Source organism: Candidatus Thiodiazotropha sp. CDECU1 (assembly GCF_963455295.1).
Taxonomy (GTDB): Bacteria; Pseudomonadota; Gammaproteobacteria; order Chromatiales; family Chromatiaceae; genus Thiodiazotropha.
This window is the reverse complement of the sequence record NZ_OY734020.1, coordinates 1,959,323-2,016,993: the sequence shown is the minus strand read 5'-3', so window position 1 is coordinate 2,016,993 and position 57,671 is coordinate 1,959,323. Positions and strand designations below refer to the sequence as shown.

The window sequence follows — 57,671 nt, the reverse complement described above, 5'->3', positions numbered from 1 at the left end:
TTAGTGGATAAAAACCCTACCACGGGAACTACTGTCTCTATCACCACCAGCCAGGATCGCACCGAAGTGGCGCGAACCACCTGTTAAATGAATAGGATAATCAATCCTAGAGAGACTAGATCAGCGAACAATAACTGCCTTGATAGCTGCCGGATCTTAGCTTCTGGCATGACTGGAGTTTAGGATTCTACTGCCTCGGCCATTCAGTCATGGTAGTAACATACCTCATCAACTGGTAGTAGTAACACGCATTAAAGTATGAGGTGTTAAAGAATATAGTTGATAATCAGATGATTTTACTCAAATTTTATCCATCGTTTCCCCTGCTGGGGAAATAAACGCATCACCAGGCACCAGACAACGATGCTTAAGCGACTTTTTACTGCCGTAATCTGGGCGGGGCTGTTCTATCTGCCCGTGCTCAATGGTGCGGCAGGATTAACTGCGGATGTGGATAAGCTGGCCGCACAAATCAAACACACCTCCACTATACCTGTCATAGTAAAATTTAAAAAAGAATACAATATCAATGACTTTCGCGACATAATTAATAAAAAACATCAATATGAGCCGGCACTTGGCAAGTCACAATCCAGACAAAAAAAGATATTTCGCAAGAGGCTGTTGAACGGCCTCAAAGAACAACTTGCCAAACCCAAAGCGACGCTTGTCAGAAAATTGCACAACCATGGTGTGAAGACACGCCTGAAATCCCTTTGGACCATCAATGCCGTGGCCCTCGAACTGCCTGCCGATCTCGTACCCGAGATCGCCGCAATGGCCGAGGTCGAGGGAATCACAATCGATATGCGATTGAGCATGAACGAGAACCGGGTCGAAGGACTTAGCACCGATCCCCTATGGAATCTCATCAACATCAGGACCGATCAGCTCTGGCAGCAAGGTGTTACTGGTGAAGGTGTCACTGTCGCCATCATGGATTCCGGTGTGGAGCTCAATCACCCCGACCTGATCGGTAAATGGCGCGGCGGTGCGAATAGCTGGTTCGACCCCTATCAGCAACATGAGCAACCCACCGATACAGTGGGCCATGGTACCCAGGCCCTCGGCATCATACTGGGCGGTGATGAGAGCGGCTATCAAATCGGCATGGCACCCGAAGCAAAATGGATTGCCGCAAAGATATTCGATAACGCCAACGAGTCCACACTCAGCGCGATCCATGAATCCTTCCAGTGGATACTCGATCCGGACGGCGACCCGCTCACTGATGACGCCCCCGACCTGGTCAACAATTCATGGGGCTTTTCCACTACCATCAATCAATGTTTCCAGGAGTTCAGCGAGGATATCCAGATACTCCGTGAGGCCGGCATCGGGGTCGTCTTCTCTGCCGGTAACTTCGGTCCTTCCGATGAATCGAGCATCAGCCCGGCCAACGACCCTGGCGCGGTTTCTGTCGGATCGGTGGATCAATCCAATGAAATCGATCTACTCAGCAGCCGCGGCCCCGGGGCCTGTGACGGCGGAGTATTCCCCAAACTGGTTGCCCCTGGCAGCCTGATCTTTACCACAGATCTGCTTCCCAATGCCTATAACATAGTCTCCGGCACCTCATTCTCCGCACCCCATGTGACAGGTGCAATGACACTGCTTAAAAGCGCATTTCCCGATGTATCCCTGTCCCAGATTGAAACAGCACTCTATGACTCTGCAGTCGATCTTGGTGAAACAGGCACAGATGACAATTACGGCTATGGAATGTTGGATGTAGCTGCAGCGTACGCGTTGCTTGAGAATGCCTACGCATCAAATGACAACAGCCGAATCGAATTCAGCGAATCGCTCTATAGCGTGGATGAGGATACCCAAAAACTGATAGTCACTGTGCGACGCTCTGGTGGCAGCAAAGGAGAAGTCAGGGTTGAATACACAACTATCGAGGATGAAGCCAAGCAAGGTCGTGACTACTCCATCAGCAAGGGCACACTGCAATTTCACGAAGGAGAGACACTACGCAGTTTCGAAGTTTCTATTCATGATGATGAAATAGATGAAGAGAACGAATCCTTCTACCTCGCCCTATCGGATGTAGATGGCAACGCCACCCTTGGGGATGAAGCAGAGGCCAAAGTAATTATTCTGGATAATGACGGGGCCGGTGCAATCTCATTCGGTACTGTTGCCTATGCCGTCAACGAATCAAAACAGCAAGCGATCATTGATGTGATACGCACGGAAGGCACTACCGGTGTGGTGGATGTTGAATACCAGCTGCTGGCAAAAAGCGCCGATGCCGGTGTCGACTATATTGCTGATAGCGAAACCATTCGCTTTCGAACGGGAGAAACTCAAAAGCAGATTCACATCGAACTGGTCGATGACAAGCTATATGAAGGCAACGAGACCTTTCAAATACTCCTTACATCAGTCAGTGACGGCGCATCCATTGCTGAACCCGCCTCCACCACAGTCACCATCCTTGATGATGATCCGGACACAGATAGCGTATCCATCTATCTGGATGCAGTCAGTTATGAGGTCAATGAGTCGAGCAGTAAAGTTACATTATCAGTGATTCGATCAGGGGACCTTGAAACCAGTGCATCGGTTAAATATACGACAGTGGACGGGTCTGCAACGAATAAAGCGGACTACCACGCAATAAGCGGCACCCTGACTTTTTCAGCGGGCGTGACACGTCGAACTCTCACTATCGAAATTATAAATGATGGCCTCTATGAACAGGAGAGCAGTTTCACGCTGCAACTCTCTGATGCAAGCGGAAATACCAGCATTACCAATCCATCTGCGGCAATCATCAGGATCATCGATGACGATTCCCTGCCTTTTGTCTCAATCCACACAGCTCCCAGCAGCAGTAGCAACAGTCTGACTTCGGGATTATCGAAATCCGGTGCGGCGCGGAAAAAGAATTCCAAGCTGAACCAACCGGGTAATGAACCAGGCACCGGTTCATCGCTCAAGATATTTGATCTATCTCTCAAGGGTTACAACAGCGGCACCCTTTTAGATCAACTCGGTTTGCACGACCTAAAGCAAGGTTCGAAGAATCAAGCAAGGGACGATGCCATGGAGGAGAATTCGGAAAACCACAAGGGTTCAGAGTGCGGCGCCGCTGACTCTGCAGATGCAGGCCCATGCAGCGTCACCAGTGATGAGACTGAGACTGCTACACCTACAGATTCACAGCAAACACCAATGAAGGCAGAAGATAGCGCTAACAGTGAAGCAATATCCGAAACCGTTCTGTCAGAATCACCTGCAGAACAACCCTGAATCTTCTACATAACAGCATTCGCAATTGGCCAGATTGCTCATAACTCCCATACTGACCTCACTTCAAAGGTATTACCATATTTAGGTTTTCTGGAAAATTCACCGCCGGACAGAATCGACCTCTCTTCCATCAGGTTTAAATATTCCGGCATGTCTGCATCATCAAGATCACTGAGCTGTTCACTGGCAACCGCTGCAGTCATACTAAGCCCACCGGTAATCCGCTCAAAAACGAATCGCACCTTGCCAGTCATTTGTTGATCAAAACAGATCGCCTTCAATATTTCCTTAACCAGGCGATACAGAATCGCTTTACGCTCTGTAGAGATATCTTCTTCCTCGACTAAGAACTCGACCACTACCTCTAGGCCTGTCATCTCAGTATGGCACTCTGAAACCAATGAGTTCAGTGCCGCCTTCAGACCAAAATCGTCAAGACTCGGCGGACGTAGATCGATTGCCACCGATCTTATTTTATGGGCAGCGTTCTGCAGCATTGGTACGATTTCCGTGGAGATTTGGTTGACCTCACCCTCTTCTTCCTGCTGATCGAGAGTCAACATATATTTTTCCAGCTGCATCTTGACGCCGGACAGGGTCTGCACCACATCTTCATGCAGATCGAATGCTATGCGCTTCTTCTCATCTTCCTGAGCGTTAATCATCTTGGCAGTGAGAAATTCCAGTAGCGCCTTTTTCTCTCTCGTGATCCGGTTCTGATCTTCAATTATCCTTTCAGACCGTTTGATATGCATCAGCAGAAAGGTATACAGAAAAAGCATCAGCAACAAAGTTGTCAACATCAGGATAATGATTGTTCTCATCGCATGACTGATGTAGTCGCTGATATCGTAATAGATCTCCATTACTCCCAGTACTGGTGAGTTATCATCTACCCGAATTGGGACAAACGTCTGCACCAGATTGACATCCTTATCGTTGTCGCTGAAAAGTGTAAAACTGTCACGATAATTTAAAACAGTTCGCGGAAAGCCTGCCATGGCTGATTTAAAACCATCGTTGTCTTCGTCATCATCATCGTAGGCTTTCGGATCGGAGGAGTACGCCACTTGCCCTTTTGTGTCGTACAGCTTTACCCTGTCCACATTGGTGTTCTTGATCATTTTATGTATGGCACGCGCGAGCAAAGGATCGAATGGCATCTCACCCCGTTTCTTTTTGTTGAGCTTGATAAGATTCAGGTACATCACAAAGTGATCATTAAGCGCATACTCAGTGGCAATGGTCAGCGATTCGTTGCTCTGTTTCGCAGACTCTTGAATAATGCGTGATGATTCGTAACGGAAAAGGAGAAGGATGATGGCGGCGATCAGGATAATGGCGATAAAACTCGTGACACCGTAGCGCTTGGCAAGTTGATAGTCCGCTCCATAGACCTTGGCGTTTTCATCAATATTGTTGGCCATTGCTGATGTCATCTTTCGCGTATAGAGCTGTTTTTAGTTCTCTAAACATAGATTATGGGGTTATCCACTCGGTAATATTCCGTATTCCTCCTTTTCCGTCAACTTTTGCGAGGTAATATCCTCTGGACACAAAACGCTGATCTGGCGCCATACCTATTCTCGGGTAGATGGATGTATAGGGCAGATCATCGATCATATGCTCAATCTTTTCGATGAAGTAGTCGCGAAAGAAATAGCCGCGAATATGTTTTGTGGCGTCTCCAGCCACCTTAAGTGCAAAATAGGCGTTGGCCTGAATCTCTCTTGTAGCAGAATTGTAGATTCTCTTGGATTTGAACCACCCAGTCGATCGCAACAGCAGCCTGTTCAGATGGCCGGGCATTTCTGAGCTATGCACGAATACAAGGGATTTCTCTATTTCTCGGGGTATATGCAGGCTGTCCGTTCCATAAAATTGAGTTGACAATACAACCTTGGGAGCAGTCTGCGACATAGCGGCGCTGCTGAGCAGCTCATCTGAAGCACGCTTATCCAACCATAAAACCACAGTTTGCTTCGCATCCAGGCCGGAAGAGAGACCAGCGGTGTCAAGATGTTTGTCCACCGCTACATCCATCACCTTGATACCGCTCTTCTGCAATTCGATCCGTAACGATTTGGCTGCCACTGTACTCTGTTGATCGGTATTGTCGAAAAACTGGACGACTTCGCCTGATGCGGGATTCTTCTTGATATAAGAAGCAACCGCCTCTGCCTCATGCACGGCTCCTCTGGTCATGTATATGGTATAGAAATTGTTATCATCGATCACAGGAAGTTGTGTTGTGGGAAACAGACAGGGTATGCCATAGCCTTCACAAAAATCATTGATAGATTCCCAACCTGTGGGCACAAGACCATTGATCAAAGCGAATACAGGCTGTTGCGTATAGTAGGCGTCCAATTGAGCCTGCCAGGTCTCTTTCTCACCTTTTAACTCCCAGGTATGGATCTGCCACTTTCTGTAAGGCTCAAACAACCATGCCTTATGCCAAGGGGCATTTTTCGCTCTTTTGCTCTCATATCTTGTTTCTATATTCTTCTGCTGGACATATTGCTCCATCACATCAAGCAGAGCCTTATTATCCGTCGCGTTATTCGACGACAAAATAATCGTTGCAAAGTGAATGGTATTTTCGGTAACACCTGGTGATGGCGTTTTCGACAAAGTATTGACATACGCCATGAGGCCGTCCAACGCCTGGCCATCGATCTCATACCTGGGCATGAATGGATCCAAAGGATCACCATTGGCATCTATACCATCCCTGATCGCCTTCATCAGGGTTTCTTTTGTATAAGCTTCGCGGTAGGTTGGTGGTTCTGGTGGTTTACTGGTTGGAATTCTCAAAGGCTTGAATAACACGCTGCCGGCAATCGCCGGTACCACCTGCTGACCTTCGGTCGAACCCAGTCCGCTCCTTCGATGGCAGGTTTCACAAATCAGTTGATCGCCTTCCACGGCGATATCGCCCTGGATGGTCGCTTTCACCAGTTTGCCGTTAGGCAGGATACCTTTGCTATACAGCTCCTTCCCGACGACATAGTCCCGGGAACCCACCTCAACATCATTAAAGGATGCAGTTGAGTAGAAAAAAGTACAAACGATGATCGATAATTTTACAATCCCTTTGAGATAATTACTCATTGGCTTCCTGCTGTTATTTTACGGTATTCTTTTACAATATCCTCAGCACTGGCCAGGCCATTGATACGAGTCCACTGTTCCCCGTTTCGATCGCGTATGAGGGTGATTGGTTCATGGTTCATTTTTGAACCACGGAAGATATCAAAGGCCTTCTCCACCATTACCACATCCTGGTAGCTTCCTGTAAAGAACTGCCATTGATCACCGGCCTTAAACCGTTTCGAATACTTCATCAGCTGTTCCGGCGTATCGTAATCAGGATCGATAGTAATCGAGACCATATCAACCCTGTCGCTCTCTTCCCCGAGAATCTCCTGAACCTGGTGAAAACTGGCCGAAAGGACAGGGCAGATGGTCGTGCAGGTGGTAAATATGAAATTCAACATGATCGGCTTATCGCTATTCAGCACATCAGACAATCGCTTCTGTTCTCCTCTGTGCGAAGTCAACTCCACATCAGGAACTGAGTAACTCGCAGAATTCAGCTTATAGTTCCTGCTCTCCATCATTTTCATATGCTTGGCATGGTCATGATGGGAATGGTCATCCATGTTTGCTACCAGCTTGAAGCGCTCACCAAGAGTCGGGCTTTTGGTCGGTTTCGTTACGCAGTCCATTTTGAATGGCGGGATGAAGCTCGGCTTGTCATTTTCAGACTTCGCGATGCTCGGTAGCTCCTCTGCGACTCCATTCAGCGAAGTGGATAGTACACATGAGAACACCAGAGTCTTTAGCATGAAACGTAAACTATTGTTTAACGTCTCACTTCTCCACGCTTTTTTCGACATCATTACCACCTTCTATCGAAAGGATCCACCGCCGCTGTTTATCGTTGTAGAAATAATCTCCGCAATAGGGAGTAATCATACAATCGACTGTATTGGAGGACGATCACCAGCATCAGCATCAGCACGAGCAGATCAAGACTTCCTCCACCACCACCGCCTCCGGAGTCACCACCGGAACTTGATTCGTCATCAACGATCGTCAAAGTCAGGGTACCATTGTTGGAATCGATGACAGCAGTGCCAGTTGCATTACCAAGTGTGAAGGTAATCGTTCTATTGCCATCGGTTACGGTATTGTCAAGGATCTGGACTGTGAAAACCTTTTCAGTTTCACCGTCATTGAATTGCAGGGTTCCAGTGGTGACGTTGTAATCGATTCCCGCCGTCGCATCTGAGGAGTCTACAGAAAGATCAACAGTAATGGTGCCTGATGTTGAAGTGGTTCGAGTGATGGTGATGGATGCATTGCCCGAGTCTTCACTGACAGAGAGACTGTTCACCGAAAAACCGAGTACTGCCGAAGCGGATTGCGCTTCATCATCAGTGATAGTGAGGAAAGATTGACTCTGTCCACCCAGCACTGCACCACCCTGTACATTGGTAAGCACCAGATTGACCAGCTCATTCCCTTCCAGATCTGTGTCATCAACGATTTGAACATCGAACGACTTGCTGCCCGATTCACCGTCAGCATAACTGATACTGCCGGTAGCAAAGGTATAGTCTGACGACGCCACCGCGCTGTTATCCAAAGTGGCATAGTCAACCGAAACAGCTCCGGTGGATCCGCCACTGCGGGTTACGGATATTGTGACGCTGGTTCCATCCTCGGAAACGGTGTAGTTCCCGGCAGAAAAATCCAAGGCGCCACCTGCTGGAGGATCATCATCGTCAGAGAGTGTGATCGTCGCTGAAGACGGACTCCCTAGAACGGCACCGAAGGGATCACTGAGGGTCAGATTAATGGTTTCGCTGCCTTCAAAATCCGCGTCGTCTGCAAGCGTCACATCGAAGCCCTGTGAAATCTCCCCTTCCGCGAATGAGAGCGTGCCACTAGCTACGGAATAGTCGCTGCCAGCCATGGCGGTACCGTCACTGGTGGCGTAATTGACCAAAACCGCGCCGCTGCTGCCGCCCTGACGTACGACATTGATCCTGACACTACCGTCAAACTCATTCGCTGAAAAACCATCCAGCTCGAAGACCAACGTGCCTGAGGCAGGTGCTTGCTCATCATCCTGAAGTGTGAGTACAGCACTTCCTACATTTCCGATCACGGCACCGCCACCCGGATTACTCAACTGTAAAGAAACAGTCTCGTCACCCTCATAGCTGTTGTCATCAAGAATCGAAACCTGGAATGAGCTGGATGTCACCCCGTCTGCAAAGGTGAGACTGCCGCTGGCTGCGGTGTAGTCACTGCCTGCGGTGGCGGTACCGTTCACAGTGGCATAATCCACCGTTACCGTTCCGCTGCTGCCACCGCTACGCGCGACTGTTATGGTGGCAACCGACCCGTTCTCTACCTGCTCAAAACTGGATAATCCGAATTGAAGACTGCCTGCGGCTGGTGCGGAATCATTGCTTTCGATGGTTACATTTGCTGACGAAGTTGTACCCAGAACCGCTCCCCCGGCAGGAGCACTAAGGGTGACATTGAACACCTCGTCATTTTCATATGCACTGTCATCGGTAATCGGTATACGACAGTTCTGCAGGGTCTCGCCTGCTGCAAAGTTGATCGTACTTTGTGTCGCCACGTAGTCACTGCCAGCCGTGGCACTGGAATCCGTGGTAGTACAGGTGACACTGACAGCCCCCATGCTACCGCTGATTCTTACCACAGGAATTGCGATCTCAGTGGCAGTTTCAGAAACACTGTACGCAGAACCGCTGAACTGAATGCTGCCCATGGCCGGTGTAGGCTCATCATCCACGATATGGACTTCCGCGAAGTCTCCAGCACCGAGTGAAACACTGACTGCATTGCTCAAACTGAGGATAATTGATTCGGTACCCTCTTGTAATGCATCGTCAAGAATGTCTATGGTAAAAGTGCCGCTGATCTGGGCGTCGGTAAAGGCCAGAGATCCGGATGTGGCTGAATAATCACTCCCTGCAGTAGCCGTACCGTCACTTACGCTGTAGTCGACAGATCCGGCACCGACACTGCCGCCGTTTCTCTGCACACTGACGGTCAGACTCCCGGCATCCTCACCCACTTGATAGTTTGAGCCACTGAATTCCACACTGCCGAAGGGCTGTGCATCGTTTTCCGTGAGCGTCAAGGTAGCGGTATTGAGCGCACCAACACTGCTGCCGGTGAGCAGAAGACCGACGGTCTCGTCACCTTCGAAAATGGCATCATCGAGCAACTCAACGGTAAACTGTTTGCTGGTTTCGCCCTCCGCGAAGTCAAGTGTACCGGAGGTTGTGGTAAAGTCCTGACCTGGCGTCGCTGTTCCGTCACCGGTGGTGGCGTAATCGATTGAGAGCGCGCCGCTGCTGCCACCGGAGCGTGTCACGGTGATTGCGGCGGAACCCGCATTTTCGCTGGCGTTGTAACTCACACTGCTGAATTGCAGATTCTGCCCAGGGAAGGCCCCGGCTTGTGCGGCGATGGTGAAATCGTCGGAAAAGAAGATGCGAATATCATCGCCAATCGTATCCGCGGTATCGATGAGCAGGGTTGTGAATCCACCGTCGTCGATGAATCCGAGAAATGTCCAGTCAAACACGCTGGATTGCTGTCCTGTGAAATCGACAGCATCCCCATCCGTAGTGAAGACTATTTCGGGACCACCGGAACTCCGAAACCAGCCTCCAACGCCATACAGCGTAATGCCGTTGGCGGTCAGAGTGATATTGTCAGGTGTCAAATGGGCATTATCCTGATCTACCGCAAACAGAATATAGCTGCCTTCGTGGGTATCCCCACCACCTGTACTGGTCCTGATGCCCGCAACCTCATTCGAAGTGGCCCCCCAGGTGATGCTTTGATTTGTAACAGTCAGCTGAGGCGTTGTTCGGGTATTGTTCCATGCATCCCCTTCAAAACTCTCGGTTGCCAGATCGACTGAGACCGTTTGAAGTGCATTGAGGTCCTGGATGTACTGCGCTTCCGCGGTTGCATCACAGCAATAGACAGTCACTGCCGCTCCACTTTGAAATGGAACAAGCAACATGAGCAGAGGTAAAAAACGAACCACGGATTTTATATCAAGCATAGCTCCATCTCTTAGTGAAATTACTGAACCTTCAAATGCTTGGCTTTGAAGCCACCGATAACCATGGTCACCTTCTGACCCGACTTGACGTGGGCATCAGGATTACCGAACACCATATAGTAGGTCTTGTTGGGTTTGATGTTTTGACCCCGATTGGTGGTTCTGAATCCACCTACCTTGGCCGCCATGGGTATTGGTAGTTTAGCATTGGAACGCTCAACCACCAGATGCGGTTTTATCCTGTGATCGAAAAAGGGCTTCGATTTCTCTACATCCAACACGCGAAACCGAAAATCGATCATATAGCCAGCAGCGGTTAACCTCAGGCTAATCAGCTCGATGCCCCACTTGTCTGCGAACTCTTTTGCCAATTCATCACTTACCAGTTCAGGCATTGTGACCTTGGGCGCAACGGGTGGCTTCCACTTGGCTACAACTTTTTGTCCTGTCTCAGCCCCCTTCACCGGCAGCGGTGACTCGGCACTCTCTGCGATAGAAGAAGTCAGGAAAAACAGGAGGGACATGCAGAGTAACAGGACGAACAGAACAATGATCGGATTACCCTGGGGTAACAACTCCTCATCATCCTGCTTTACTTTATAACCATCTTTACTGCTATCGATTTTCATATGCTGTTGATTATACATGCTAAATAAGAAAAAACCGCCACCCCTCCCTGACAGAGGCGTGGCGGCTGTTACTCAGCTAGTCTACTACACTGATCGTCACATTATTATAGGTAATGACAGTGATACTGGTATCGGGGTTAACCACATGGGCCTCGATACGGATCTTGTCACTAACACCGTTGACAGGGGGTGAATCGCCCCGCGGTCCGTCGATGCCTACGTCGTTGATCAGGATTCTCCAGCTATTCTCGTCAAAGACAGTGCCATTATCATTATTCCCGTCGATATCCGCTGGGGTATTGATCGGGATAGGATCGACAACGCCTTCTCTGATGATGAACGCGTAGATCTCAGTGCCTAGCGGAATCACCGTGGGATCTACAGTACCTTCAATCCGCCAGTCGTCATTGGCTGGATTACCGCCGACTTCGATACCGCCATCTTCGTTCAGGTTGAATCCCGCTTTCTCCACGGCGATTTGTCTGACCAGATCCACCTGAGCAATGTTACTCGTCGCACCGGTGTCATCTGTAATCTGATACTCCAGCGTGGCGATAATGCCCGTATCGATATTGTCAATCTCGAAATTGATGGTTCCGTCATCCGCCAATGATGGCGTCAGATTATCCGGATCATTTACTTCGGTCAGCGTCTGCGGCGGGATATAGGTATCGTTATCGAGCACGCCAGGAGCCGGGATCTCATACAACGCATTGACGAGCTCACCCTCAAAGGTAAAGATCGTATCGACCGGCGTATCCAGAATGAACGTGTCATTGACTGCCGTCGGTGCTGTCTGAGGATTGACGCTGATAGTCACTGTCACAGCAGTTGCACTGTCGTCCACACCGTCATTTGCCACATAAGTGAATGAGTCATCACCTGTGACACCCGGACAGATGGTATTGGTATCCGGCAATGTGCTGTTCCAACCCGGAATCGGTTCATAGTGGAATGAACCGTCAGCGTTGAGCACAAATGCGTTGGCCCCATTCGGTCCGGTAGTCCAGGCACAGCTTGGGCCGCTCACCAGCACTGCAGTCAGCGGATCGTCTTCCGGGTCTGTATCATTGACCAGGACGCCCGGCGCCGCTTCATCGAGCACTGCGTTTTGAGCCATCACAAAGCTGTCAGCAACTGCAACCGGTGGATCAGCCACGGGATTAACCGTGATGGTCACCGTGGCAGGCAGACTGTCGACACCGTTATTCACCACATACTGAAAGCTGTCGGTACCGTTAAAGTCGACAAACGGCTCATAGTCGAACGAACCGTCGCTATTGAGGACAAAGTTGGCGGCATTGGATGGTCCGCTACCGGCAACCAACACGGCCGTCTCGGTTCCTGCCAATGGTCCGCTGGCACTATCCGTATCGTTGGCCAGCACACCCGTCAGTGCATCGACGTTCAGGATTGTGTCTTCATCCGTTGCATACAAGGGATCGTCATTGGCTATTGCGGGATCACCCGGCAGATCCACATTGATGGTGACTGTCACCGGTGCAGAGTCAGGGTTCACACCATCAGACACTGTATAGGTGAAGGTCTTGTCGAAAGGTATGGTTGCCGGTAACGGGTCAGGCGGTGTGTAGGTACAATCGCCCAGCACCAGATCGGGACAGCTCACCACACCTGCATCCAGATCCGTGGCTGCATTCACATCCACTGCTGTAACCGACAGGGTGTCTTCAGCATCTGTGTCGTTGGGCAGCACCAGATCGGTGTAGAGGTTGAAGTTGATCGGCGCATCTGTCACGGCCGCGAGGGTATCGTCAGCTGGGACAGGTGCCATATTCTGCACCACAGTCACTGTGACGGTTCCTGCCGTGTCAGTTGTTGCTGCATTGGAATCTGTAGCCGTATAGGCAAAATCATTTACCACCGGCGAGGTCCAGGGATCGGTGGCGGTCGCTACAGCGGTACAGTTGTCGGTTGTGGAGGAGCATGTCCAATCGATGACAAGATTGGTGCCGACAAACTGATCAACCGTGTCGAGAACACCCAGTGCTGCGCCTTCAGGATCTGAATCGTTGATCAACACATCCACATCCACTGAGACAGCTCCGGCTGCGAGTTCCGGTATGGAAATCTCCACCTGATCCGCCACGGTAACTGGCGGCTGATTGGCACCCTGGGTAAAGCTGATGAAACGCAGCATACCACCGGTTGTATCACCCACGGCCTCATTGTCCGGATCGCTCGGATTGGTCATGTAGCCATTACCGTCATAGATTGCATACCTGTCTGCAGCGGCAGGATTGACAATCACATCCTTGGTCTTGAGGGGGGGCAGGCCGATCGAGTACTGCTGAATCGGTGCAGGTGTCGTGGTATTGGCCACACTGTCCTGCCAGTTGTACTGTATGCCGTCCTCGCCATGGATGGTGCCGTAGAGACCCTGCAGCACAGGTACGTGCTTCTCGGTTGTGGCACTTGCGAAACGAATCAGATTGGGCTGATTGGTGGCCATACCCAATATATCCGGCGTGGTGCCGGGCACATAGGGTTCACCGTTGATCAGGAACCAGCTTGGATGGCGCTCGATGGCTGTCTCGAGGGTACCCGCTACCACCGCTGCGTTAAATGCCGGGTCGATATCACTGTAGAAGAGGGTGGTATCGGAAGCGTACGGCACACCTTCATAGACTTCACCGGGGATGAAATCCTTGGTAACCGCTCCAAACAGCCCCATGTAGAGCTGCTTCTGGGGATGGGTGCCCGTATGATAGATGAAGGTGCCGGTTTCGTTAATGGGATTGGCACGGAAGTTGGTCCATCGGTAACTCCTGATACCACCATTCGCTGCGGCCTCTCGACCGTAGGAACGCATTTTCTGGTTCATACCATTTCGATTACCGATCCTCAGCGTACCGTTCGGACGGACAAAGGTCGGACCGTTATTATTATTTGACCAAGGCAGTTCTTGACCGGGTATCACTATAGAGGTCGCTTCGGGCAAACCATTGGAGAGGAATATCCTCAACTGATTGTCGGTGGACGGCATGCTCAGCTGTGGTCCCGGAACAGCGGGATCAGGCAACCCGTCCACGCACAACTGGCGTGCAGCCGCATCGCCCGCTTCATAACAATCACCAACATTGTTGGCACCGTTATCGGGATCGATAACATACCCCCACATAGGAACCGTCGTTTCCAAGGGTGTACCTGGCATCAGCACCTTATCGTATTGCTTTGCCGCGAGATAGTAGTCGATAGCGCCCGCTTGCCCGGCGGCCATGGCCAATGCACAGGCGGCGACGATCGGTTTGATTCTCAGCTTCATGATATTAGACCTTTTCATGTTCATGCACTCCCGCGCTTATTCGATGGGTGTACCGGGAGGTAACACAACCACGGCTCCCAGGCTGCCGCCAGGGAAGATATCGAATGTGGTCAGCTCTTTTTCCGCATGGGAGTGCCATACCAGGAAGTAGCCGCCGAAGGGGTTGAGTCCGCCCTCGCCCACCGGTAGATCGCCGGTATCGCCGAGGAATGGGCTGCCGCTCCACCAACCACCCAGGGTAAGATCACCCACACCAGGCATGGTGACCGGCAGGGGTTTCCCGTGATCTGGGCAATATTCGTGATCATAGGTAGACCCGGCCTCAACATCACCAAAATCATCGCCGTCATTATCAATGCAGACATGCGCGGTATCGTGGCCGTAGATATCCCAGTTCAAACCCTTACCTGTCCATGTCCAGATGGCATCCACGGTCTGTTTCGGCGCGGAGTTGATGGTGTTGTCGGAACGTCCCAGGTCGGAAACCAGGCCATCTGAAGTGAGCATCTTGCCATCGCGACCGATGAATCTCAGATTCTCACCGTGGTAGTGCATGGGATGGGAATCATGACCGGCGTTGACATTACGCACCAACACTTTGTCCCCCGGTTGGGCCAGCACCAGTGATTCATAAGGCTGGTTGGGAAACAGGGAGTTGAAATCGCCCTGAAAGAGGTCGGGAAAGACTCGCCCGTTGATGAACCAGATCTTGGCGTGACGATCCGCATTGGTAAAGTGGGCAAAATGGCCCTTCTCCATCTGAATGTGGATATCCGGATCGATCTCGGTCATCAGGTAGAGGTTTTCCTGATCGTAGTCGGTACCCGTTCCGGCGCCATAGGCGGTGCGACTGTTGTCGTTAGGTCTAACGATCATGACCCCGAGCAGACCCATCTCGGTGTGCAGTCCGGGACTGTCACCATTCAGGCTGTGGTAGACATAGGTGCCTGGAGAGCCTGCAGTGAAGGTATAAGTGACCGTTTGGTTCAGGTCCGCCGCATTGGTGACCAGGCCGGCACTTCCCCCTGAGGCAGTCACGTGATGGCCGGTAACCACAATCGATACCGGATCAGGCACACCATAGTTGGTCATGTTGATGGTAACGGCCTCACCTTCAGTGACAATCAGAGTTGGTGCCGGATATTGGGGTAAGGCATAACCGTCACCCTGAGCAGGATGTGTACTGCCCGCGCCCATGTCCATGTCACCGAAACCCCACATGTAGAGGCTGGTACCCTCCGGCAGGTTCATATTGAAGGGAAACGCATACAGATTGAACGCACCACTGGGGGTCGCTTGCGTAAGACCGCGGATATCGTGCACGGCCTGAGCCTGAGGCACAGCCAGCAAGCCGCTGAGTCCCAATAACAGGAGGCCCATGAGCCGTCCAGGTTGTTTGAGTAGTCTTTTCATTAATCTCATCTCCTAGTTCGGCTGCCTCAGTTGACGACGATCTCTGTGATCATGCCGCCATCCAACTGCGTTGCATTACTCATCTGGTGGACTTCTGTGGCATGCAGGAAGTAGGTGCCTGGCGCCACGTCGGTGGTATCGATTATCACATCGGTGGTCTCACCGCCGCCGAAGTTGAGCGAAGCTGTTTCACGATAGAGATTCTTACCATCGCTACCCCGCATCTGACGTGCACCGGCACCGACAAGCTTCATCTTCAGACCCATGGCGGTGATGGTCCAGAAGCGGTCCAGACCTACATTCGACAGGCGCAGTAACAGCCGCTGACCCTGGTCGACTTCAATCACCGAATCCATGGTTTGGGTGGGATCGCCGTTGTTGAGTACCTCTCCCGGATTACCGGTCACTTTACCTGCCGGGTGACCCGCAACGGGCACTGCGTTGTCTGTCGGTGCCGGCAGGTCTCCGGGTACTACCGTATCTGGATAACCCCGGCCGTTGATCTGTGGATAGTTACCGTGCAGGTGTGCAAAAGGCAGCGGTTGCACAAACAGACTGGCATCATGGAATTCGGCATCGAAACTGGAGAACTGCAGTGCCACTTCCACATCCCAGGCCGTGGTACCGTCGCCGTCGTTATAGACGTAGCCTCCCGGCCCCGTCGCATTACCTCCTCGCTGGGAAACAGGACAGGCCCCGGTGGATACGCCATTCTCATCAACACAGCCGCTCATATCTTGAGCGGGATGCACATAGAGGTTGGCCAACATGCCCATCTCCATATGCTCGGTCGCCTCCACATGACAGTGGTAGATATAGGTGCCGGGCTCGACGATGTTGTAGTAGTAGGTCAGGGTCGAACCCATGTTGATCGAGATCGAGACCTCCGGCACGCCGTCGAATGCCGCCGACGCATTGGGAAAACCATGGAAATGGACCGTATGGGGATCGAACAGATCCGGGCGCATCACTGTTCCCACATTGGTCAGGCTGAGAAAGAACTCATCACCCTGGTCCAACTCGATAGTGGGTCCAGGCCACTCTGCAGCGAGTATACCGTTACCGATCACTACGTCTGGCAGATTACCACCACCCGTCTTGTCACCGAAACCGAAGGTGTATAAGGGATTACCGTCGGACATGACCGCGAAGCTGTCGCCGGCGATCAGATGCATACACTTCGCATTCGGATGCGCCGGATCAGGTACATCGATGACAGCATCACCATTTGTATCCCCTGGACACTGAACATTGACCACGGCACTTGCGGAACCCACGACGCCCAACAAAGTGAGAGCGATAGCGCCTGCCAGCGTGTTTTTGCTAAAGATTTTCATTGGGCGTTACTCCTCGTAATCATGTAACTGCCTGATTGGATTACCGTAGATTCGATGACTTCTGTTTGCCCCACTCCCAGCACATAACTGGGGGCGGGGTAATGAAGGTCGCGTTCGCATGAGATTTTCATGTCACTCACTCCGTTACAGCTCATCAGCGCCGATATCAGACAGGCTTGACGTAGGCCGCGGTTGATTGTCGAAATCCACACTCAACCGACCCGTTCCTGGGGTGTTGCCACCGGCATCAACCGCATCGGAAGCCCCGGTCAGGTGGTAGTCGAACAGCGGACCTTCCGCATTACCGACAATCTGGTCAGGCTCGACCAGGGATAAGGGGCCGAAGGAGACCTGGATGAAGTTACCACCCTCGTCCAGGGCTGCCGCCGTCGCCAGACCTACGGGTTCGTTGAACAGCAGTGTGTTGTCACGGCCATCATTGAAGTAGCCATTCACGAACCCGGTATTACCGGTAGTGAATGTGTTACTCGTGTGGTACGGCGTACCTGCCAACAGCAGCGACTGCCTGGGATTGAGCAGATCGCCAGTCACGACAATACCGTCCAATACACCCAGGTCCCTTGAGACCGCATCAAAGTCAGGTGCGTAGGTAGCGATATCACAGGTCGTATCACTGGCCGGATCGGTCGGTGTCAGACAGGTGACCGGAACCAGTGTGTTTTCAACCACCGGCGTACCGGCAACATCGTAGTTGGTCCAGAAGAACGAACGGTTGTGATAGATAATGCTGTCACGCAGAACCGGATCGGAGAAGCGGGAGCGCTGATCTTCTCTAGCACCCAGGACGCCATCTTCCAGAAACACATCGCCATTGTCTTCGTCGATGTTCAACAACTGAGCCATCACGGTACCATGCAGTCGCGAGACGATACCTGCAGGCAGCGGAGTCGACTGGTTGGGTGAGTTGGTAGCGAAGGCTTGAGAGCCGGTCGACGTCGAGTCGTTGTTGGCAACAGTGTTGTTGCGGATAAAGGTCCTTGGCGCATCCAACAGTGATATACCGCCACCGGCCACGCCCGCAACGTTGTTATCGATCATATTGTTGTAGACACCGACGCCGTACCAGGAACCGAATGAGTCCGTGTTCTGACCGATATCCTGACCATTGATGCTATCCAGCATGATACCGCCGCCATCACCGGCGCCAGCCAGGTTGCCTCGAATCAGATTGGCATCAATGGTTACGTTACCGCTGCCGGGGGACAACATCAGACCGGTTTCAGCCTCGGGTATCAGCGCAATCTGGCCACCGATATAGATACCACCACCTGCGGGTGAACTGCCGGGGGTCTGGCGGAAGGTCTCATTGAAGATAATGGTGTTGTCTTCAATGATGCCGCCTCTGGAGAGACCCAGATGGGCGATACCGCCACCGTTACCCTGGCTGAAGTTGCCGCAGATCCAGTTGTTCTGCACCCGGTAGGCATCGGCACCCGTATAGAGCGAGATACCGCCACCCGATCCGTTCAGACCACCATTCTTGATGACCATGTTGTGATGGATACGGGCACGGTCGTTCTTGGCATCGTCATAGACCAGGGCGCCGACCGCTTGATTATCGTTACCGTCAACGTAACTCGGATCGTTCTCATTGGCGATGGTATGGGTCAGGTCGGGATGGCCCAGACGAATCGCACCGCCATTGAAACCCGCATTCGCGGTCAGGCGATTGTTGGAGACGCTGAGGTATTGATTATACCCATTGGCGATGATGCCGCCGCCTGTGCTCGCCCCGACGATGGTCAGACCATCGACCCGTGCGCCGCGGTTGGCCAACCGGTTGAAGCGATTGGGACCGTTGCGTACGCCGGCGATGAAGACACCCGCACCCTCTTCAGTGGGGAATGTGCCACCGAGAAGCCCTGCGAAACCAAACGGTGCATTGGTCTGTCCAGGCAGCTGGGTGATCATACCTTCATCCACCAGGAGCTGGCTCAGATCACGCCAGGCGATGATCTTGTCTGTGGGGGACTGTCTGGCGTTAATCGTCACCGCACCAGCTCCCCAACCCTGTAGCTTGACGGGCTTCCACATGATCACCATCTCGTCATAGGTGCCGGGGCCCACCAGGATCATATCGCCGGCGGCCACACCATTCTGACCAAGAGTCGGATTACCGATCGCTTCCTGAATCGATGCGAAATCTTCCGGGATGCGATGGATATCATAGAAGCCACCGTTTGGCCGAACGCCTCTCTCAGTACCGTTGTCATCCACACCCACGGTAAAGGTAACACCCAGTGGTGATTCAACGCCTCCCTGTGACACGACGAGCTGATAGTCGGCCGGTGGTACAGCCGGGATATCACCTGTCATGAAATTACCGGATGCATCGACAGAGTAGTTAAGCAGCGGATTGTAAGCGCCAAAGCCATTTGGCAGGATCTCCACCAGGAAGACCCGAGCCGCGGGCTGGAAGCTGTAATCACGGGTGATCGTCCTGTTGGCATGATCGATACCGTCCCATTCAGGATTGGGTACCACCACATTGCTGCCCATGGAGTTGATCCGGATCTGCTGACCTGGCAGCCCGAACGGACCGCCGCCACCGGTAACGCGAGTAACCGAAGAGATCACTGGCGTATTGGTGGACGCTTCACAATCGAGAGGGAATTGACCCTCGCTGGCAAAGGCCGCAATCGGCACCACCGGAGTATCCAGATAGGTGATGGTGCCAGGCATATATTGGAAGGTGTAACAGAACTGGCTGTACTGCGCATCGAAGAAGGGATCGATGATCTTGGCAGAGGCGCCATTACTGTCGATGCCATCGCCATCAGTATCCAGTGCTGGATCATAGGCCGGATTCGGGATCGGACCCGCATCGTTCATGCAAGAGATCAGCATGTTCGGCGACATACCGGAAGGCATGGGCAGATTAGCGGTGAAGGTGGAAGGCGCCAGTGCATTGAAGCGTCCCCAGCGATCCGAATAGATGCGGTTCACTTCGTTGCCGTTCCAATCATAGAAGGCGATCGGGATATGCGGTGGTGCGTACTTCTCACCAAAACTCGGTGAAGCGGCATTGAACTCATTTGCCAAGTCATTCAGGGCGATACCCGATATATTGGCCGCTTTCGGCACATGGGTCATGAGGAAGAACTCAGCGGCGGCATTCTGACCGGCCGACAGGGGTACCTGTTTACGATCACACAGCGGTCGCGTGTCACCGGCGAAAGGTGCGAATACGCCCTCATCGCCGAGCAGACCGGGATCCACCAGATTGGTGCCGTCACCCGGATCGGTGCCGCTGCCATCCTTGGTGACCATGGTCATGTACTGAGGGACCGTATGGCCGTCGCCCACGCAGGCGGGGGGCAGCGCCATGGCGGTTGCCGAGGCGGCATCCTGATCCTCATTGGGCTTGTACTCGTCACCGAAGTCGACGTTCTTGTGCTCCTCTCTCAGCTGCTCGTAGCCGGGAGGCGTCGCCATCTCGACGATGTAGTCACCGGGCAGAATCCACTCTGCAGGAAGTCTGTCGATACCTGCGCTCGATTGACCGACCAGGGTGATTCTATCGGTATAGAAGGCGTTCAGCTTGTCCTGAATAGCCACAGGCAATGACCCGGTAGCGTACTCGTTGAAGGCGAAACCGCCATCGAACACCGCGGGACGAATCTGGTTGAAGTTACGCAGGCCGTCGAAGCAGCGATCGTCGTCAATGGGTGGATCGATCACAGAAACACCGGCTACGTTGTTCTGACCCTGACAACCCTCGGGCAGGCTATCATCCCAACTGTCGGTTGTGGTGACCTGCAGCGCGTCACCCATATTAAAGTCGGTATCAGCCGGATGATTGTCCACATCTTCCGGACCGGGGAAGTTGCCAAACGGATAGTTGTCCACATCCGCATAATCAATCCCGCCGCTGCCATTCACATCGTCGATGAGACCGTCATCAGCGTCGAGCAGACCGTTGGCGTTCCAGTCGATATCACAGTCATCAACGGGAAAGTTACCCTGTGGGAAACAATCGATATCGCCATCGGCATAGAGCGCAAGCTGTACCCGCGGTACACCGGGCTCCCACTCTTCGGCGGCAGCGAACTGGGGTTCATTCTCCGCACGGGTGGTGGCGTAGTAGACAATACCGGAGATACCACCGTTTTCACCCACATACTGAATCGGACCACCTGGGGGAGGCGGAAAGATCGGATCGGTGTAGGCGACATAGTCGGTCTTACCGAACTGCATCACACTGGTCTGGCCGAGAAAGCCCTGGACACCCGCGGTCAAGACCTGACCGGTTTCCGTGTTTGACAGGTTATCAAGGGTATTGGGATTGATGATGGGATTGCCGACAACACAACCGAAATTCGGATCATCCGGATTCGCGGATTGGGCTGTGGTACAAACCTGGGGTTGCGCCACCAGCTCACCATAGGTGGGGAACTCGCCATTGGCGTTGGCCGGCAGGCCGAAATCGATCGCGCCTCCCGCATCCACCACAAAGGTGGCACCGGTTGCCTTCTTGTTGGCGAAACTGACTTCCGCAACCAGCCAATGGAAGAAGGGGAACACCTCATCGAAGGGAGCGAAGCCTTCACTGTCGGTGGCGAAGTTCTGATAGATGGTGCCATCACGCCAGCGCAGACTCACGTCCTGACTCTCCGGACCGATACCATGTTCGGTGTCGTCCCAGTAACCGTCCAGGTCATCGTCGTTGAAGATACCGGCATTGATGCGGCTAAACCAGTTGAAGACACCTACATCACCCAATTCACAAGTAGCACCACCATTACAGGTACCGCCTGTGGGATCGACAGTCAGTGGTTGAGCGCTGATGACCGCATCATTGTTGGCATCCCATATCACCAACTGGTAACTGCCCGGTGGAACGTCGGGAATGTTAAAGCTGCTGGTGTCGTCGCAAGGTGCCGCATAGACACCCTGGCCATCGGCGGCCATGTTATTCAGGCCGATCCAGCAACCGGGGAAGGGACGACCGGCGGTGAACTGGGTAAGCGGTGGGCGGGATAGATGAATGTCTTTGACAGTACCACTGACTGTGGCGACCTGTTGGCCGGTTTGTGGTGCAGGCAAAGGACTGAAGCCGTCGTCGGCGGTCGCTTTCACAAAACCCACGAATACATGCGGGCCTGGAGGACCAAACTCGACGAACGCAGCAGGCTCATTTGCTTTTACCCAGGCATCAATGACCTTGGATCCTTCGATGGTACTGGTCTGTGACCACCCGGCAATTTCACCGGCCTGTTTGGCGGGTGGAATGATAACCACGCCATATTTGCCGGGGGCGATGTTTTTAACTTGCAGCAGACCGTTGATATCGGGACGCAGGGTACCGTCGCCAAGGCTATCGACAACAGGTGCGCCATCGACGCCATAACAGATGAAATTGGTGAAAGGATCGGCATCGCTGGCACCATTCACATCACAGGTATCAAGATACTTGGTGCCCAGGGGATTGGCGAAGGCATCCTGGATGACCTGGCCACCCGCTATGCCGTAACGACCACCGGGCTCTTCCAGAAACAGGGAAAACTGCCTCCAGTCCACATGGCCGGGCTCGCCTGGAGCAGGATTGATCTCTTGGGGTACATCTGGTGCGCCGTTGATTGGAAATGTATCCTGGAACAGGAAGATTGAAATCTGGGCAGTCGGAATAGGATGAGCCTGAACCGTTACCGTCAGGTTATCCAGTGATTGATTCGGATCCTGTGCATTTGGCAGCACCTCGACCGAACCACCACTGATGCTATGACCGGCATAGGGCAGAACAGAGACGTAGTAGCGACCCGGCGGTACACTCGTGATGTTGACGCTGGATCCATCCGTGTTCCCACTCAAGCCAGCCGCTGTGGTTTGCGCCTGTCCTAATGGATGATAGCTTTTATGAAAACTCAGTGACAACAGACCATCGGATGTTGCTGTGGGATCAGCCGTGGTAGCAGGGTCTGTAGGATCCACGTTGAAGGTTGTATCCTCCTGCAGCATATAGCGGAATCCACTAACAGCGTTGCCATCGGCATCTACAACATCGAGGACAAATTGCGCAGCATTCAAAGCGCTACTGGCTAGAGTTAGCAGTATTAGCGTGACAATGGTGATCACACTGCTTTTTTTGTAACCCTGACTCTCATTTACCATGGTTTTTTCTCCAGACCCCAAATGGTCATTCAACTTTCCTGGGATTCGCCAATCAGGCGATGCAAACACACGAATCCCTTTATCAGTACTTGCAGCAAAGATTACATCCTCATATAAGAAGGGTCTTTGCGTGAAACTACGCTATTTATCCACTCAATCTCCTACCCGCACAGGAGCCGATTGAGTATTTTGTCAGGAGCAAAAACCCTACCCGGACAGGTAGGGTTTTTTAAATAGGATTTAGAGTCGCTTTCAAGAAATGTAAGTAGCTTGATTTTTTCGACAAAAATGGTTGTATCAGGTAAATAAAAAACTGCAGATGACGACCTCTAACAGCCTGCTCTTCAGGCGCAATTTTGATGTGGATTGTTGTCGACCATTCTCCAAAGTCGATACCAGGGTTTATTCAAAGCCTTTTTTATGTCATGGTGAATCTATCGAAGTTAAAAAGTTTTATGGATGAAATCATTCATTGAATGTTTGCATCATTAACAATCAGACCTAAACTTAGTTGAGATCTAAAAACTAAATACAATACGCTTTTGAATCATTTACTTTTTGGGATTGAAGACTGGTTTAAGATGACAATGAATACGGACAATAAAAGAATCATCATCGCTGAAGACCACAATATTCTGCGTGCAGGTCTCAAGGCACTGCTAACTTCCAATCCCCAGTTTGACGTGGTTGGCGAGGCCGACAATGGCCGAGACGCAATACGTCGTGTAATCGAGCTTAAACCCGACTTGGTAATTATGGACCTGAATATGCCGGGTCTGAATGGAATGGATGCGATACGGGAAATAAAAGAGCGTATGCCGGAGATCAAAACGCTGGTCCTGACAGTACATAACGAAGAAGAGTATGTTTTGGCCAGTCTGAAAGCCGGTGCCAATGGTTATGTATTGAAGGATGCTACGCAAAATGAACTAATGACCGCTGCAGAGCGGGTTCTGAACGGCAAGACTTACTTAAGCGCGGAAATCACCGAAAAGGTGGTCAACAGTTACCTCAACACAAACAATGTCAGTCAGGAGCCGGTGACGCGTTGGGATACTGTAACTCAAAGAGAGCGGCAGATTCTAAAGCTCATTGCCGAGGGCCATACCAACAAAAGCATGGCGGAATATCTCTGTATCAGTGTAAAGACAGTGGAAAAGCACCGGGCAAATCTGATGAAAAAGCTCGATTTGCACAGCGTTTCCGCACTAACGACTTATGCGCTCGATAAGGGAATTATCAACCGTTGAGAGCAATCTTTTTCACAGGAAAGTAAACAGAAATCTCGACTCCCTTATTAACGCCCGCATTCACTTGCAGGGTACCGTTTACCGACTCAGCCCTCTCACGCATGCTCATCAAGCCCATACCCAATCTATCTTTTATCTCAGCAGGATCAAAGCCTACACCATCATCTTTAACAATGACTTGGATGGCGTTGTGAACGTGCAACAGGCTAACCTTGACCTGCTTTGCTTGCGAATACTTCAATGCATTGTTTAGAGATTCCTGGACTATTCGATAGATAGCAGTCTTCAACTCTTCGTGGATATCAGATTCATTGATGCTTATATCGGTAACCACATCGAAATTGGCGCTAATCTGAGATATCTGTCGGCACTGCCAGGTTACGGCAGCAATCACTCCCAGGTCATCCAGAATGGCAGGGCGTATTGCACTGCATATGGTCCTTACTTCATTCATTGCTTGTTTGACCATGGACGAGAGTGCATGCAAAGAATCCTTGTGTTCTTCCTGCCGCACACTTTCCACAACTTGAGCATCACACCCATCCAGGCATTTTTGGATGTGCAGATTCATGCTGGTTAGCAATTGTCCCAAACCGTCGTGCAGTTCCCTTGAGATTCGCTTCTTCTCCGCCTCCTCGACACTCATCCTGTTTGTTGAAAATTTTGCGAAATCCAGGAGATCCGACAGGCCAACTATGTGCTGAGAATTGAGTAAGGGTATTCTGTCCTGGGTTGTGGAAGTCTTGGCAGTGTTGGTATTCGGTGTGATCGAAGAGACGGAGAGAGTTTGCAGCGATTGCCCCAAGTAATCGAGATATTTATCTTTTACTAAAGTCATCCACAATGCCCTTTGCTTTACTCAATTCTTTAAGCCTGCTTCGACTGAGTATTTATGAGTGATTCAAATCACAATTATTGAATTTTGTTTTGAAGACAATGCATTGATCGTGCCAAACACCTATTAATTGCATATTAAACAATTAGTTATCACGGCCATGTGATATTTCTTATAATAAATAAGGAAATTGTTCTGTAAACTATTCCGACAAAAAGGGGGGTAAATTCCTACTGCCACATAGGTTATATGCCCTATTTTAGGTACTGTGTCGAAAAAATTTACATTTCCTTACACTGACATTGATAGATTCACTTGACAGCTCATGCAGTATTTATTAGTGAATTGTGACAAATCTACCCTAGCTGAATAGTTCGGCGACTCGGGTTAGATCGTCTCGGGTATCGATACCATGGCCAGGTTCAATCAATGCCTGGCTGACATGAATTTTGTCGCCATGCCACAGGACCCTCAATTGTTCCAGCGACTCCGCTCGCTCTATGGGGGACCGATCCAGGGTGACGAACCGGGCAAGATAGCCCGATCGATAGGCGTAGAGGCCGATATGACGGGCAAATCCGATATCCCTGGGGAGGGGTGAATCGCTGTTAATAAACTCATCTCTGTGCCAGGGAATCGGTGCACGACTGAAATAGAGCGCATACCCTAGTTCGTCGGTGACAACCTTGACCAGATGAGGGTCGAACAGTTCACCCCGTTCAGTGATGCTGGCAGATAGTGTCGTCACAGCAGCTGCCTCATGGCTATCCATGTCCTTAGCCACCTGAATCAACAACTCAGCCGGCATACAAGGCTCATCACCTTGCAGATTGACGACTATTTCATCATCAGACCAGTTACGTATCGACACCACCTCGGCAATCCTATCCGATCCACTGCGATGGTGATCAGCTGTCATACAGACGTCAGCGGAAAAGTCACCACATGCATCAGCAATACGCCGGTCGTCCGTGGCAATCACAACCTCACTGGCGCCACTTTCAATCGCCCGCTCATAAACATGCTGTATCATCGGCTTACCCGCCAGCTGCAACAGGGGTTTGCCGGGTAGCCGAACCGAGGCGTAGCGTGCCGGAATGACCACCTTGAACTGCATCAATTATCGCCTTCTGGGTTAATCTCTTCGTCTGCAGCGAGTTTTCTGGCCTCCTCCTCCAACATTACCGGAATATCATCCCGGATCGGAAATGCCATCCGGTCCACGGCACAGATGAGCTCGCCAGCTTTTTTTCTGTAGGTCAGCTTCCCCTTGCATAGCGGGCAAACCAGAATATCAAGCAGTTTTCTGTCCATCTTTCAGCCTATTTATCAGTGTCATCAGTGCGTTTTCAAAACCATCATCCACCTCAGCCGTGGCAGGCACGTACCAGTGACTTGGTTGTGCGAACTGCTCGCACTTTACCGCATCTTTCTCTGTCATGAGAACCGTCTGGTTTGAAAATGGTTGTAAATCTTCGTTGGAAAAGGTGTGATGGTCGGAAAAGGGGTGTCGCTCAAGATTCAATCCAAGTCCTTCCAGCATGTTGAAAAACCGATCCGGGTGGCCAATTCCAGCAATCCCATGCACCCGATCCGGTATGAATCCGGTCAACTTTTTCGTTTCTCCCCGGCCATCCAATGCGACTGCTTCCGCGGGCTTAAGCTGCATGCCGTACTCCCCAACCCTCGCTGCCCCATTGACGATGATCAGGTCAACTTCAGCAAGTCGCCCTCTCCTTTCACGCAAGGATCCTGCCGGAAGACAGAGACCATTACCAAATCGGCGATTACCATCAATGACCGCAATCTCCACATCCCTCGCCATTGCATAGTGCTGTAAACCATCGTCGGAGATGATCAGGTCGCATTCATGATCAGCCAACAGCTGTCGCGCCGCTGTGGATCTGTCGGGCCCTGCGTAGACCGGACAGCCGGTTCGCCGCCTGAGCAGCACTGCCTCGTCGCCCACCTGCGCGGCAGTTGTCTGCTGTTCTACTTCACAGGGCCATCGATCCGATTTTCCGCCATATCCCCGGGTGACTATACCCGGCTTGAATCCCCACTGTTGCGACTTTTCGGCCAACCATATGACCAGTGGCGTCTTACCCGTCCCCCCCACGCTAATGTTGCCGACCACGATAACCGGCACGTCGAGAGTGACTACACGCAGCAGACCTAGACGAAACAACAATCGACGGATAGCGCTAACGAGGCAGAACAATCCAGTCAGGGGTAGCAATACCAGGGTCAGGCCACTCCAGCCACGCCAGGATGCCTGAATCGCGTTCAAGTGCCGGCCTTCCTCACTCGGTGACAGGACGATGGGCGGAAAATGTCATCTTCGTCAATCCCAACTGACTTGCCGCATCCATTGCCGTCATCACTGCTTGATGCGGGCTTCGAGCATCCGCATTGATGATGACGGGCAGATTCTGCCGTTCGCCAACGGCATTCCTGATCGCCTGCTTGAGGGTCTCGATTTCCGTATTCACAACTTCACGCTGGTTGACAAAAAAGGTACCGGATATGTTGATCGTGATTTCCAGCTCATCTTTTTGGTGTTCGACCTCTTCCCCCGTTGCCTCGGGGAGTTCGATCATGATCTGGCTCTCACGCTCGAAAGTCGTGGAGACCATGAAAAAAATGAGGAGTAAAAAGACCACATCGATGAGTGGTGTAATATCGACCTCAGGGGACTTGCGCGGCGACGGACGCAGGTTCATCTCAGCTCCCGCTCCCCGTGGATCACCTCGACCAGCTTAAGTGCCTGCTCTTCCATACCGATCACGAGCCGATCTATAAGACCACTGAAATAGCGGTGAAACATCAAACTCGGAATCGCCACCGAGAGACCGGCAGCGGTGGTGATCAATGCCTCTGAAATACCACCCGCCAGCACCCCTGGATCACCCACCCCGGCAGTCACGATGACACTGAATACCTTGATCATGCCTATTACGGTACCCAGCAGACCGAGCAACGGCGAGATAGAGGCAATGGTTCCAAGGGTATTGAGATAGCGTTCAAGGTCATGCACCACCTGCCGTCCTACCTCTTCAATGGCCTCTTTCATCACCTCTTTATTGTGATCCCTGTTGACCAGGCCAGCAGCCAGAATCCTCCCCAGGGGAGAACTGCTTTTCAGTTTTTCGAGATCCGCCAATTTGAGCTTGTCGTCTTTGTGCAGTTGCAGAATCTGCCTCATCAGGTATTCGGGCATGACCCGTTTCCTCTGCAGTGACCGCAACCTCTCTATGACGATCCCCAACGCGACAATGGAACATGCAATGATGGGCAGCATGAGCCATCCGCCTGACTTTACCAGTTCTAGCACCTTATATGCGTCCTATATTCTTTCATGAAGTGAAGATTTCCTGCCGCATATCATACTTGATGAGGAGTGCAATCTGAAACAGACAGTAGCAAACTTGCAACCACTTTGAACTGCAGCAGTCAGCAATGCCTCTCTCAAGCACTCAGTCGCTCCAATAGCGACTGTTGAGCTCGCGATAGAGGCGAGGCGCTAAATCTGTCTCCCCCCTGTTGATGCGAAACTGTATCGCCCCTGTTTCGGCCGTGTTCAGCAAAACTGCACCCTGTCGCTGCCAACGCTGCACCACTTCATGTTTTGGGAAACCATAGCTGTTTCTATATCCGCTCGAGACAAGTACCCAGTCAGGATCCACCGCGTTCACGAACGGCAGTGTGGAGGATGTGGCCGAACCATGGTGCGGCGCAACCACGATGTCTGACCGAAGATCCTTGACATAGCGTGCCAACAAAGACCCCTCCCCCCGGGACTCGATATCACCCGGCAGAAGTATGCGCCACTCTCCGACAGCAACCTGTACCACACATGAGCGATCGTTCGCGTGATTGAATCTTTCATGCCCACTTGGGTGCAAAATGGCGAATGAAACACCGTTCCAATGCCAGCCCTCTCCTGCCTGGCAGGCCCTTGCCTGCTGCAAGCGTTCGGGTTCTCCCGCCAGGATATCATCAACCATGACGGCTTGTTTGAGTGCACTATAGCCACCTGCGTGGTCACTATCACCATTACTCAGCACTAACCGGTCGATGGAGGTGTATCCTCTCGAGCGCAAATAAGGGATCAGCACCGAATCAGCCGTATTGAATCCGGAGCTATACGCAGGGCCTGTATCATAGACCATAAGATGATCCTTGGTTTCGATGACGCAGGCCAGACCCTGACCAACATCAAATAGGGTAAACCAAAGCTCAGCATGGGCAGGACGAGCCGGTTTCAGCAAAAACAGGGGAGCGATCAGCCATATTCCCAAGCCCCGGCCCGGTATGCCTGCAGGGAAGATGAATAGCAAAAAACCGAGAATTGCCACAATCCAAAACCAAAGCGCAGCGTCAGGCAGGGTGAAGACTGCGTAAGGGAGGGTGGAAAACCAGACCAGCAATTGATAGGTATGAAGGGTCAGCCAGCCCAGCAGGCTGAACCACCAACCTGATGCCAGCGGCAGCGTCAGCAGCGGTAGACCAAACAGCACCATGGGAACCAGAATCAGGGTAAACCAGGGCACCATAATCAAATTCACAAGCAGTGAAATCAGTGACGCCTGGCCAAAAAACAGCAACAGAACCGGGACCAGCCCGAGGGTGACAAACCACTGTATGCGGAGCATCTGCCGCCACCCTGTCCAGGATGAGATGCGCCCGTCTACGCAGAACAGTATAACGGCTACTGCACCGAATGAGAGCCAAAAACCAGCCGATAGTGTAGCTAGGGGATCCCACAAAACCACCAGAAACATAGCCAACAACAGACTTCGCCCCGGTTGAATCCGTTGTCCAAGTATAAGGCTGCCAAGGGTTGTGAGCAGCATCAGCAGTGCACGCTGGGTTGGGAGCGAAAATCCCGCCAGCGCAGCGTAGATGAGCGCCCCAAGTAACGCCATAACCGAACCTGCCTTGAGCGCTGGAACCCTAAGAGTCAGGCGCTCACTACGGCGCCAGAACCATTGGCTGACGAATAGCAACCAACCTGCAACGATGCCGATGTGGAGACCCGATATGGCCACCAGATGGTTGGTGCCGGTGACATTGAATACACGCCACTCTGCCGTGCCAAAGCCCCGTTTATCGCCAATCGCCAAGGCCTTTATCAGGGACACTGCACTAGTTTGATGCACCACATGGTCCAGTTGCCAGGCTATCACCTGGCGCAACCTGTCGACCCATGCGTGCCATGCCCGGCTTTCCAAGATCTTGTTACCATGCCACTTTCTGACATACCCCTTGGCCTGTATGCCTTGGCTGTACATCCAGCGTTCCTGGTCAGCCCCTGCCGGGTTATGTGTCCCCCTGGGCCTTTTCAGTCTTACTTTCAAACGCCAAGCATCTCCCACACGCAGCGTCTCTCCAGGGCCATACCAGCTGAGTTGCAGACGGGACAGGGCCAGCGGATTGCCTTGACTGTCTTGCAGCTGATTCACCTCCACTTGAAAGCTGGTCAATCGCCCCTGACGTTTCGGTAGGGAAGTGATGACGGCTTCCAGGAGTAAATCGGCGCCCTCGAAATCGGCAGGAAGTCTGTGCTGCAGCTGATGGGTCGCGTTCAAAAGCGACCATCCGCCACCAAGCAGAAGCGCTATCAGAGGTCGTAATCGACGCTCACGCCAGAAAAAGGAGAGTGGTATGAGTGCAACAGCCCACCAACTGGCAGGTAGAACCTGAAGTTGATGAAAAAGTGTTACACCGACCACAAAACTGATCAGAACTAAATTCATGACATTCCCTGTCGATAGTCTCTAGTGCATAGCCGGTAATTCCATTGATCCAAGTTGTACTATGCTTAAACATGCTTCAGTATTGATGCCGATTCAGGTACTTCACTTTAAGATCAGCATCAGCGGTCTGCGCAGATAATTTCAGTGACTCATGCCTAAGAGATTTATTAAAAGCCTGTTACCTCATCATGACAAGGTACGCAATCATAAACATTTGAGGGTTTTCGGCTCACTTATGCATGATGCCAATCTCTGGCATCTTAACAGGCATTCTGTCTCAGGTGCCTTTGCCGTAGGCCTGTTTATGGCCTTCATGCCTTTCCCTTTTCAAATGGTTTTCGCTGCCGCCGCAGCTATCCTGTTTCGCGTCAACCTGCCGCTATCCGTGGCCCTGGTCTGGATCACCAATCCAATCACCATTCCCCCGATGTTCTTCTTCGCCTATTGGGTCGGTACCCTGGTCACCGGCGAAACGGTCGCTTTGGAGCCATTCCAGTTCAGTTTGGATTGGCTACTGAATGGAGGTCTTAACGAGATCTGGCCCCCACTCCTCATCGGCAGCCTGATCTGTGCCACGGTCTCCTCAATCTTGGGCTATGGCTTGATTCTGTGGATCTGGCGCTGGCATGTGGTGGAGAAATGGAAGGCCCGGCGTCTCAGAAAAAAAGCCCAGCGAACGCCCACTACCCCCTCGACTTGAAATTCGGCTGCCAATCTACCCCTGCGCAGCTAGGTTTCCGGCTCGGGTATGGATAATTTTCCGTCCACCAACTGCCAGGTATGATCCATCCTTGCCGCCAGTTCAGTATCATGGGTGACCACCACAAAACTCGTACTACTCTCCCGGTTCAATCGCAACATCAGCTCGTACACCTGCTCGGCGCTTTTTCTATCCAGATTTCCTGTCGGTTCATCCGCCAATACACATGCGGGCTGATGTACCATTGCTCGCGCCAATGCAGCCCTTTGTCGCTCTCCACCGGAGAGCTCATTCGGTTTATGCTCTATCCGCGCTTCCAAACCGACCTGCTGCAGCATCGACCTGGCTGTTGCCCTGGCATTGGTTACCGATTCCCCCCCGATCAATAGGGGCATGGCTACATTTTCCAATGCCGTAAATTCAGGTAACAGGTGGTGGAACTGGTAGACAAAACCCATATGCCGGTTTCTGAGCAGCCCCTTATCCCGCTCATTCAGGCCAAGCAGATCTTTGCCATGTAACAACACCTGCCCCGAATCGGGCTGGTCCAATCCACCCAAACAGTGCAGCAGCGTACTTTTACCTGAACCCGAGGCGCCGATGATCGCCACCCGCTCACCCCGTCTGATTGCCAGGTCGACCCCCTGCAACACCTCCACATGAAGATCCCCCTGGGTGAAGGTTCTCACCAGGTTTTTCGCCGCTAGAACGATCTCATTGTCACTCATAGCGCAATGCCTCGGCGGGCTGGGTACGGGATGCCTTCCAGGCAGGGTAGAGTGTTGCAGCGAGGGTAATGATGAAAGCGATAATTCCGATAAACAAAACATCGGAAAGCTGTGGTTCAGAAGGCAGCTTGGTGATGTAGTAGATACTGGGATCGAGAAAATCGATTTCGAAAGCGGATTCAATCCAGCTGACGATCTCCTCCACATTGATCGCCAGCAATACCCCACCGATCATACCGAGTATATTACCGACGATACCGATGGTTGCGCCCTGCACCATGAAGATACCCATGATGGACCCGGGCGATGCCCCCAGGGTGCGTAGAATAGCGATATCGGACTGTTTATCGGTCACCACCATCACCATGGTGGAGACGATGTTGAAGGCGGCAACAGCCACGATCAGGGAGAGAATGATGCTCATCATGCGTTTTTCCGTCTGTAACGCGGCAAAAAAGTTGCGATGCTGCATGGTCCAGTCACTTATCCGGTAGTAACCACCCATCTTCAGCGCCAGCTCTCTCGATACCTGAGGCGCCAAATAGAGATCATCCAGTTTCAGGCGTATCCCGGTCGCACCGGACTCGAGACGCATCAGTTTGGCCGCATCCTGCATGTGCATGATGGCGACACCCCTGTCGTACTCCCCCATACCCACCTGAAAGATCGCTGCCACGGTAAACCGCTTCAGCCGTGGCATGATACCGGCAGGTGTGACATTCACCTGAGGGGTCACCAGGGTGACGCGATCCCCGACCCCAACACCCAGCACCAGGGCCAATTCGCGGCCGAGAATCAGGCCGTACTCACCTGGCTGCAGGGCATCGATAGAGCCATGGGTGATGGCTGAAATAACCTCTGACACCTTGCCTTCCTGGGCCGGCAATATACCCCGCAATAACACCCCGCTGACCTTTTGTCCGCTGATCAGCATACCCTGTCCCTCCACATAGGGGGCCTCGCCAATCACATGCGGGAATGTTGCAGCCTCGGCCTGTACCTCGACCCAATCCTTCAACTCACCATTAACGCCTGAAATTGTGGCGTGGGATGTCATACCGAGAATTCGTTCACGGACTTCCTTGTGAAACCCGTTCATAACTGATAGGACAACAATCAATGCCACCACACCCAGCATGATGCCTAGCATCGAGATTAGGGATATGAAGGAGATAAAATGGTTACGCCGCTTGGCGCGTGTATAGCGCAGGCCGATATAAAATTCGATCGGTTTGAACATAGTTGGCCAATAAACCTGTTTTCTAGTCGCACCCAAATCCGTAGGTGTTTTTGCTGGCTGGGTGTCAGTGATCCAATCGGATAGCCTAACAAAAATAGGCACGAATAGGGGTTACAATTTTCCGCCTATCATGAATTCATCCTACACAGCATTGCATCGACCACCGCGCAGCTTGATATCAAGCTGGTATGATGAAAGAAAAACTTATTATTTTCTATACTTAGATAAGAGTGCTATATTCCTTCCTGAAGAGACAAATTCGGAGTTGCTCAGATGATTTTTCGTATTACAACCCTGTCTGCCGCATTTATCTGCCTGCTCGCACTACCGGTTTCAGCCGATGTGCTGCTGATCGATTCAATCAATACAGCACCTATAAATAGTGAAGAGGGCATCCCACGCCCCACTCGCAGCATGTCGATGGATCAGGTCAGCCAGCGTTATGGCCAACCAGTGACCGCACACCCCAGCGTGGGTGAGCCACCCATCACCCGTTGGGACTACGGCGGCTATTCCGTCTTCTTTGAATATGACTTGGTCCTGACATCGGTGCTGCACCGCTAAAGATCGTTATCTCAATCCTACCCTTTCCATGGTGCGGCAAGCCGCACCCTACGCTTTGAACGACCGTAGGGTGGGGCCTGCCGCACCGATACTATCCAGCTGACCTGCCCTGTTACATAGTATTTTGGGCACCCATGAGGGGCTCTTGCTGTTTACCTTCCCAGTAACCAGGCTATTCTTGACAAATTTACTCAGTTATTTATACTGCCCACCAATATGTTACTCAATCAGGTAGTATTTCATGACTGAGACCATGACCTCTCAAGAGCTGATGCATTCGATCATTCAGCGTATAGCCACCGGCCCGGAGTTGAGCAAGGATATCTCCCTGGAGGAGACAAGCCAGGGTATGGCGGCCATCCTTAGGGGGGAGATCGATGAGGTTCAGGCGGCAATATTCCTCATCGCGCTGCGCATGAAACGGGAGACCGACGACGAGAATAAGGGCGCCCTGGATGCGATCCTGAATATCTCCCAAAGTCGTCAAGCCCAGGTTGATCAGTTGATCTCCCTGGCTGATCCCTATGATGGTGTCAATCGCAACCTTCCCGTCGCCCCTTTCATCCCTGCGGTGTTGGCCGCCTGCGGCCTGCCCTGCGTAAGTCATGGCCTGGATGCCGTCGGTCCTAAATATGGTGTTACTCACCGCCATGTGCTGCAAGCAGCAGGGATCGATGTGGATCTTGACCTGGATAGGGCCGCCTCTCGACTTGAGGATCCCGCCTTGGGATGGGCCTATGTGGATCAACGTACATTCTGTCCCGGCCTGCACGACCTGACCGGATTGAGACAAAAGATCATCAAACGCCAGGTCCTGACCACTGTGGAAGTATTGGCAAAACCCCTTACCGCCAGAAAAAAGACTCATTTGGTAACCGGTTATGTGCATAAACCCTACCCGGCGAAATATGCGTCACTGGCCCGTTTCGCCGGATTTGAGGGCTGTTTACTGGTGCGTGGTATAGAAGGCGGGGTTATCCCATCCCTCAGACAACAGGGGTTGATCTATCGCTATGATGACTTGGGAGCGGAACAACCTGTAGAGATCGCGCCAGAGAGCCTCGGCATACAACAGACCTTCAGGGCCGTCCCCCTACCGGAAGCGGATGTGGGCGGAAAGGATGTTGACGAAATCGCCCGCATCAAAGATGTCAGAGATGCAGCCACCGCAGCCGCCGATATTGGCATGCGCGCGCTTCAAGGGGAACAAGGCCCGGCCTATGATGCCCTGGTCTACAGTTGCGCATTGATCCTATGGCATGCCGGGGGTAGCAACACCATGGAATCGGCTGCAGACCAGGTTCGCCAGGTTCTCGACTCCGATCTTGCTCAGCAGCGAATCAGGTAGCGATGATGGCAGATGGGTGGTTGGAAGTTGCACACCGTGATGAGCTGCAGCCTGGAATGATGAAACGTGTCGATATTGCAGGCCAACGTTATCTGCTTGCGAATGCCGGTGGTCAAATCTATGCCGTGGATGATCTGTGTAGCCATGAAGAGGTCTCCCTCTACCTGGGTTGTATCGATGGGGATACCATTAAATGCTCCCTGCACGGCAGTCGTTTCAGCCTGAAAAACGGTGAGCCTCTGGACCCACCGGCAACAGAGCCAATTAAGACATATCCAATAAAGATCAGTTCTGACCATATCTATTTAATGAAAAAAACCGCCTGACAGAAGATGTTTAGGTGACCTAGATCAAAATTCTCTTCATTCCCAGACTAGCGCACCTAGGGTATTTACTATATATTTGCCCTCTAATGAAAACTGCCCCAAGGGCACCATAATTTCACCACCAAGTAATTTCCGGGGGGATATGTCCGGTGAAATACCTGTTCGTATTGGCTATCGCTTTCTGTTTGACCCTTGCGTGGCAAACATCCAATATCGCTAAGCGCACCCCCAATCTGCAAAGTTTTGAGCAGGAACAGGTTATTATCAAAACACCGCAAGCCACATAATCATAAGTCTGCCTCTCGCCAACCCTTAAGCTCAGCTTAAGAAACAATATAAATATCCTTCCATCATCCAATTTCGTGACAGAATACTGATTGCACCCGGGAATCAGTTCGCTGAATCAGCATCAAACTTAGTGTCTAATGGTGATTAATGGGAAATTATTCCCAATTATTGTGTGGGCATTGTTAGCTTCACCCACAGGACTCGATTTTTTGTTGAGGCACTGGAGGGAGTTCGGTTAAGGTTGTGCCCTTTTTTATAGAATGACAAAACGACAATAAACTTGTGACAACTACATCCACATCCTCTTCCGACACCTACCAAGCGTGTTCGCTACTCTGTATTCGGGACGACCGGGTGCTGTTCGAGGAGCTGAGCTTCAGCATCAATCCAGGTCAGGCACTGGTATTGGAGGGTCGTAACGGCAGTGGCAAGACCTCACTGCTGCGTATCCTGTGCGGGATTCGCCTCCCGGAATCGGGAGAACTGTTGTGGGAAGGGAAGGATATTTTCCGTTTGGGGCCTGAATTTCACGAGCACATCGCCTATCTGGGTCACAAAGATGGCTCCAAACTCGACCTGACCCCTTTGGAGAATCTTCGCATCGCCCGCGGGCTCGGTAAGGCCCAGGCGGGGATCGGTCTTGAAGAGGCCTTGGATCAGGTCGGACTCTATGGATTCGAAGACATACCCACACGCAATCTCTCCGCCGGCCAGCAACGGCGCCTGGCGATTGCAAGACTGTTGGTCACCGACGCAAAACTGTGGATACTGGATGAACCCTTTACTTCCCTCGACCGGAAAGGCATAGAACATATGGAACGCCTCTTCGAAGGACATCTCAAGCGGGGAGGCATGGCAGCCATGACCACCCATCACCGGATTGGATTCCGGGATGATATACAACTAATACGTATCAATCTGTCCGAACGATGAGCACACTCTCACTTTCAAGCGCCTTTAGCCTGCTCCTGAAAAGGGATCTGGTGCTGGCCTATCGTCGCCGCGCGGAACTGGTCAATCCAATGTTGTTCTTTGTCCTGGTCACGGCCATGTTTCCATTGGGTATTGGCAATGACGCCAAGCTGATTGAAGCTGTCGGGCCTGGTGTGATCTGGGTGGCGGCCCTGCTCGCCGCCCTGCTCTCTCTGGATAGTATGTTCCGCTCCGACTACGATGACGGCTCATTGGAACAGTTCATGATGAGCGCCCACCCGGTCTCTGTTCTGGTACTGGCAAAGATACTGGCCCATTGGCTGGTAACCGGCCTGCCGCTTTTTATCGTTGCACCCTTGCTGGCGGTGTTACTGAATATCCCGGGTTCTGCGATTCCCACCCTGATGCTGACCTTATTATTAGGCACCCCGGTACTGAGTCTGATCGGTTCCGTCGGTGTGGCCCTGACAGTAGGTCTGCGCCGGGGCGGTGTGATACTTTCACTCCTGGTCCTGCCCCTCTATGTACCGGTGTTGATCTTTGCCACAGATGCTGTCAAAACTGCTATTGTCGGCATACCGACAACAGCGCAATTGTCCATATTATCCGCCATGCTGGTGGGTTCCCTGGTATTGGCCCCAATGGCTACTGCCGCTTCATTGAGAATCAGTCTGAGTTGATATGATCATTCGTTTCTTTCATCAAATGGGTTCCCCGCGCTACTTCTATAATGTGGCCGGGAAATTAATCCCCTGGTTCATGGTCAGCTTCCTGCTCACCCTGATATGGGGTCTCTACAATGGCCTGTTCGTCGCCCCGCCAGACTATCAACAGGGAGAGAGCTACCGCATCATGTATATCCATGTGCCGGCCGCATGGATGTCCATGTTTATCTATGTGGTGATGGCGGTTTCCGGTCTGATAAGCCTGGTATGGCGCATAAAGATGACGGAGATCGTCGTGATCAGCAGTGCCACCGTGGGGGCCTCGTTCACATTCCTGGCCCTTGCCACCGGCTCTCTTTGGGGCAAACCGATGTGGGGCACCTGGTGGGTCTGGGATGCACGACTGACCTCCGAACTGCTGCTGCTGTTTCTCTACCTGGGGATTATCGCCCTGCACAGCGCCATCGAAGACAAACGGGTCGCTGCCCGGGCTGTCTCGATCCTGGCCCTGGTGGGGGTTGTCAACATCCCCATCATTCACTATTCGGTGGAGTGGTGGAACACCCTGCATCAACCCGCATCGATCACAAAATTCGACAAACCTTCAATGGATATGAGTATGCTGATTCCGCTGCTAACCATGGCCATATCATTTAAACTTTACTATGGTGCTGTGGTCTTAATGCGCGCGCGGGCGGAAATCGTGGAGCGTGAACGCAATTCACGCTGGGTGCAGGAAATGGTCGAACAGGAGGCGAAATGAGCGACTTCTTCGCCATGGGAGGGTATGCGGTCTATGTTTGGCCCTCCTTTCTACTTGCGCTGATTATCCTTGTCGCCAATGTTGTTGCTCCAATGCAACATCGCAAGAGAGTCATAAAAGATATCGCCCGAAAACTACGTCGGGCCAGGAAAGAACAGAGATGAATCCCATACGCAAAAAACGACTGACCCTGATCGGCCTGATGATTGCCGGTATAGGTGTGGCCACCTGGTTGGCCCTGAATGCCTTCGACGAGAATCTGATGTTCTTCTTCTCACCATCCGAAGTGGCTGAGGGAAAGGCACCGACCGCCCATCCGTTCCGCATCGGCGGCCTGGTGGAGGTCGACAGTGTCAAACGCAAACCGGATGGCCTGACTACGGCGTTCTCAGTCACCGATAACGCCGAGGCGGTGACGGTGGAGTACACGGGCATCCTCCCCGATCTGTTCCGCGAGGGTCAGGGGATCGTCGCCATGGGACAGCTGAACGAATCGGGCATCTTCATCGCCAGCGAGGTACTCGCCAAGCATGATGAAAACTACATGCCGCCCGAGGTTGCAGCTTCACTGAAGACCGCCCATGACGACGGCGTCAATAACATGCAGTCGAGAGTCCAATGATTCCCGAACTCGGCCACTTCGCGCTCATTCTCGCCCTCTGCCTGGCGATCACCCAGGCGGTTGTGCCCCTGATCGGATCCTATACCCGTACTGTTTCGTGGATGGCGGCGTCGCGCTCCCTCGCCTGGGGACAGTTCGTGTTTTTGGCCGTCTCCCTGATCATTCTCACCAATGCCTTTTTGAGCAACGATTTCTCGGTGATCTATGTAGCCCAGCATGGCAATACCAAACTACCTGATATCTACAAGATTTCCGCGGTTTGGGGCGCCCATGAAGGCTCACTGCTGCTTTGGGCCTTTCTCCTCGCATGCTGGAGTGTGGCGATCGCTATTTTCAGTCGCAACCTGCCCCTGGAGATGGTATCCCGGGTGCTCTCCGTAATGGGTATGATCAGCATCGGCTTCATGCTCTTCATGCTGCTGACCTCAAACCCGTTTGACAGAACCTTCCCAGCCCCTGTCGAGGGTCGCGAGTTGAATCCCATGCTGCAGGATCCGGGCCTGGCGATCCATCCCCCCATGCTCTACATGGGCTATGTGGGATTTTCGGTGGCCTTCGCCTTTGCCATCGCCGCCCTCATGGGGGGACGCCTGGATGCCTCCTGGGCGCGATGGTCCCGTCCCTGGACAACCATTGCCTGGGTCTTCCTCACCCTGGGCATCGCCCTGGGAAGCTGGTGGGCCTACTACGAGCTGGGCTGGGGTGGCTGGTGGTTCTGGGATCCGGTGGAAAACGCCTCCTTTATGCCCTGGTTGATTGGTACCGCACTGATCCACTCCCTGGCGGTCACCGAAAAGCGGGGCGCCTTCAAGAGCTGGACCGTGCTGCTTGCCATTTCGGCCTTCTCCCTGAGTCTGTTGGGCACCTTCCTGGTGCGTTCCGGGGTGCTAACCTCGGTCCACTCCTTTGCCTCCGATCCGGCACGGGGTATTTTCATCCTGATATTCCTGCTGATTGTGATTGGCGGATCACTGCTGCTATACACCTGGCGTGCCCCCTATATATCCGGGGGCGGACGCTTCGATCTGGTATCCAGGGAGACCTTCCTGTTGGGCAATAACCTATTGCTCGCCGTGTTTGCAGCCCTGGTGCTCATCGGAACCCTGGCGCCACTCATCTACGACGCACTCGATCTGGGGAAGATATCCGTGGGCTTCCCCTGGTTCAACAAGATGTTCCTGCTGACCACCCCCTTCCTCGCCCTGCTCATGGGTATGGGGACCCTGGCACGTTGGAAACATGCGGAACCCACTTTGTTGGTCAAGCAATTGCGAGTCGCGTTCATCGTCAGCCTGCTGTTCGGGCTGTTGAGCTTGCTGCCCATGTTCTCCGGCGGAAACTGGTTGGTCGGGCTCGGTATGGGATTGGCGATGTGGATCACCACCTCCCACGTGGTCAACCTACGCGATCGGCTCAAGCACAAACAGGGATTCTCCGGCTTCTGGGTAGACCTGAAAAGCGGCGGACGCAGCTATTACGGTATGGTTCTCGCCCATCTGGGCGTAGCGATGTTCATCGTTGGCGTTACCATGGTCAGCAACTACGGCATCGAATCCGATGTGCGTATGAGCCCCGGTGATGTAAGTGATATCGCCGGCTACAGCTTTAAGTTCGAAGGTGTGAATCGCACACCAGGACCAAACTACAATGCCCATCGCGGGCGTTTCCATGTCTCCAAGGATGGCCAACAGCTGACCACCCTGGAGCCGGAAAAGCGCACCTATTTCGTGCAGACCAAACCGATGACAGAGGCGGCGATCGATTGGGGCATAACCCGCGACCTCTATGTATCCCTGGGCGAACCCCTGGGTGGTGGCGATTGGAGTCTGCGTCTCTACTATAAACCCTATGTCCGCTGGATATGGCTGGGTGGACTGCTGATGGGCCTGGGAGGCATTCTTGCGGTCACCGATCGGCGCTATCGTACCGCCAGGGTGAAGGCCGCGCAGCAGGTCAATAGTGCCAATGCCGCACCGGCTGCGTCAGGGAGTTAACCACCAATGAATCGTTATCTTCGCTACTCCGTTCCTCTGCTGATATTCGTCCTGATAGCGTCATTCCTCGCCTGGGGTCTCAAGCGGGACTACGACCCCAGGCATATCCCCTCACCACTGGTGGGTAAGTCGATTCCGGAATTTTTGCTTCCAACCGTGGAGAGCCCCGATACCATGGTGAAATCGAGTGATCTCCAGGGTAAGGTCTATCTCCTCAACGTGTGGGCGACCTGGTGTGTCTCCTGCCGTGCCGAGCACGAAACCCTGGTCCGTCTCTCCCGCTCGGGTAAAATTGATATCATCGGCCTCAACTGGAAAGACGAAAGGGATAAGGCCCAGGTCTGGTTGCGCCAGCTTGGAGATCCCTACAGTGTGAATATATTCGATAAGAAGGGACGCACCGCCATCGACCTGGGGGTGTATGGGGCGCCGGAGACCTTTTTGGTGGACAGCAAGGGTATTATTCATTACAAACATGCAGGCCCGCTGACCATGCAGCTGTTCAATGAGACACTCCTGCCCATGATTGAAGATTTAAAGCGAAAAGGATAAGTACGTGCGAGTGTTTGTATTGACTCTGTTTCTGTTTCTGACTCTCTCTCCCGCAACTCAAGCCACGACCCTGGCGGATTACAGCTTCGATGAGCCGGACAAAGCCGAGGATTTCCGTGCCATCATCGAGGAGATGCGATGCCTGGTATGCCAGAATGAGTCCTTGGCCGGATCCAATGCCGAACTCGCTGTCGACCTGCGAAATGAAATATACGAGATGATGAAGAGTGGTAAGGAGAAGCAGGATATTATCAACTTCATGGTTGCCCGCTACGGGGATTTCGTGCTCTACAGTCCACCTCTCAAACCCACAACCTATCCGATTTGGTTTGGTCCCCTGATCGTATTCCTGGTGGGTGGAGTCGTGCTTTTCCGCATTCTGAAACGTAAAAGCGTTACCCGGGAAACAGAGCTTTCCGTGGAAGAGGAACAACGACTCAATCGCTTGTTAAAACAGTCGACCGACAAAAGAGACGCTGATCAATGACCCTATTCTGGATAATTATCGCCGGGTTCACGCTCCTGGCAATGGGATTTGTCGCATTGCCATTGATGCGTAAACAGGTTGCCAGCGGCATCACATCCGATGAACTCAATCTGGCCGTGTTCAAGCAGCAGCTGGCTGAATTGGATAGTGATCTGGCAGCAGGCATGCTCGACCAGGCCCGTTATGACGCGGCACGCAAGGATCTTGAAAAAGAGCTGCTCTCAGATGTTTCCGAAGAGGCGCAACAGAGTGATAGCAAAAGCTCTGGCCAGGTCATGGCACTATCCGCACTGGCGATACCCCTGGCGGCCCTGGTGATATACCTATTCATCGGTTCCCCCGAGATCATTCAACGCCTGGCCAGTCAGCCAGCAGGCATGCCCACGGCATCCACTCAATCCCCACCTCAGGGCGATTCAATGCAGAATCTGCCGCCGATGGAAGAACTGGTCAAGCGACTTGCCACGAAATTGCAGGAGCAGCCCGACAACCAGGAGGGCTGGGTCATGCTGGGGCGCAGCTACATGGCGATGAACGATGCATCAGCCGCTATCAATGCGTTTGAACGCGCCATGCAGATCAGTGATGAGAATATCGGTCTACTCCTGGCGTACGCCGAAGCCATTGCATCCAATACCGGAAATGACTTTACCGGACGGGCTGCGCCGATGGTGGAAAAGGCGTTCCAGTTGGAACCGGAGAATCCCAATGTGCTATGGATAGCCGGTATACTCGCCTACCAACGTGCCGATTTCCAGGGCGCCCTCGACCGCTGGTCCGCACTGCGGGAGATGTTGAAACCCCAGAGTGCTGAACTCGAATCCGTCAACAGTGCCCTGGATGACGTCCGCTCACAATTGGGACTCCCTGCTGAGGAACCGGCGCTGCCCAGCATCGCTCAGGCCAAAAAACCGGCGCCAGTGAAGGACCCTGCCGCTGCTGGCAAGTCGGTCAAAGTCGAGATTTCACTCTCCCCGGAAATGCGCGATAAGGCAAAACCCGATGACCTGCTGTTCATCTATGCAAAGGCTATGAGTGGCCCCCCCATGCCGTTGGCGGCGGTACGCAAAAGGGTCAGCGACCTGCCCCTTTCCATCAGCCTGGATGACAGCATGGCGATGATGCCACAGATGAAACTCTCCAAATTCTCGGAAGTCTCCGTGGGTGCACGCATATCCCTGTCGGGTAATCCCACCGCACAGAGTGGCGATCTCGAGGGTGAAATCAGCGCTGTCAGCCCGGGCCAGGCGGAAATCGTAAAGGTCGTGATAAATTCGGTTCACCCGTGACCAGAATCAGCTGAGCAAAAAATACCTGCTACAGACTACCCGTTCGAACTGGTGGATAACGGATCAGGATCGATGCCTATCGGCTCGAGCCAGCAGTGGCAAGTGATGAGGTTTTTCTTACATTTTCCTGTTCAAGCTCAACAACTCCGGGATTCTGGTTGATATACTGGCCTAACCAGAAGAAAACTAATATCCTTTCGCGGGTATCTTCCATCAATCGTCTCGGATAGACCCGCGTATTCCGCTGATAGGAGTCAATATGGCCAGTTATTCGACCCACGACATTCGTAATATCGCCCTGGTAGGGCATGCAGGCGCTGGCAAGACCAGTCTGATCGAATCGTTACTGCATAAAAGCAGATCCATTCCCAGTGCTGGCAGCATAGCACGAGGCGACACTGTCTGTGATTACGAAGAGATGGAGAAAGAATTTCAGCACTCTCTCGACATCGCCGTCGTCCATCTCAGCCATGAGGAGAAACAGGTCAACATCATCGACACCCCGGGATACGCTGACTTTCTAGGCCGGGGCATCAGTATCCTTCCAGCGGTCGAGACAGCGGCCGTGGTGGTCAACGCCAGCACGGGTATCGAATCCATCACGATCCAGATGATGGAAGCGGCAAAGCGCAGAAATCTGTGCCGATTCATCATCGTCAATAAGATCGATGCAGATGGGGTCGACTACCAAGAGTTGATGAATAGCCTGCAAGAGACCTTCGGCAAAGAGTGTCTTCCCATCAACCTGCCCGCTGATAACGGGCAAAGGGTCATTGACTGCTTTTTTCAGCCAGGCGGTGATGCAACCGATTTCTCCTCCATATCCCAGGCCCACGACAATATGATCGATCAGGTGGTTGAGGTTGACGAGGAGTTGATGGAACTCTATCTGGAGCAGGGCGAGGCACTGCAACCGGATCAACTTCACGACCCCTTCGAAAAAGCCTTGCGTGAGGGACATCTGATACCTGTCTGCTTCACCTCTGTTGAAAATGGTGCCGGAATCGATGAACTCCTGACCCTGTTTGCACGCCTGATGCCCGACCCGACCGAAGGTAACCCTCCCCCGTTCATGAAAGGCGAAGGTGCGGATTTGCAGCCGGTCGAGGTCTCACCTGATCCTGACAAACATGTTATCGGGCATGTTTTCAAGGTCCTCAATGATCCCTATCGGGGCAAATTGGGGATCTTTCGCGTACACCAGGGAACCCTGGAAACCAATGCTCAACTCTATATCGGTGATGCGCGCAAACCCTTCAAGGTCAATCATCTGTTCAGGTTGCAGGGAAAAGAGCAGGACGAGATGCGTCAGGCCGTTCCCGGGGACATTTGTGCAGTGGCAAGGGTCGAAGATATCCACTTCGATGCCGTGCTGCATGACTCCCATGATGAGGATCACCATCATCTGCGCTCCATCGAGTGTCCACTACCTCTGTTTGGCCTTGCCATCACCACCACCAAACGGGGTGACGAACAGAAACTGAGCGATGCCCTGCACAAGCTGGAAGATGAAGATCCCTGTTTTCATGTCGAACACAATGTCAGTATGAACGAAACCGTGATGCGCGGTCTCGGTGAGATGCATCTTGAAGTGTTGCTGCAGCAAATCAAGAATAAATACGGTGTCGAGGTAGAGACACATCCCCCCAGCATCGCCTATCGCGAGACCATTACCCGCAAAGCCGAGGCAGACTATCGGCACAAAAAGCAGACCGGCGGCGCCGGTCAGTTCGGTGAGGTACATCTGCGCATAGAGCCCCTGGCCCGCGGCGAGGGTTTCGAGTTTGTCAACAAGATCGTCGGTGGTGCGATCCCGGGTCAATTCATCCCCGCTGTCGAAAAGGGTGTGAAACAGGCCATGGAGGAAGGTGCAATCGGCGGTTTTGCGATGCAGGATGTTCGCGTGGTTCTCTATGATGGAAAATACCATGCGGTCGACTCGAAAGAGATCGCCTTTGTCACTGCCGGCAAAAAGGCCTTTCTGGAGGCGGTTGCAAAGGCAGGACCGGTGATATTGGAGCCGATCGTCAACATCTCCATCACTACACCTGACAACTTCATGGGCGACTTGACCGGCGACCTGGCAGGCCGACGGGGACAAATCAGCGGCACCGAATCGGGTCGCAACAATACATTGATCATTAAGGGTCAGGCACCCCTGTCTGAATTGGAGGGGTATGCCACCCATATGAAAGCAATCACCGGTGGCGAAGGTAACTACACCATTGAGTTCAGCCACTACGAGGCAGTGCCCGCCAATGTCCAACAACAACTCAAATCAGCCAATCAAGGATAATAAATTTGATTGATAATTTTTTAATCAATTCCAGAGATAATAATACCCACTTATAGGTAGTCTTTTACGACATAGTAGGTAGACAAAAACCGCCCTGTTCAATTACAAAAACAGGGCGGTTTTTTTGCTTTTCGATTCTGACGAAAAAACTTAAAAACGATAATTATAAAAGTAAAAATATCCAATAAATAGCGCTGTAAAACGAGTTTTGGAAATATTCATTACAAAAACAAAAACAGCACTTATAAGCTATTTATTTGAACATTGAATATTGCAAAATAATTATTCCGTGGAAATGCTTGATCTAGATCAAGGCGGTCATCTTCCCGAATCGTTTTTATAGGCATGTGTAAGCATAATAATGAACAGGGTTTTACTGACTAGATATCAAGTGAAACCATGCAGTCCCCATATAAAATAAAACTTGGGGTTGGGGGAACAGTCGTAACGATCCATTCTGCTATTTGGCTTGCTAAACCTAGGGTGGGAGATTTCATTTGCTAACTTGCCTCTTCTTGCATCTCGATTGCATAGAGGCCTTGCTTTGCTCCTGAAACTCTACCTTTAAGTCAACCCATTAAGGAGGGAGCTATGAATTGCTTCAGTAATGGTCGGTTTACAGCGATACTGGGGAGTGTTGTAACTGGAATCACCCTGCTATTCCAGGTCACAACAGCCGATGCAGCACGACCTTCTGGCGAAATAGGTAAAGATTGGGGTAATCCGAAAGGCCAAGAGTGTATTGAATGTCACTGGCAAGAGGACCCAGGACTGACCATGGAGTGGAACAACAGTCAACATGGTCAGAGCGGTGTCAATTGCCTCGATTGTCATGAGGCCAAAGCGGATGACAAGGACGGTTTCGAGCATGAGGGACAACGCATCTCCATCATTGTCACCCCGAAGGACTGTTCGAAATGTCACTCCGTCGAGTTCGAAGAGATGGATGGCTCTCACCACTCCAAAGGTGGCCAGATACTCGCATCACTCGACAACCTCCTGGGTGAAGTAGTCGGCGGCCCCGCCGCTGTAAATGCCGGCTGCCGCCAATGTCACGGCTCCACGGTCGAAATAGGTGAAGACGGCAGACCGCTACCGACCACCTGGCCAAATACCGGCATCGGACGTATCAATCCGGACGGTTCATCGGGTTCCTGCACCGCCTGTCACGGCCGCCACCGCTTCTCCAAGGCCCAGGCCCGTACCCCAGACACCTGTGGTAAGTGTCATGTGGGTCCCGACCACCCGCAGATCGAGGTCTACAACGAATCCAAGCATGGCATCATCTATCGCGCCAAGGTCGATGAGATGAACATGGAGTCTGACAAGTGGGTCGCCGGTATCGACTACTCCGCCGCCCCCACCTGCGCCACCTGCCACATGAGCGCCGGTGGCAAAGAGGGTAAGACCCATAACGTGGGTGATCGTATCTCCTGGACCCTGCGTCCGCCGATCTCTCAGAAGATCAACCTGGTTCGCCTGGAGAACGGTGATGAGTTCGACGTCAAAGAGGGTAAGAAAATACCCAAGGTCGGTGACAAGGCCAAGGGTTCTACCGTGGTCGAGGTCGTGACCTGGAAGGAGCGTCGCAAGAAGATGCAGGAAGTCTGTAAGGCCTGCCACAGCGACAGCGTCATCAATGGCCACTATAACCAGTTCGACAACGTGGTGGAACTCTACAACGAGAAGTTCGCCAAGCCGATCGCCGCTGTAATGGGCGAGTTGAAAAAGAACGGCTATATCACCAAGGCCCCGTTTGACGACAAGATCGAGTGGACCTGGTGGGAGATCTGGCATCACGAAGGCCGCCGCGCACGTCACGGCGCGTCCATGAGTGGTCCTGACTATACCTGGTGGCACGGTATCTATGATGTGGCCAAGCACACCTACATGAAGTGGATACCTGAGCTGAAAGATGTGGCTATGAAGAAAGACGGCAACACCAAGTTCGCCGACGCCATGCTCGACAAGTACTTCCGTCCGATCGATGGCCATACCTGGTACTTTGAGGGTATGAGCAAAGAGGCCATCGATAAGGTGCGTAAGGGCTTTGAAGAACGCTATGGCAAAGGCGCTCTCAAATAAGATGGTGTAAGCAGTGGTTCAGGCCCCTTCAGGATCTTCCTGGAGGGGCCCTTCAGCAGCCACATATTTTTATATCTCAAACCTTACAACAGAGGTATTACATGCCAGTTTTTTATAAATACCTTATTGCAGCACTGCTCAGCTTAGGGATGGCCCTACCGGCACTGGCAAACAAGAACCCAGACAGATTAATCGAACGGGCGCAGGAGCAGGCAGAAGCTGGGGACCTGTTGGCGGCTCAGTCCACTCTCCAGGAGGTTGTCGAAACCGCCCCCTCCTCCCTGGCCTATACTCGTTTGGGTGGAGTTCATTTACTGCAACAGGCCTACTCCACAGGCATTAAGCATTTTCAACAGGCTATCATGCTCGATCAGTCAAACTCCAAGGCCTTCGTCGGTTTGGCTGTCGCCTACTTGCACATGGGCAGGTACCAGCTTGCCCGGGAGGCGCTGAAACAGGCGGAACAGCTGGATCCCGAGAAAAAACAAGAAATCGAAAAAGTGCTCACATGGTTGAATCAGCGTTCATCACAAGATTATGGGCATTGAGCATGTATTCCATCAGAGGAGATTTTCATGAACAGCAGAAAAACAACGCTACTGGTTATAACAATCAGTCTGCTACTGGGATGGGTTTTAGCCGGGTGCGCCACGCAAACTCAATCAGCAAAGGAATCCAAACCCTCCAAGCAGGCTGCGGCTGAGGCACCTGCTGCTGCGGCAAAAACCTCCGGTATTCGTTCCCCCAGCATGCTGGCAAATACCTGTGCCGGATGCCATGGCACCAACGGCGCCAGCGCCGGGAAGATCATGCCGATCATCGGTGGTATGGAGAAAGAGTACATGCAGCTGGTATTGGAGGAGTTCAAGACAGGTGAACGGGACTCAACCATTATGGGACGCATCGCAAAAGGCTACTCGGATAATGAACTTAAGGCGATTGCCTCCTACCTGGCAAATCAGCCCTGGGTATCCAGCCCGTTCAAGGCCGATCCCAAGCTGGCTGCCATGGGTAAAAAGATTCATGAAAAAAAGTGCAAGACCTGTCATGAGGATGGAGGTCGGGTACAGGAGGATGATGCACCACGTCTGGCTGGACAGTGGCCCGACTACTCCCTGCACTACCTCAAGGATTGCCATAAGAAGGGCAGACGCTGTGCACCACGTAAGATGGGCAAACGTGTGATGAATCTCTCTCAAGAAGAGTTGAAGGCCATGGCCCACTACTACGCCAGTGAAAAATAGTTGCAGGGGAATATTAAAATGACTCAAATTACTCGAAGAAAATTTGTCAAGGCCGCTGGCGCATGTGCCGCGCTGGGAGCAATAGTCTCTATCACTCCCCAGGCCTTCGGACAAGCCAAGAAAGGCCGTGTGATCGTAATCGGCGGTGGTTATGGCGGTGCCATTGCAGCCAAGTACATCAAAATGGCGGATCCGGATATCGATGTTCTGCTGATCGAGAAAAACGCCAATTATGTCTCCTGCCCGATGAGTAACGAGGTGCTTGGGGGGGATAGGGATATCGAGAGTATTACCTTTGGTTATGCCAAGCTCAATGACAATCATGGCATAAATGTTGTCACCGATGAGGTAGTATCGATCGACCCTGACAAGCACTCCGTCAAGGGTAAGAGCGGCAAACAATACAACTATGATAAGTTGGTTGTCTCACCCGGCATCGAGTTCCGTTATGACAAGATCGAAGGCTATAGCGCAGAGGTTGCAGAGCAAATTCCACATGCCTGGAAAGCGGGGCCGCAAACCCTTACCCTGCGCAAGCAGCTAACGGCAATGAAAGATGGTGGTGTCTGCTATATCGTGGCGCCCCCAAATCCCTTCCGCTGTCCCCCTGGGCCTTATGAGCGTGCCGCGCAAATCGCCCACTACTTCAAACAGCATAAACCCAAATCCAAGGTCATCATCCTGGATACCAAGGATAAGTTCTCCAAGCAGGGCCTGTTCATGCAGGGTTACAAAAAGTTCTATGGCGATACGGTGGAATGGGTAGCTGGGGCTGCAGGAGGCATCATTGAAGGGGTGGATGCCAAAAGCAAGACCCTAATCGGGCAGGTCGACGAATACCAAGGGGATGTAGTGAACATCATTCCGGCACAAAAAGCCGGAAAGATTGCCCAGATTGCAGGCCTGACAGATGACTCAGGCTGGTGCCCAGTCGATCAGATGACCTTTGAGTCAAGCATCCATAAGGATATTCATGTCATTGGTGATGCCTGCATAGCGGGCAAAATGCCGAAATCAGGCTATGCGGCCAACTCCCAAGGCAAGGTTTGTGCCGCGGCAGTGGTTGCTGCGCTGAATGGAAACGAACCTGGAGAACCCTCCTACGTCAATACCTGCTATAGCATAATAGCCCCAGAATGGGGAATCTCCGTAGCAGCAGTTTATCAACTGGTAGGGGGGAAAATAGTCGGTGTAAAAGGTGCTGGCGGCCTATCACCCATGAACGCGAATGCACAAACCCGTGCCATCGAGGCAAAGTTCGCTCACAGCTGGTTTACCAACATCACCGCTGACATGTTCACCTGATAACAATAAACCTCTTTTTAGAGAAACAGGCTTATTAAGCGCCACCCTGTGGCGCTTTTTTTTATCACTGTATTCATGCATGCAACAGTAGTACGACGCGATAACACCATAATTCTCGGCTGCATACTGCAACAATGCACCCATCCGCAACCTATTTCGAGCAGCCGTTCCCCCAACAGCCATCCATGCAGGTTTCACAAAAGCCTAGTGAACCTCGGGTCAAAACATACTTATACAATGCTTTATCGTAGACTTGAATGTCCCAGGGTCGATCGATTGCCAGTTATCACCTGGTTATTGTTCTTATAGTTTGACTGTGTTTTGCAAGGGCGCGATCAGCGACTACTGATGGAAGTAAATAAGCCAAATGCCACTGATTGGTTTCAATTCAAACGATCGTTCGATTGGAATTAACCTGTCAACAGATTGTGTACACACATCAACCGGCACATAAGGATATATGTACACCCCTGGAGCTGCCAATAGAGCTTCATAAATTATGGTTGCACCAACCTCCACCCCCTGTGTAGGGGGTGAGGCCAGCACACCGTACCATTACACCAAATTATATTAATCCATTATATTTATAAGTATCCTTTGTCCCCCACTATCCTTTAGCTAAACAAACAAATTATTTCTACCCAACACGCTCATTAGCCATGACTCTGCATGGGCAATTCATTGGGTTTCTCATTAGTTTCTTGCTGCCTCATCATCTTTGTTTGCGCCCTGACGAGCCTTGACATCGCAGAAATATCCCGATCATTGAGGGAGAAAGCCGCATCCACCCAGTCATTCGCAATATCCAGCAACTCTTGCTTATCCAATGGCAGGACCCGGTTGCGCATCTTAATCACAGAGCGCCTGGTGATATTCGATTTATTGAGACGTTTGATGAATGATCTCAGTGCCATCTCACCTTCTCCAGGCTCTGCAACCACATCCACAATGCCCATTTCATACAACTGTTCTGCGGTATAACCTTCGGCATTGATAATCATCCGTTCCACCAGTGCGGGGGAAATCCGTCTGGATAGGAAAGAGTAAGCCCCCATGCCGGGAAACATATTAAAAACAACCTCGGGGAATTTAAACATCGTGCCAGCTTCAGCAATGATGTAGTCACTGGATAGCGCTGCTTCGAATCCTGCCCCAAGCGCTGTCCCGGTAACCAGTGAGATGGTACGTACATCGGCGTTGAGATTGACGAAATTGGCATACAGCACATCAATGCTCAGTTCTGCATAGTTTTGCAGGGTCTCTCTGTCACCTGAGGTGATCATGTCGACAAAAAATTTCAGGTCTCCACCAAGATTGAAGATACCGGGCACATCTGAACCAAAAATTAAAAAATCAATATCAGTGTTCAATTCCTTGCGGATGAGGTAGTCACTCGTCCATGTTTGAAATCTATTGATATCTTTCAGTAGCTGAGGTGAAAAACAGGGAATAGCGCCAGGATCCATGGCAAAAGTAAGGGTTTTATAACTCTCGTCATAGCGGATGTTGAGTGTGTCGAATGATAATTCTGATAGAGATTGTGTAGGTACGGCTTTGAGCATTTTCATTTCCTCATGGGTAGATGTCATGGTGTCTGGTATTTTGTAGGTTTATAGTCCCACCGCAAATTAAAATTGAATCGATGGTGGCTTTATCTTAGGCTCTGCCACCACATGATAGAAACAGCATTTCGTAAAATGATTAAAGACTGAGTTAGTAAAACAGTGTGATCGTGAACCATTTCAGCTTTCATTGGGAAGTAGAATCCTTTAAGTAATTGATCTTGCGCAATATAATTAGTCATTTAACCTTTTTATGGGAAACTAATTCTTATTATGGGTAAAATTTCTACTGTTTACAGTCGCAACCATTAGCTATATACATTCAAAAGAATGCCTTGATTGTTACAATAGACGAAACAGGAATACTAAAAATCAGCCACTTAGGGGTATAAAAGCCATGGCAGGCAATACGTTGAAAGAGGTTTTTAAACTACCCAGACTCTCGTTCATCTCCCAGGGACTGAGTGATGAGGCACGCCTGGAGTATGAGCAGGGACTGATTCGACTCTTTTTCACCTTTATCGTATTCACCTATCTGCTGATTTCAGATCTGACCAATCCTCTCGGCAGCACTCATGCCACAGCCACCAACCTGGCTGCTGGATACGAAATTTTCTCTTTTCTCATAATACTCTCGTTTATTTTCGCCAAACAGGGTTCGAAGCTGCGTAAGACTGTCACCATGCTGGGTGACCACATGATGACCTGTCTTGCCATGTATGGCGCGGGTGAGGTCGGCGCACCGCTGTTTACTGTCCTGCTCTGGATCACGGTTGGATATGGCGCACGATTTGGCAACAACTATCTCTATCTTGGCATGTTGCTCTCGACCTCAGGTTTTCTGGTGGTGATCAATACCACCCCCTTCTGGATTGCTCACCCAGTGGTGGGTTATGGCTTGATCGTTACCAACATCATCATACCTATTTTCGTCTCCAAAATTCTCGGACAACTGGTAGAGGCCAAGGCCATTGCCGAAGCGGCGAATCAGGCAAAGGGGCGTTTTCTTGCCAACATGAGTCATGAGATGCGCACACCGCTGACCGGTATCATCGGTATATCTCAGCTGTTGATGACCGAAAATCTGACTAAAAGGATTGCCAAGAAAGTCAACACAATGCACTCCTCTGCAAAACACCTGCTTACCCTCATCGATGACGTCCTGGATTTTTCGAAAATCGATGCCGGTGAAATCAAGATCGAAGTTCATGAGTTCGATCTGCATGCCCTGGTGACAAACGTCAGCGCATCCCTTGAACCTATCGCCAAGCAGAATAACATCAGTTTGATGACCCATATCTCCCCAGAAGTTCCATTCAATCTGCTAGGAGATCACCACCGTATCCAACAGGTACTCAACAATCTTGTCGGCAACGCCATCAAGTTTACGCGTCAGGGTTATGTGGATATCAGAGTCAATCCGTTGCACACAACGAGCTCTATGCTGAACTTAAGATTTGAGGTAATCGACACCGGTATCGGAATTGCAGAAGAGGGTTTGAAAAACATTTTTCAACGCTTCAACCAGATCGATGATTCAATTACCAGGGAATATGGTGGTTCCGGCCTTGGCACGACAATCTCCAAAGAGTTGGTCAACGCAATGGGCGGTGACATCCACGTGGAAAGCACCTTGGGAAAAGGTTCTCGCTTCTATTTTGATCTTCCCCTTGAGATACCGGAATCCGCAAAGGAACAGCGCTACACTGGACACACTACAATTACATTCACCAACAGCCTTAAATTCTATAATAGGATCAACCAGCCACTAAAACTTTGGGAAATAGGCAATGATGTGGCAAGTACAGTTGAAGAGTTGACTGAACTCATCACTCAGACAGCTTCTTTCACTGAACAACAACCTCTATTACTGCTGGATGCTGAACACGTAAGTGACAACCTGGAGCAGTTGATACAACAATTACATGAATTAACAATCAATCAGGCCCATCTGATACTGATTGACACTGTTGGTAAATTCCAACCATTCGACATACCGCCAGAAATTGATGCTGTTGTGCATGATCTGGAGAATCGACGCCAGCTCTATAACGCCATTCACACTGCGTTTCTTGATACCAGCCTACCTGAGGGTGTACAGGCAATCGATCGCTGGGATCAATCTCAAAGCCAGCACAGGCTGAAGATTCTTGTTGCTGAAGATACCGCGGTCAACCGCCTGATTCTGGGTGAGATGCTGACCAAGGCCGGATATGAAGTCGAACTGGTGGAAGATGGGGAGCGCGCGTTGGAAAAATTCGAAGATTTTGAATTCGATCTAGCCATACTCGATATGCAGATGCCCCGCATCGGTGGCTTGGACGTTATCCGCGAATACAAATCAGGGTATGGTTTGATAAGGGACATACCCTTCATCGTACTAACCGCAAATATCTCGAATGAAGCAGAACTGCAATGTAAGGAAGCAGGCGCTGACGTCTATCTGCAAAAGCCAATCGACATGCATGCTTTGATCAGCGAAATCCACCGCCTGACGGATAGTGATAACAAAATATCGGAACAGGCTCCCGCCAATTACACGGTGGTTCGTAAAACAACCCCATTCACATCCAAACAACCGCAATACCTGGACAGGGACACGCTTGACCAATTAAACAGATTGAGTACACGCGATAACTTTTTCGAAGAACTGGCAAACCACTTCCTCAAAGATGTCTACAGTTGCACCGAGCGTATGGAAATTGCACTCCAGGCTAACGACATCTCCCAGATCGTCGATGACGCACATGCAATCAAAGGTGCCGCCGGCAATATTGGCGCCATCTACCTTTTTGACAAGGCAAGCAAGCTGAACAGATCGTCGAGTGAAGAGATTAGGCGCAATGGCCAGGCTTATCTGGATGAACTGGCTACCGTCATCGATAAAACCAAGACCGCTTTGGAAAACTATCTTGAGGATAATCACATAAATTTCAAACTGATCAACCGCAAAGAGAAAGCAGATTAGACTCAACAGTGGCTATGGTGTAATTCTCCTTACCCTATCCAAGACACTCTCTATTGATGTATCCAGTGCCTTTAGTGGAAGGGTATTCCGATGCCTAGCCATTACTATTGGTACATAAGCCAGATGCAGTGCAACCTTTTCAGTTATCAGCTCGTCTCGATATTGACTGTTGTTCAATTCATAAATAGGCATTAAGGTACAACCCAGTCCTACGGCCACTCACCCTAAAATACCATCCAGGGTGCCAAACTCCATGGTTTCACCCTATATATGCTGCAAAAGGAGCCTCCAATATGCCTGACCAGGCAGATCGCCTAAAGGTATTGGCTGGCGGTGTCATCAGCCTCATCCTGATGCTCGGTATCGCCCGCTTTGCCTATACACCGCTGCTGCCAATCATGTTGGAACAGGCGGGGCTTGGACTCTCCGAGGGGGGATGGCTGACGGCTGTCAACTATCTGGGATACCTGTGTGGCGCAATCACAGCCTCACTGATCAGCGACCTGGTGCTCAAGGACCGTCTCTACCGCATCGGCCTGGTGGTGGCCATTGTCTCCACATTGGGCATGGGGCTGACAGAGAATATATGGCTCTGGTCCTTCTACCGCTTCATTGCCGGATTGAGCAGCGCGGCAGGACTGCTGCTGGGTTCCGGTCTGATTCTCAACTGGCTCATCCGTCATGGTTATCGCAGTGAACTGGGGATCCATTTCAGCGGTGTCGGTCTGGGTATCGCCTTTGGTGCGATTGCGGTTGAACTGATGCGTCACCACCTGGACTGGCGAGACCAGTGGCTGATGCTGAGCCTGATGGGCAGCCTGATGGCCATACCCGCGTGGGCATGGTTACCCCCTCCCGACACCAGCCAGGTGACACACAGCGGCGAGGTGATGGTCGACGCCCCACCCAGCCGACGTTTTCAGCAGATCTTCATGGCCGCCTACTTCTGTGCCGGTGCGGGTTATGTGGTCAGCGCCACCTTCATTGTGGCGATTATCGATGAACTGCCAGGGCTATCCGGCCTGGGCGCCTGGAGCTTCTTCATCCTTGGCCTGGCAGCGGCACCCGCCTCTATCCTTTGGGACCTGGTGGCACGTCGAATAGGTGATCTCAACGCCCTGCTTATCGCATTTCTATTACAAACTATCGGAATTCTGTTACCTGTCTTGGATCCCAGCCCCATGATGGCAATAACCGGGGCATTATTGTATGGGGGGACGACTATCGGTATCGTCAGCCTGGTGCTCACCATGGCCGGGCGCTATTACCCTACCCGCCCCGCCAAGATGATGGGAAAGATGACCATATCCTACGGCATTGCCCAGATTGTTATCCCTGCCATCACCGGCCTGCTTGCGGAGCGTAGCGGCAGCTATAGTGACGGACTCTATTTGGCGACAGCAATCATGACTGTGGGTACGTTGCTGATATTCAGTCTCAGGCTACTGGAAACCAAGCAGACGACCGTTAAAATAGACACCGGTCACTGAAACAACAGTTGTATGATCAATCGAAAACTCTCAATTGCGCCAATGCTGGATTGGACAGATCGCTACTGTCGCTATTTCCTGCGCCTTATCTCGAAACAGGTGGTGCTGTATACAGAGATGGTTACCACCGGTGCCCTGTTGCATGGCGACCGGGCGCGCTTTCTCGATTTTGATCCCACAGAACATCCGCTTGCGCTGCAGCTGGGCGGCAGTGATCCGCAAGAACTGGCCGCATGCGCGAAGCTGGGCAGTCAATGGGGCTATGATGAGATCAACCTCAATGTGGGCTGCCCCTCTGACAGGGTCCAATCGGGACGCTTCGGTGCCTGCCTGATGGTAACGCCAGAGGTGGTCGGTGACTGTATCAAGGCCATGCTGGACAGCGTCTCCATCGATGTTACCGTCAAACACCGTATCGGTGTGGACGATCGGGACAGCTACCAGGAACTGTGCGACTTTGTCGGCAGCGTCTCTGAATCCGGCTGTAAAACCTTTATCGTACATGCCCGCAAGGCCTGGCTGCAGGGATTGAGCCCGAAACAGAATCGTGAGATCCCACCCCTCTCCTACGAGACGGTGCATAACCTCAAACGGGATTTCCCCCAGCTTGAGTTGATCATCAACGGCGGCATCACCAGTCTCGATCAGGTAAGCGAGCAACTGCAACAGGTGGATGGTGTGATGATCGGTCGCGAGGCGTATCACAATCCCTGGATACTGGCCCAGGCCGACCGATTGATATTCGGTGAGTCTGAAACCTCTTTGAGCCGACACCAGGTGGTCGAATCATTGATCCCGTTTGTCGAGAGTGAACTGGCGAAAGGAACCCCGATCAATCGCATTACACGCCATATTCTCGGTCTGTTTCAAGGCCAACCCGGCGCCAGAAAATGGCGCCGGGTGTTGAGCGAAGGGGCCCATTTGGCGGGCGCCGATACACAACTGTTGCGTCAGGCGGCAGCCCAGGTTACTACTGTCTGATCCCTTCTATCGATAACTCCAGTTGGACATTTTTCGAGGCCGGCCCCAGATCGAAGGCGATGCCGAAGTCGCCAAGCGCAATCTCTGTGGTGCCAAAGAAGCCGCGTCTGTATCCGCCCCAGGGATCATTGCCGTGACCGATATGTTGAACCGCGATCACCACCGGTTTGGTGACGCCGCGCAGGGTGAGGTCGCCTTTGAGCTCGGCCTTGC

43 protein-coding genes (1 of these 43 cut by a window edge) are annotated in these 57,671 nt (G+C 52.0%); 23 read left to right on the top strand and 20 right to left on the bottom strand.

Annotated elements, in window-relative coordinates:
* Window positions 1-363: 363 nt before the first annotated feature.
* A complete protein-coding gene (locus tag R2K28_RS09130) occupies window positions 364-3,261 on the top strand; it encodes a Calx-beta domain-containing protein (protein ID WP_316369345.1) in 2,898 nt (965 codons plus the stop codon).
* 38 nt (window positions 3,262-3,299) lie between these two features.
* On the opposite strand, the gene R2K28_RS09125 is transcribed toward R2K28_RS09130, so the two are convergent.
* From R2K28_RS09125 to R2K28_RS09085, 9 genes are all read right to left on the bottom strand, one after another.
* On the bottom strand, window positions 3,300-4,688 hold the full coding sequence (locus tag R2K28_RS09125; protein ID WP_316369343.1) for a sensor histidine kinase: 1,389 nt from the start codon (window positions 4,686-4,688) through the stop codon (window positions 3,300-3,302).
* A 52-nt stretch (window positions 4,689-4,740) separates the two neighbouring features.
* Complete coding sequence (locus R2K28_RS09120) at window positions 4,741-6,375, bottom strand: hypothetical protein (RefSeq protein WP_316369342.1); 1,635 nt, start codon at window positions 6,373-6,375, stop codon at window positions 4,741-4,743.
* Window positions 6,372-7,166, bottom strand: coding sequence for an SCO family protein (locus R2K28_RS09115; RefSeq protein ID WP_316369340.1), 795 nt, complete (start codon window positions 7,164-7,166; stop codon window positions 6,372-6,374). The genes R2K28_RS09120 and R2K28_RS09115 overlap by 4 nt, the downstream gene beginning before the upstream one ends.
* 35 nt (window positions 7,167-7,201) lie before the next feature.
* Window positions 7,202-10,390 (bottom strand): Calx-beta domain-containing protein, encoded by a 3,189-nt coding sequence (locus R2K28_RS09110; RefSeq protein WP_316369338.1) that lies wholly within the window; start codon window positions 10,388-10,390, stop codon window positions 7,202-7,204.
* A 20-nt stretch (window positions 10,391-10,410) separates the two neighbouring features.
* The gene (locus R2K28_RS09105) at window positions 10,411-11,019 is read right to left on the bottom strand and encodes a hypothetical protein (RefSeq protein WP_316369336.1); all 609 of its coding nucleotides are present in this window, start codon (window positions 11,017-11,019) and stop codon (window positions 10,411-10,413) included.
* 76 nt (window positions 11,020-11,095) lie between these two features.
* Window positions 11,096-14,320: an Ig-like domain-containing protein gene (locus tag R2K28_RS09100; protein ID WP_316369334.1), complete on the bottom strand. Its 3,225-nt coding sequence runs from the start codon at window positions 14,318-14,320 to the stop codon at window positions 11,096-11,098.
* Window positions 14,321-14,338: 18 nt separating this feature from the next.
* The gene (locus R2K28_RS09095) at window positions 14,339-15,715 is read right to left on the bottom strand and encodes a multicopper oxidase domain-containing protein (RefSeq protein ID WP_316369332.1); all 1,377 of its coding nucleotides are present in this window, start codon (window positions 15,713-15,715) and stop codon (window positions 14,339-14,341) included.
* Window positions 15,716-15,741: 26 nt separating this feature from the next.
* Entirely contained in the window at window positions 15,742-17,052 is a 1,311-nt protein-coding gene (locus R2K28_RS09090) for a multicopper oxidase domain-containing protein (protein WP_316369330.1), read from the bottom strand.
* Between the two features lie 144 nt (window positions 17,053-17,196).
* Window positions 17,197-23,184, bottom strand: coding sequence for a right-handed parallel beta-helix repeat-containing protein (locus tag R2K28_RS09085; RefSeq protein ID WP_316369329.1), 5,988 nt, complete (start codon window positions 23,182-23,184; stop codon window positions 17,197-17,199).
* A gap of 581 nt (window positions 23,185-23,765) precedes the next feature.
* Between R2K28_RS09085 and R2K28_RS09080 the strand changes: the two genes are divergently transcribed.
* The gene (locus R2K28_RS09080) at window positions 23,766-24,434 is read left to right on the top strand and encodes a response regulator transcription factor (RefSeq protein ID WP_316369328.1); all 669 of its coding nucleotides are present in this window, start codon (window positions 23,766-23,768) and stop codon (window positions 24,432-24,434) included.
* Here R2K28_RS09080 and R2K28_RS09075 read toward each other — a convergent pair.
* From R2K28_RS09075 to R2K28_RS09045, 7 genes are all read right to left on the bottom strand, one after another.
* Window positions 24,424-25,272, bottom strand: coding sequence for a sensor histidine kinase (locus R2K28_RS09075; RefSeq protein WP_316369713.1), 849 nt, complete (start codon window positions 25,270-25,272; stop codon window positions 24,424-24,426). The genes R2K28_RS09080 and R2K28_RS09075 overlap by 11 nt on opposite strands.
* A 358-nt stretch (window positions 25,273-25,630) precedes the next feature.
* Window positions 25,631-26,386, bottom strand: a complete 756-nt coding sequence (gene kdsB, locus R2K28_RS09070; protein ID WP_316369326.1) for a 3-deoxy-manno-octulosonate cytidylyltransferase — start codon at window positions 26,384-26,386, stop codon at window positions 25,631-25,633.
* On the bottom strand, window positions 26,386-26,583 hold the full coding sequence (locus R2K28_RS09065) for a Trm112 family protein (protein ID WP_116446033.1): 198 nt from the start codon (window positions 26,581-26,583) through the stop codon (window positions 26,386-26,388). Before R2K28_RS09065 ends, kdsB begins: the two co-directional genes overlap by 1 nt.
* Window positions 26,564-27,559, bottom strand: a complete 996-nt coding sequence (gene lpxK / locus R2K28_RS09060) for a tetraacyldisaccharide 4'-kinase (protein WP_316369323.1) — start codon at window positions 27,557-27,559, stop codon at window positions 26,564-26,566. The genes R2K28_RS09065 and lpxK overlap by 20 nt, the downstream gene beginning before the upstream one ends.
* A gap of 13 nt (window positions 27,560-27,572) precedes the next feature.
* The gene (locus tag R2K28_RS09055; protein ID WP_316369322.1) at window positions 27,573-27,992 is read right to left on the bottom strand and encodes an ExbD/TolR family protein; all 420 of its coding nucleotides are present in this window, start codon (window positions 27,990-27,992) and stop codon (window positions 27,573-27,575) included.
* The gene (locus tag R2K28_RS09050) at window positions 27,989-28,603 is read right to left on the bottom strand and encodes a MotA/TolQ/ExbB proton channel family protein (RefSeq protein ID WP_116446030.1); all 615 of its coding nucleotides are present in this window, start codon (window positions 28,601-28,603) and stop codon (window positions 27,989-27,991) included. The genes R2K28_RS09055 and R2K28_RS09050 overlap by 4 nt, the downstream gene beginning before the upstream one ends.
* A gap of 142 nt (window positions 28,604-28,745) precedes the next feature.
* Window positions 28,746-31,028, bottom strand: coding sequence for a DNA internalization-related competence protein ComEC/Rec2 (locus tag R2K28_RS09045; protein WP_316369320.1), 2,283 nt, complete (start codon window positions 31,026-31,028; stop codon window positions 28,746-28,748).
* A 151-nt stretch (window positions 31,029-31,179) separates the two neighbouring features.
* Between R2K28_RS09045 and R2K28_RS09040 the strand changes: the two genes are divergently transcribed.
* Window positions 31,180-31,728, top strand: coding sequence for a DUF2062 domain-containing protein (locus R2K28_RS09040; RefSeq protein ID WP_316369319.1), 549 nt, complete (start codon window positions 31,180-31,182; stop codon window positions 31,726-31,728).
* Between the two features lie 29 nt (window positions 31,729-31,757).
* Here the strand turns inward: R2K28_RS09040 and lolD are convergent, their stop codons facing one another.
* Both lolD and R2K28_RS09030 read right to left on the bottom strand, forming a co-directional pair.
* Window positions 31,758-32,456, bottom strand: a complete 699-nt coding sequence (gene lolD, locus R2K28_RS09035; RefSeq protein ID WP_316369317.1) for a lipoprotein-releasing ABC transporter ATP-binding protein LolD — start codon at window positions 32,454-32,456, stop codon at window positions 31,758-31,760.
* Window positions 32,449-33,696 (bottom strand): lipoprotein-releasing ABC transporter permease subunit, encoded by a 1,248-nt coding sequence (locus tag R2K28_RS09030; RefSeq protein ID WP_316369315.1) that lies wholly within the window; start codon window positions 33,694-33,696, stop codon window positions 32,449-32,451. The genes lolD and R2K28_RS09030 overlap by 8 nt, the downstream gene beginning before the upstream one ends.
* A gap of 273 nt (window positions 33,697-33,969) precedes the next feature.
* Here R2K28_RS09030 and R2K28_RS09025 point away from each other — a divergent pair, with 273 nt between their 5' ends.
* The 17 genes from R2K28_RS09025 to R2K28_RS08945 all read left to right on the top strand — a co-directional run bounded on the left by R2K28_RS09025 (window position 33,970) and on the right by R2K28_RS08945 (window position 50,457).
* Window positions 33,970-34,260, top strand: coding sequence for a hypothetical protein (locus tag R2K28_RS09025; RefSeq protein ID WP_316369313.1), 291 nt, complete (start codon window positions 33,970-33,972; stop codon window positions 34,258-34,260).
* 241 nt (window positions 34,261-34,501) lie between these two features.
* A complete protein-coding gene (locus tag R2K28_RS09020; protein ID WP_316369311.1) occupies window positions 34,502-35,608 on the top strand; it encodes an anthranilate phosphoribosyltransferase in 1,107 nt (368 codons plus the stop codon).
* Between the two features lie 2 nt (window positions 35,609-35,610).
* Window positions 35,611-35,934, top strand: a complete 324-nt coding sequence (locus R2K28_RS09015) for a non-heme iron oxygenase ferredoxin subunit (RefSeq protein ID WP_316369309.1) — start codon at window positions 35,611-35,613, stop codon at window positions 35,932-35,934.
* Between the two features lie 570 nt (window positions 35,935-36,504).
* Window positions 36,505-37,155, top strand: a complete 651-nt coding sequence (gene ccmA, locus R2K28_RS09010) for a cytochrome c biogenesis heme-transporting ATPase CcmA (RefSeq protein WP_316369307.1) — start codon at window positions 36,505-36,507, stop codon at window positions 37,153-37,155.
* Window positions 37,152-37,835: a heme exporter protein CcmB gene (ccmB, locus tag R2K28_RS09005; protein WP_116446023.1), complete on the top strand. Its 684-nt coding sequence runs from the start codon at window positions 37,152-37,154 to the stop codon at window positions 37,833-37,835. The genes ccmA and ccmB overlap by 4 nt, the downstream gene beginning before the upstream one ends.
* Window position 37,836: 1 nt before the next feature.
* Entirely contained in the window at window positions 37,837-38,583 is a 747-nt protein-coding gene (locus R2K28_RS09000; RefSeq protein ID WP_316369305.1) for a heme ABC transporter permease, read from the top strand.
* On the top strand, window positions 38,580-38,747 hold the full coding sequence (gene ccmD, locus R2K28_RS08995; protein WP_116446021.1) for a heme exporter protein CcmD: 168 nt from the start codon (window positions 38,580-38,582) through the stop codon (window positions 38,745-38,747). Before R2K28_RS09000 ends, ccmD begins: the two co-directional genes overlap by 4 nt.
* Window positions 38,744-39,205 carry a cytochrome c maturation protein CcmE gene (ccmE, locus tag R2K28_RS08990; protein WP_316369304.1) on the top strand — a complete coding sequence of 154 codons (462 nt, stop codon included), beginning with the start codon at window positions 38,744-38,746 and terminating at the stop codon, window positions 39,203-39,205. The genes ccmD and ccmE overlap by 4 nt, the downstream gene beginning before the upstream one ends.
* Window positions 39,202-41,199, top strand: coding sequence for a heme lyase CcmF/NrfE family subunit (locus R2K28_RS08985; protein ID WP_316369303.1), 1,998 nt, complete (start codon window positions 39,202-39,204; stop codon window positions 41,197-41,199). The genes ccmE and R2K28_RS08985 overlap by 4 nt, the downstream gene beginning before the upstream one ends.
* 6 nt (window positions 41,200-41,205) lie before the next feature.
* A complete protein-coding gene (locus tag R2K28_RS08980; protein ID WP_316369301.1) occupies window positions 41,206-41,751 on the top strand; it encodes a DsbE family thiol:disulfide interchange protein in 546 nt (181 codons plus the stop codon).
* A 4-nt stretch (window positions 41,752-41,755) separates the two neighbouring features.
* Window positions 41,756-42,238 (top strand): cytochrome c-type biogenesis protein, encoded by a 483-nt coding sequence (locus R2K28_RS08975; RefSeq protein WP_316369299.1) that lies wholly within the window; start codon window positions 41,756-41,758, stop codon window positions 42,236-42,238.
* Complete coding sequence (ccmI, locus tag R2K28_RS08970; RefSeq protein WP_316369297.1) at window positions 42,235-43,527, top strand: c-type cytochrome biogenesis protein CcmI; 1,293 nt, start codon at window positions 42,235-42,237, stop codon at window positions 43,525-43,527. Before R2K28_RS08975 ends, ccmI begins: the two co-directional genes overlap by 4 nt.
* A 259-nt stretch (window positions 43,528-43,786) precedes the next feature.
* The gene (gene fusA / locus R2K28_RS08965) at window positions 43,787-45,823 is read left to right on the top strand and encodes an elongation factor G (RefSeq protein WP_316369295.1); all 2,037 of its coding nucleotides are present in this window, start codon (window positions 43,787-43,789) and stop codon (window positions 45,821-45,823) included.
* Window positions 45,824-46,414: 591 nt separating this feature from the next.
* A complete protein-coding gene (locus R2K28_RS08960; protein ID WP_316369293.1) occupies window positions 46,415-47,908 on the top strand; it encodes a multiheme c-type cytochrome in 1,494 nt (497 codons plus the stop codon).
* Window positions 47,909-48,009: 101 nt separating this feature from the next.
* Window positions 48,010-48,456 (top strand): tetratricopeptide repeat protein, encoded by a 447-nt coding sequence (locus tag R2K28_RS08955; RefSeq protein WP_316369291.1) that lies wholly within the window; start codon window positions 48,010-48,012, stop codon window positions 48,454-48,456.
* Window positions 48,457-48,483: 27 nt separating this feature from the next.
* On the top strand, window positions 48,484-49,152 hold the full coding sequence (locus tag R2K28_RS08950) for a c-type cytochrome (protein ID WP_316369289.1): 669 nt from the start codon (window positions 48,484-48,486) through the stop codon (window positions 49,150-49,152).
* Window positions 49,153-49,170: 18 nt separating this feature from the next.
* A complete protein-coding gene (locus tag R2K28_RS08945) occupies window positions 49,171-50,457 on the top strand; it encodes an NAD(P)/FAD-dependent oxidoreductase (protein ID WP_316369288.1) in 1,287 nt (428 codons plus the stop codon).
* Between the two features lie 653 nt (window positions 50,458-51,110).
* Here the strand turns inward: R2K28_RS08945 and R2K28_RS08940 are convergent.
* The gene (locus R2K28_RS08940) at window positions 51,111-52,019 is read right to left on the bottom strand and encodes a crotonase/enoyl-CoA hydratase family protein (RefSeq protein WP_316369286.1); all 909 of its coding nucleotides are present in this window, start codon (window positions 52,017-52,019) and stop codon (window positions 51,111-51,113) included.
* Window positions 52,020-52,416: 397 nt separating this feature from the next.
* On the opposite strand from R2K28_RS08940, the gene R2K28_RS08935 reads away from it, so the two are divergent.
* The 3 genes from R2K28_RS08935 to dusA all read left to right on the top strand — a co-directional run bounded on the left by R2K28_RS08935 (window position 52,417) and on the right by dusA (window position 57,458).
* Window positions 52,417-54,987: a hybrid sensor histidine kinase/response regulator gene (locus tag R2K28_RS08935; RefSeq protein WP_316369283.1), complete on the top strand. Its 2,571-nt coding sequence runs from the start codon at window positions 52,417-52,419 to the stop codon at window positions 54,985-54,987.
* Window positions 54,988-55,280: 293 nt separating this feature from the next.
* The gene (locus R2K28_RS08930; protein ID WP_316369282.1) at window positions 55,281-56,477 is read left to right on the top strand and encodes a YbfB/YjiJ family MFS transporter; all 1,197 of its coding nucleotides are present in this window, start codon (window positions 55,281-55,283) and stop codon (window positions 56,475-56,477) included.
* Between the two features lie 12 nt (window positions 56,478-56,489).
* The gene (dusA, locus tag R2K28_RS08925; protein ID WP_316369279.1) at window positions 56,490-57,458 is read left to right on the top strand and encodes a tRNA dihydrouridine(20/20a) synthase DusA; all 969 of its coding nucleotides are present in this window, start codon (window positions 56,490-56,492) and stop codon (window positions 57,456-57,458) included.
* Here dusA and R2K28_RS08920 read toward each other — a convergent pair.
* On the bottom strand, window positions 57,448-57,671 hold the 3' portion of the coding sequence (locus R2K28_RS08920) for a YceI family protein (protein WP_316369277.1). 349 nt of this gene lie beyond the right edge of the window; 224 of the gene's 573 nt are visible here — the last part of the coding sequence; its start codon lies off the right edge, out of view; it ends in the stop codon at window positions 57,448-57,450. The genes dusA and R2K28_RS08920 overlap by 11 nt on opposite strands.

Coding starts and splice junctions, on each gene's coding strand:
- R2K28_RS08940 (WP_316369286.1), bottom strand. CDS start 52,019: ATGCTCAAAGCCGTACCTACACAATCTCTATCAGAATTATCATTCGAC.
- ccmB (WP_116446023.1), top strand. CDS start 37,152: ATGAGCACACTCTCACTTTCAAGCGCCTTTAGCCTGCTCCTGAAAAGG.
- R2K28_RS09015 (WP_316369309.1), top strand. CDS start 35,611: ATGATGGCAGATGGGTGGTTGGAAGTTGCACACCGTGATGAGCTGCAG.
- R2K28_RS09110 (WP_316369338.1), bottom strand. CDS start 10,390: ATGCTTGATATAAAATCCGTGGTTCGTTTTTTACCTCTGCTCATGTTG.
- lolD (WP_316369317.1), bottom strand. CDS start 32,456: ATGAGTGACAATGAGATCGTTCTAGCGGCGAAAAACCTGGTGAGAACC.
- dusA (WP_316369279.1), top strand. CDS start 56,490: ATGATCAATCGAAAACTCTCAATTGCGCCAATGCTGGATTGGACAGAT.
- kdsB (WP_316369326.1), bottom strand. CDS start 26,386: ATGCAGTTCAAGGTGGTCATTCCGGCACGCTACGCCTCGGTTCGGCTA.
- R2K28_RS09055 (WP_316369322.1), bottom strand. CDS start 27,992: ATGAACCTGCGTCCGTCGCCGCGCAAGTCCCCTGAGGTCGATATTACA.
- R2K28_RS08980 (WP_316369301.1), top strand. CDS start 41,206: ATGAATCGTTATCTTCGCTACTCCGTTCCTCTGCTGATATTCGTCCTG.
- R2K28_RS08960 (WP_316369293.1), top strand. CDS start 46,415: ATGAATTGCTTCAGTAATGGTCGGTTTACAGCGATACTGGGGAGTGTT.
- R2K28_RS08945 (WP_316369288.1), top strand. CDS start 49,171: ATGACTCAAATTACTCGAAGAAAATTTGTCAAGGCCGCTGGCGCATGT.
- ccmD (WP_116446021.1), top strand. CDS start 38,580: ATGAGCGACTTCTTCGCCATGGGAGGGTATGCGGTCTATGTTTGGCCC.
- R2K28_RS09100 (WP_316369334.1), bottom strand. CDS start 14,320: ATGAAAAGGTCTAATATCATGAAGCTGAGAATCAAACCGATCGTCGCC.
- R2K28_RS09025 (WP_316369313.1), top strand. CDS start 33,970: ATGATTTTTCGTATTACAACCCTGTCTGCCGCATTTATCTGCCTGCTC.
- R2K28_RS09115 (WP_316369340.1), bottom strand. CDS start 7,166: ATGATGTCGAAAAAAGCGTGGAGAAGTGAGACGTTAAACAATAGTTTA.
- fusA (WP_316369295.1), top strand. CDS start 43,787: ATGGCCAGTTATTCGACCCACGACATTCGTAATATCGCCCTGGTAGGG.
- R2K28_RS09125 (WP_316369343.1), bottom strand. CDS start 4,688: ATGGCCAACAATATTGATGAAAACGCCAAGGTCTATGGAGCGGACTAT.
- R2K28_RS09075 (WP_316369713.1), bottom strand. CDS start 25,272: ATGACTTTAGTAAAAGATAAATATCTCGATTACTTGGGGCAATCGCTG.
- ccmI (WP_316369297.1), top strand. CDS start 42,235: ATGACCCTATTCTGGATAATTATCGCCGGGTTCACGCTCCTGGCAATG.
- R2K28_RS09040 (WP_316369319.1), top strand. CDS start 31,180: ATGCCTAAGAGATTTATTAAAAGCCTGTTACCTCATCATGACAAGGTA.
- ccmE (WP_316369304.1), top strand. CDS start 38,744: ATGAATCCCATACGCAAAAAACGACTGACCCTGATCGGCCTGATGATT.
- R2K28_RS09000 (WP_316369305.1), top strand. CDS start 37,837: ATGATCATTCGTTTCTTTCATCAAATGGGTTCCCCGCGCTACTTCTAT.
- R2K28_RS09030 (WP_316369315.1), bottom strand. CDS start 33,696: ATGTTCAAACCGATCGAATTTTATATCGGCCTGCGCTATACACGCGCC.
- R2K28_RS09045 (WP_316369320.1), bottom strand. CDS start 31,028: ATGAATTTAGTTCTGATCAGTTTTGTGGTCGGTGTAACACTTTTTCAT.
- R2K28_RS09065 (WP_116446033.1), bottom strand. CDS start 26,583: ATGGACAGAAAACTGCTTGATATTCTGGTTTGCCCGCTATGCAAGGGG.
- R2K28_RS08985 (WP_316369303.1), top strand. CDS start 39,202: ATGATTCCCGAACTCGGCCACTTCGCGCTCATTCTCGCCCTCTGCCTG.
- R2K28_RS09120 (WP_316369342.1), bottom strand. CDS start 6,375: ATGAGTAATTATCTCAAAGGGATTGTAAAATTATCGATCATCGTTTGT.
- R2K28_RS08950 (WP_316369289.1), top strand. CDS start 48,484: ATGAACAGCAGAAAAACAACGCTACTGGTTATAACAATCAGTCTGCTA.
- R2K28_RS09085 (WP_316369329.1), bottom strand. CDS start 23,184: ATGGTAAATGAGAGTCAGGGTTACAAAAAAAGCAGTGTGATCACCATT.
- R2K28_RS09020 (WP_316369311.1), top strand. CDS start 34,502: ATGACTGAGACCATGACCTCTCAAGAGCTGATGCATTCGATCATTCAG.
- R2K28_RS09130 (WP_316369345.1), top strand. CDS start 364: ATGCTTAAGCGACTTTTTACTGCCGTAATCTGGGCGGGGCTGTTCTAT.
- R2K28_RS08955 (WP_316369291.1), top strand. CDS start 48,010: ATGCCAGTTTTTTATAAATACCTTATTGCAGCACTGCTCAGCTTAGGG.
- R2K28_RS09080 (WP_316369328.1), top strand. CDS start 23,766: ATGACAATGAATACGGACAATAAAAGAATCATCATCGCTGAAGACCAC.
- R2K28_RS09095 (WP_316369332.1), bottom strand. CDS start 15,715: ATGAAAAGACTACTCAAACAACCTGGACGGCTCATGGGCCTCCTGTTA.
- R2K28_RS08930 (WP_316369282.1), top strand. CDS start 55,281: ATGCCTGACCAGGCAGATCGCCTAAAGGTATTGGCTGGCGGTGTCATC.
- R2K28_RS09090 (WP_316369330.1), bottom strand. CDS start 17,052: ATGAAAATCTTTAGCAAAAACACGCTGGCAGGCGCTATCGCTCTCACT.
- R2K28_RS09105 (WP_316369336.1), bottom strand. CDS start 11,019: ATGAAAATCGATAGCAGTAAAGATGGTTATAAAGTAAAGCAGGATGAT.
- R2K28_RS08935 (WP_316369283.1), top strand. CDS start 52,417: ATGGCAGGCAATACGTTGAAAGAGGTTTTTAAACTACCCAGACTCTCG.